General features: G+C 72.2%; 50 protein-coding genes (1 of these 50 only partly in view). 19 read left to right on the top strand and 31 right to left on the bottom strand.

Annotated elements, in window-relative coordinates; translation table 11 throughout:
• On the bottom strand, positions 1–644 hold the 5' portion of the coding sequence (locus tag ACIG47_RS26075) for a LacI family DNA-binding transcriptional regulator (protein WP_397433975.1). 367 nt of this gene lie to the left of the window's left edge; the window shows 644 of its 1011 coding nt (coding positions 1–644); it begins with the start codon at positions 642–644; its stop codon lies off the left edge, out of view.
• A 205-nt stretch (positions 645–849) separates the two neighbouring features.
• On the opposite strand from ACIG47_RS26075, the gene ACIG47_RS26070 reads away from it, so the two are divergent.
• The 4 genes from ACIG47_RS26070 to ACIG47_RS26055 are packed head-to-tail and all read left to right on the top strand — an operon-like array spanning position 850 to position 4706.
• The gene (locus ACIG47_RS26070; RefSeq protein ID WP_397433974.1) at positions 850–1878 is read left to right on the top strand and encodes a LacI family DNA-binding transcriptional regulator; all 1029 of its coding nucleotides are present in this window, start codon (positions 850–852) and stop codon (positions 1876–1878) included.
• A complete protein-coding gene (locus tag ACIG47_RS26065) occupies positions 1875–2879 on the top strand; it encodes a ribokinase (RefSeq protein WP_397433973.1) in 1005 nt (334 codons plus the stop codon). The genes ACIG47_RS26070 and ACIG47_RS26065 overlap by 4 nt, the downstream gene beginning before the upstream one ends.
• The gene (locus tag ACIG47_RS26060; RefSeq protein ID WP_397433971.1) at positions 2876–3334 is read left to right on the top strand and encodes an RpiB/LacA/LacB family sugar-phosphate isomerase; all 459 of its coding nucleotides are present in this window, start codon (positions 2876–2878) and stop codon (positions 3332–3334) included. The genes ACIG47_RS26065 and ACIG47_RS26060 overlap by 4 nt, the downstream gene beginning before the upstream one ends.
• A 46-nt stretch (positions 3335–3380) precedes the next feature.
• Complete coding sequence (locus tag ACIG47_RS26055) at positions 3381–4706, top strand: MFS transporter (RefSeq protein WP_397433969.1); 1326 nt, start codon at positions 3381–3383, stop codon at positions 4704–4706.
• 162 nt (positions 4707–4868) lie between these two features.
• Here the strand turns inward: ACIG47_RS26055 and ACIG47_RS26050 are convergent, their stop codons facing one another.
• Positions 4869–5702 (bottom strand): helix-turn-helix domain-containing protein, encoded by an 834-nt coding sequence (locus ACIG47_RS26050; protein ID WP_397433968.1) that lies wholly within the window; start codon positions 5700–5702, stop codon positions 4869–4871.
• Between the two features lie 101 nt (positions 5703–5803).
• Here ACIG47_RS26050 and ACIG47_RS26045 point away from each other — a divergent pair, with 101 nt between their 5' ends.
• Positions 5804–6838, top strand: coding sequence for an NAD-dependent epimerase/dehydratase family protein (locus tag ACIG47_RS26045; RefSeq protein ID WP_397433967.1), 1035 nt, complete (start codon positions 5804–5806; stop codon positions 6836–6838).
• 36 nt (positions 6839–6874) lie between these two features.
• On the opposite strand, the gene ACIG47_RS26040 is transcribed toward ACIG47_RS26045, so the two are convergent.
• From ACIG47_RS26040 to ACIG47_RS26030, 3 genes are all read right to left on the bottom strand, one after another.
• Positions 6875–7825, bottom strand: a complete 951-nt coding sequence (locus ACIG47_RS26040) for an NADP-dependent oxidoreductase (RefSeq protein ID WP_397433966.1) — start codon at positions 7823–7825, stop codon at positions 6875–6877.
• 115 nt (positions 7826–7940) lie between these two features.
• On the bottom strand, positions 7941–8573 hold the full coding sequence (locus ACIG47_RS26035; protein WP_397433965.1) for a TetR/AcrR family transcriptional regulator: 633 nt from the start codon (positions 8571–8573) through the stop codon (positions 7941–7943).
• The gene (locus tag ACIG47_RS26030) at positions 8566–9027 is read right to left on the bottom strand and encodes a nuclear transport factor 2 family protein (RefSeq protein WP_397433964.1); all 462 of its coding nucleotides are present in this window, start codon (positions 9025–9027) and stop codon (positions 8566–8568) included. The genes ACIG47_RS26035 and ACIG47_RS26030 overlap by 8 nt, the downstream gene beginning before the upstream one ends.
• A 378-nt stretch (positions 9028–9405) precedes the next feature.
• Between ACIG47_RS26030 and ACIG47_RS26025 the strand changes: the two genes are divergently transcribed.
• Positions 9406–10878: a non-reducing end alpha-L-arabinofuranosidase family hydrolase gene (locus tag ACIG47_RS26025; protein WP_397433963.1), complete on the top strand. Its 1473-nt coding sequence runs from the start codon at positions 9406–9408 to the stop codon at positions 10876–10878.
• A 61-nt stretch (positions 10879–10939) separates the two neighbouring features.
• Here the strand turns inward: ACIG47_RS26025 and ACIG47_RS26020 are convergent, their stop codons facing one another.
• The 9 genes from ACIG47_RS26020 to ACIG47_RS25980 all read right to left on the bottom strand — a co-directional run bounded on the left by ACIG47_RS26020 (position 10940) and on the right by ACIG47_RS25980 (position 21514).
• Positions 10940–11899: a 3-hydroxyacyl-CoA dehydrogenase family protein gene (locus tag ACIG47_RS26020; protein ID WP_397433962.1), complete on the bottom strand. Its 960-nt coding sequence runs from the start codon at positions 11897–11899 to the stop codon at positions 10940–10942.
• A 44-nt stretch (positions 11900–11943) separates the two neighbouring features.
• Complete coding sequence (locus ACIG47_RS26015) at positions 11944–12435, bottom strand: ribose-5-phosphate isomerase (protein WP_397410204.1); 492 nt, start codon at positions 12433–12435, stop codon at positions 11944–11946.
• Entirely contained in the window at positions 12435–14186 is a 1752-nt protein-coding gene (locus tag ACIG47_RS26010; RefSeq protein WP_397433961.1) for a dihydroxyacetone kinase family protein, read from the bottom strand. Before ACIG47_RS26010 ends, ACIG47_RS26015 begins: the two co-directional genes overlap by 1 nt.
• A 42-nt stretch (positions 14187–14228) precedes the next feature.
• Positions 14229–15158 (bottom strand): sugar phosphate isomerase/epimerase family protein, encoded by a 930-nt coding sequence (locus ACIG47_RS26005; RefSeq protein WP_397433960.1) that lies wholly within the window; start codon positions 15156–15158, stop codon positions 14229–14231.
• Between the two features lie 105 nt (positions 15159–15263).
• On the bottom strand, positions 15264–16319 hold the full coding sequence (locus ACIG47_RS26000; RefSeq protein WP_397433959.1) for a LacI family DNA-binding transcriptional regulator: 1056 nt from the start codon (positions 16317–16319) through the stop codon (positions 15264–15266).
• Between the two features lie 177 nt (positions 16320–16496).
• Positions 16497–18134 carry a beta-xylosidase gene (locus ACIG47_RS25995; protein ID WP_397433958.1) on the bottom strand — a complete coding sequence of 546 codons (1638 nt, stop codon included), beginning with the start codon at positions 18132–18134 and terminating at the stop codon, positions 16497–16499.
• Positions 18135–18238: 104 nt separating this feature from the next.
• Positions 18239–19144, bottom strand: a complete 906-nt coding sequence (locus ACIG47_RS25990) for a carbohydrate ABC transporter permease (protein WP_397433957.1) — start codon at positions 19142–19144, stop codon at positions 18239–18241.
• Positions 19145–19160: 16 nt separating this feature from the next.
• Positions 19161–20111, bottom strand: a complete 951-nt coding sequence (locus ACIG47_RS25985; protein WP_397433956.1) for a carbohydrate ABC transporter permease — start codon at positions 20109–20111, stop codon at positions 19161–19163.
• An 80-nt stretch (positions 20112–20191) separates the two neighbouring features.
• The gene (locus tag ACIG47_RS25980; RefSeq protein WP_397433988.1) at positions 20192–21514 is read right to left on the bottom strand and encodes an ABC transporter substrate-binding protein; all 1323 of its coding nucleotides are present in this window, start codon (positions 21512–21514) and stop codon (positions 20192–20194) included.
• A 210-nt stretch (positions 21515–21724) separates the two neighbouring features.
• On the opposite strand from ACIG47_RS25980, the gene ACIG47_RS25975 reads away from it, so the two are divergent.
• Both ACIG47_RS25975 and ACIG47_RS25970 read left to right on the top strand, forming a co-directional pair.
• Positions 21725–22792 carry a LacI family DNA-binding transcriptional regulator gene (locus tag ACIG47_RS25975; RefSeq protein WP_397433955.1) on the top strand — a complete coding sequence of 356 codons (1068 nt, stop codon included), beginning with the start codon at positions 21725–21727 and terminating at the stop codon, positions 22790–22792.
• A gap of 49 nt (positions 22793–22841) precedes the next feature.
• Entirely contained in the window at positions 22842–23885 is a 1044-nt protein-coding gene (locus ACIG47_RS25970) for a LacI family DNA-binding transcriptional regulator (protein WP_397433954.1), read from the top strand.
• A 13-nt stretch (positions 23886–23898) separates the two neighbouring features.
• Here ACIG47_RS25970 and ACIG47_RS25965 read toward each other — a convergent pair whose 3' ends face one another.
• On the bottom strand, positions 23899–24513 hold the full coding sequence (locus ACIG47_RS25965) for a TetR/AcrR family transcriptional regulator (RefSeq protein ID WP_397433953.1): 615 nt from the start codon (positions 24511–24513) through the stop codon (positions 23899–23901).
• Between the two features lie 141 nt (positions 24514–24654).
• Here ACIG47_RS25965 and ACIG47_RS25960 point away from each other — a divergent pair, with 141 nt between their 5' ends.
• Positions 24655–25614 carry a zinc-binding alcohol dehydrogenase family protein gene (locus tag ACIG47_RS25960; protein WP_397433952.1) on the top strand — a complete coding sequence of 320 codons (960 nt, stop codon included), beginning with the start codon at positions 24655–24657 and terminating at the stop codon, positions 25612–25614.
• A gap of 88 nt (positions 25615–25702) precedes the next feature.
• On the opposite strand, the gene ACIG47_RS25955 is transcribed toward ACIG47_RS25960, so the two are convergent.
• Together ACIG47_RS25955 and ACIG47_RS25950 are read right to left on the bottom strand one after the other, a co-directional pair.
• On the bottom strand, positions 25703–28510 hold the full coding sequence (locus tag ACIG47_RS25955; RefSeq protein ID WP_397433951.1) for an alpha/beta hydrolase-fold protein: 2808 nt from the start codon (positions 28508–28510) through the stop codon (positions 25703–25705).
• A gap of 320 nt (positions 28511–28830) precedes the next feature.
• The gene (locus ACIG47_RS25950; protein ID WP_397433987.1) at positions 28831–29850 is read right to left on the bottom strand and encodes a LacI family DNA-binding transcriptional regulator; all 1020 of its coding nucleotides are present in this window, start codon (positions 29848–29850) and stop codon (positions 28831–28833) included.
• Between the two features lie 68 nt (positions 29851–29918).
• Here ACIG47_RS25950 and ACIG47_RS25945 point away from each other — a divergent pair, with 68 nt between their 5' ends.
• From ACIG47_RS25945 to ACIG47_RS25930, 4 genes are all read left to right on the top strand, one after another.
• The gene (locus tag ACIG47_RS25945; RefSeq protein WP_397410228.1) at positions 29919–30845 is read left to right on the top strand and encodes a carbohydrate ABC transporter permease; all 927 of its coding nucleotides are present in this window, start codon (positions 29919–29921) and stop codon (positions 30843–30845) included.
• Entirely contained in the window at positions 30845–31735 is an 891-nt protein-coding gene (locus ACIG47_RS25940) for a carbohydrate ABC transporter permease (protein WP_397410230.1), read from the top strand. The genes ACIG47_RS25945 and ACIG47_RS25940 overlap by 1 nt, the downstream gene beginning before the upstream one ends.
• A gap of 48 nt (positions 31736–31783) precedes the next feature.
• Positions 31784–33112 (top strand): ABC transporter substrate-binding protein, encoded by a 1329-nt coding sequence (locus ACIG47_RS25935; RefSeq protein WP_397433950.1) that lies wholly within the window; start codon positions 31784–31786, stop codon positions 33110–33112.
• Between the two features lie 93 nt (positions 33113–33205).
• Positions 33206–34717, top strand: a complete 1512-nt coding sequence (locus ACIG47_RS25930; protein WP_397410234.1) for an alpha-N-arabinofuranosidase — start codon at positions 33206–33208, stop codon at positions 34715–34717.
• Between the two features lie 42 nt (positions 34718–34759).
• Here the strand turns inward: ACIG47_RS25930 and ACIG47_RS25925 are convergent, their stop codons facing one another.
• Both ACIG47_RS25925 and ACIG47_RS25920 read right to left on the bottom strand, forming a co-directional pair.
• Positions 34760–35908, bottom strand: a complete 1149-nt coding sequence (locus tag ACIG47_RS25925) for a GDSL-type esterase/lipase family protein (protein ID WP_397433949.1) — start codon at positions 35906–35908, stop codon at positions 34760–34762.
• Between the two features lie 31 nt (positions 35909–35939).
• Positions 35940–36518: a TetR/AcrR family transcriptional regulator gene (locus ACIG47_RS25920; RefSeq protein ID WP_397433948.1), complete on the bottom strand. Its 579-nt coding sequence runs from the start codon at positions 36516–36518 to the stop codon at positions 35940–35942.
• A gap of 148 nt (positions 36519–36666) precedes the next feature.
• Here ACIG47_RS25920 and ACIG47_RS25915 point away from each other — a divergent pair, with 148 nt between their 5' ends.
• A complete protein-coding gene (locus tag ACIG47_RS25915) occupies positions 36667–37296 on the top strand; it encodes a ClpP family protease (RefSeq protein WP_397410240.1) in 630 nt (209 codons plus the stop codon).
• Positions 37293–37880 (top strand): ClpP family protease, encoded by a 588-nt coding sequence (locus ACIG47_RS25910; protein WP_397410242.1) that lies wholly within the window; start codon positions 37293–37295, stop codon positions 37878–37880. The genes ACIG47_RS25915 and ACIG47_RS25910 overlap by 4 nt, the downstream gene beginning before the upstream one ends.
• Positions 37881–37944: 64 nt before the next feature.
• Here the strand turns inward: ACIG47_RS25910 and ACIG47_RS25905 are convergent, their stop codons facing one another.
• From ACIG47_RS25905 to ACIG47_RS25880, 6 genes are all read right to left on the bottom strand, one after another.
• Positions 37945–38283 (bottom strand): helix-turn-helix domain-containing protein, encoded by a 339-nt coding sequence (locus tag ACIG47_RS25905; protein WP_397433947.1) that lies wholly within the window; start codon positions 38281–38283, stop codon positions 37945–37947.
• Between the two features lie 220 nt (positions 38284–38503).
• Positions 38504–39523: a serine hydrolase domain-containing protein gene (locus ACIG47_RS25900; RefSeq protein WP_397433946.1), complete on the bottom strand. Its 1020-nt coding sequence runs from the start codon at positions 39521–39523 to the stop codon at positions 38504–38506.
• Between the two features lie 158 nt (positions 39524–39681).
• Positions 39682–41142 carry an aminotransferase class I/II-fold pyridoxal phosphate-dependent enzyme gene (locus ACIG47_RS25895; protein ID WP_397433944.1) on the bottom strand — a complete coding sequence of 487 codons (1461 nt, stop codon included), beginning with the start codon at positions 41140–41142 and terminating at the stop codon, positions 39682–39684.
• Between the two features lie 11 nt (positions 41143–41153).
• Positions 41154–42044 carry an SDR family oxidoreductase gene (locus ACIG47_RS25890; RefSeq protein ID WP_397433942.1) on the bottom strand — a complete coding sequence of 297 codons (891 nt, stop codon included), beginning with the start codon at positions 42042–42044 and terminating at the stop codon, positions 41154–41156.
• Between the two features lie 79 nt (positions 42045–42123).
• Positions 42124–42690 carry an ankyrin repeat domain-containing protein gene (locus ACIG47_RS25885; RefSeq protein ID WP_397433941.1) on the bottom strand — a complete coding sequence of 189 codons (567 nt, stop codon included), beginning with the start codon at positions 42688–42690 and terminating at the stop codon, positions 42124–42126.
• A 137-nt stretch (positions 42691–42827) separates the two neighbouring features.
• Positions 42828–44273, bottom strand: coding sequence for an MFS transporter (locus ACIG47_RS25880; RefSeq protein ID WP_397433940.1), 1446 nt, complete (start codon positions 44271–44273; stop codon positions 42828–42830).
• Between the two features lie 511 nt (positions 44274–44784).
• Between ACIG47_RS25880 and ACIG47_RS25875 the strand changes: the two genes are divergently transcribed.
• The 3 genes from ACIG47_RS25875 to ACIG47_RS25865 are packed head-to-tail and all read left to right on the top strand — an operon-like array spanning position 44785 to position 46626.
• A complete protein-coding gene (locus tag ACIG47_RS25875; protein ID WP_397410256.1) occupies positions 44785–44928 on the top strand; it encodes a hypothetical protein in 144 nt (47 codons plus the stop codon).
• Positions 44925–45749 (top strand): SDR family NAD(P)-dependent oxidoreductase, encoded by an 825-nt coding sequence (locus tag ACIG47_RS25870; protein ID WP_397433939.1) that lies wholly within the window; start codon positions 44925–44927, stop codon positions 45747–45749. Before ACIG47_RS25875 ends, ACIG47_RS25870 begins: the two co-directional genes overlap by 4 nt.
• Before the next feature lie 28 nt (positions 45750–45777).
• Positions 45778–46626 carry a helix-turn-helix transcriptional regulator gene (locus ACIG47_RS25865; RefSeq protein WP_397433938.1) on the top strand — a complete coding sequence of 283 codons (849 nt, stop codon included), beginning with the start codon at positions 45778–45780 and terminating at the stop codon, positions 46624–46626.
• A gap of 143 nt (positions 46627–46769) precedes the next feature.
• Here the strand turns inward: ACIG47_RS25865 and ACIG47_RS25860 are convergent, their stop codons facing one another.
• The 3 genes from ACIG47_RS25860 to ACIG47_RS25850 all read right to left on the bottom strand — a co-directional run bounded on the left by ACIG47_RS25860 (position 46770) and on the right by ACIG47_RS25850 (position 50193).
• Positions 46770–47189 (bottom strand): nuclear transport factor 2 family protein, encoded by a 420-nt coding sequence (locus tag ACIG47_RS25860; RefSeq protein WP_397410261.1) that lies wholly within the window; start codon positions 47187–47189, stop codon positions 46770–46772.
• Positions 47190–47379: 190 nt separating this feature from the next.
• Positions 47380–48561, bottom strand: a complete 1182-nt coding sequence (locus tag ACIG47_RS25855; RefSeq protein WP_397433937.1) for an SLC13 family permease — start codon at positions 48559–48561, stop codon at positions 47380–47382.
• A gap of 147 nt (positions 48562–48708) precedes the next feature.
• Complete coding sequence (locus ACIG47_RS25850; RefSeq protein WP_397433936.1) at positions 48709–50193, bottom strand: MFS transporter; 1485 nt, start codon at positions 50191–50193, stop codon at positions 48709–48711.
• An 89-nt stretch (positions 50194–50282) separates the two neighbouring features.
• Between ACIG47_RS25850 and ACIG47_RS25845 the strand changes: the two genes are divergently transcribed.
• Complete coding sequence (locus ACIG47_RS25845; protein WP_397433935.1) at positions 50283–50885, top strand: TetR family transcriptional regulator; 603 nt, start codon at positions 50283–50285, stop codon at positions 50883–50885.
• Between the two features lie 222 nt (positions 50886–51107).
• Here ACIG47_RS25845 and ACIG47_RS25840 read toward each other — a convergent pair whose 3' ends face one another.
• From ACIG47_RS25840 to ACIG47_RS25830, 3 genes are all read right to left on the bottom strand, one after another.
• A complete protein-coding gene (locus ACIG47_RS25840; protein ID WP_397433934.1) occupies positions 51108–53996 on the bottom strand; it encodes a M4 family metallopeptidase in 2889 nt (962 codons plus the stop codon).
• Positions 53997–54152: 156 nt separating this feature from the next.
• Positions 54153–55202, bottom strand: coding sequence for a LuxR C-terminal-related transcriptional regulator (locus ACIG47_RS25835; RefSeq protein ID WP_397433933.1), 1050 nt, complete (start codon positions 55200–55202; stop codon positions 54153–54155).
• A gap of 213 nt (positions 55203–55415) precedes the next feature.
• A complete protein-coding gene (locus ACIG47_RS25830) occupies positions 55416–55778 on the bottom strand; it encodes a hypothetical protein (RefSeq protein WP_397433932.1) in 363 nt (120 codons plus the stop codon).
• Positions 55779–55974 lie beyond the last annotated feature (196 nt).

Raw genomic sequence — 55974 nt, 5'->3', positions numbered from 1 at the left:
ATCCCGGCACGGTGCAGCTCGTCACGCCAGCCGTCCACGCGCGCCCGGGCGTCGAAGGTCTCCAGGCGGCCGCTGAGGTGCACCACGTCACGGTGACCCAGGTCGAGCAGGTGCCGGGTGGCCAGGCGCGCGCCCTCCTCCTGGTCCAGCTCGACCGACCCGATCGCGGGGTTGCCGACGTTGCCGGACATCACGACCGAGATCGGCACCCGCGCGACCGTCCGGTCGAGCGCCTCCAGCGCGACCGGACGGTCGGCGATCACGGCGACACCGGCGGCGCCCTGGCCCACCAGGCGGCCCAGGCACTGCTCGAGCTGTTCGTGGGTGCCGCCCTGCCAGCTCGCCAGGCTCACCCAGTGGCCGGCGTCCTTGGCGGCCTGCTCGATGCCCAGGAGCATGCGGGGCAGCTCGAACAGCTCGGAGCCCGCGAGCACGACGCCGAGCATCGTGGAGCGGCCGCTCTTGAGCATGCGCGCGCTGTCGTTGCGGCGGTAGCCGAGCTCCTCGATGGCGCGCAGCACCCGCTCCCGGGTCGCCGGGCGCACCGTCGGCTCGTCGTTGACCACCCGGCTCACCGTGATGTGCGCGACGCCGGCCGCGCGCGCGACGTCGACCATCGTCGGCGGCCGCCTGCCCTGCCCCATGCCACACCCCGTCCTCTCCGGCCCGGCACCCCGGAGACCCGCACGGGCCGCGCCGACGATGCTGTCGTCCAGGGATCCTAGCGACCCGCCCGGCAGGCCGGTCGCCGGCCCGCCGCGACGGCGCGGTACTTGCGTCCGGACCGGCCGCCGTGGCACATTGGCGGACAGAACCTCATGGAAACGTTTCCACGGAAGGCGGGGCAGAGTGGCCACGATCAAGGACGTCGCAGCACTGGCCGGTGTGTCCCTCGGCACCGCGTCACGCGTGCTGAGCGGCAGCAGCCAGACGTCCCCCGACTCGCGGGCCCGCGTCACGGCCGCGGCGAAGCAGCTCAACTACATCGCCAACGGCCCGGCCCGGTCCCTGCGCCGCTCGCGCACCGACGTGCTCGGCCTCCTGGTGTCCGACATCCGCAACCCGTTCTTCTCCGAGCTCGCCCACGCGGCCGAGCGCGAGGCACAGCGCCGCGGCTACACCGTGCTGCTCGCCAACGCGGACGAGGACGCCGAGCAGGAGGCCGCGTACCTGCGCACCTTCGCCTCGCAGCGGATCGACGGCCTGCTCATCGCCCCGCAGGGGTCGGACGTGACCCGGCTGCGCTCGCTGCGCGACTCAGGCCTCCCGCTGGTGTTCGTGGACCGGTCCGTCGAGGGGCTGGAGGTGCCCACCGTCGCCACCGACAACGAGGACGGCGTCCGCCGTGCCCTGACCTGGTTGCACGAGCGCGGCCACCGGGAGGTCGCGTTCGTGGGTGGCCCGCCGGAGATCTCGACCGGCCGCGAGCGGCGCGCCGCCTTCCTTCGCGTGCGCGACGAGCTCGGGCTGTCCGCCGATCCGCGGCTGATCGCGCACGGCGACTTCCGTGCCGAGAGCGGCGTGGAGGCGATGCGGGCGGTCCTGTCCTCCAACGCCAGGCCGACGGCAGTGCTCAGCGCCGACGGCCTGATGACGTTAGGGGTCGCCCGCGCGCTGCGCGAGGATGCGGCGTCGGGGCTCGGCGCCGTGGAGATCGTGTCGTTCGACGACCTGGACTGGTTCTCGCTCGTGAGCCCGCCCATCTCCGCGGTGCGCAACGACGCGACCGCCATCGGCCGGCTCGGCGTCGAGGCGCTCGTCGACGTCATCGAGGGCCGGCCGGGGGCCTCGCACCAGGTCGCGACGTCGTTCGTGGACCGGTCCGGCGGCGACCGGCGAGGCCAGGACGACGTGCCCGACGCCGGGGCCGACGCGTGACGGCGCGGGTCACCGTGGTCGGCAGCGTCAACGCCGACACGTCGCTACGCCTGGGAGCCCTGCCGCGCCCCGGCGAGACGGTGCTCGCGCGGGAGGCGTCCGCCTCGCTCGGCGGCAAGGGCGCCAACCAGGCCGTCGCCGCCGCCCGTGCGGGAGCGCGGGTGCGCATGGTCGGAGCGGTGGGTGCGGCCGACGGCGACCCCCTCGCCGCCGCCCTCGCCGCCGAGGGCATCGACACCGACCTGCTCACCCGGTCGGACCTGCCGAGCGGCCGGGCCCTGGTGCTGCTGGACGACGCGGGCGAGAACTCGATCATCGTCGTCCCCGGTGCGAACGCCGCGCTCGACGACGACGCCGTCCGCCGGGCCTGCGCGCAGCTCGTCCCCGGTGACGTGCTGGTGCTCCAGCACGAGGTTCCGGCGGCGACCTCCCGGGCCGCGGCCGCAGCGGCGTCGGCTCGGGGGGCGACGGTGATCTGGAATGCCGCGCCCGCGCCGGCCCGCGCCGCGGACCTCGTCGAGCACGTCGACCTGCTCGTCGTGAACGAGCACGAGCTGGAGGCGGTGGCCCGCCTGCTCGGCCTGGGGCCGTCGGGCCCGGAGGGCGACGTCGCCGCGGTGGCCGCCCGGCTCGGCACCGACGTCGTCTGCACGCTGGGCGCGGCCGGCGCCCTCGTGTACCGGTCGGGCGCGCTCGTCCGGGTCCCCGCACCCGCCGTGACCGCGGTGGACACGACGGCCGCGGGTGACACGTTCGTCGGCTACCTCGCGGCGTCGTGGCACCTTCCCGCCGCCGACGCCGTGCGGCGCGCCGTCGTCGCCGGCGCCCTCGCCGTCACCCGCCCGGGTGCAACGCCCTCGATCCCGGCACTCGCGGAGGTCGAGCCCCGGCTCGCCACCGCGAGCAGCAAGACCGTCCCGGCGGGCCCCCGTCCGGCCGCCGCCGGCCCGACCCCCGGCGGCCCGGTCGCCGCCGGCCGCACAGGAAGGAACCACCCATGAGAGTCGCCCTCGGAGCCGACCACGCCGGCTTCCCGTTCAAGGACCTGGTCCGCGAGTCGATCGAGGCCCTCGGGCACACGGTCGTCGACTGCGGCACCGACAGCACCGACCCGGTCGACTTCCCCGACATCACGCAGGCCACGTGCGCCCCCGTGCTGGCCGGCGAGGCCGACCGCGCCATCCTCGTGTGCGGCACGGGAGCAGGGGCCATCATGGCCGCCAACAAGATCCCGGGCATCCGCTGCGGACTGGCCAACGAGCCCTACTCCGCCCACCAGGCCGTCGAGCACGACGACGCGAACGCCGTCGCCCTGGGCGCGTGGCTCGCACCCCGCGCCTTCGTGCCCGAGATCGTCCGGGAGTTCCTCGCCGCGACCTTCGACGACGACGCCGACACCCGGCGCCGCGTCGCGAAGCTCAATGCCCTGGACGACCTCGCACCCGTCCGCGACTGACCGCCCCGCCGAGCTCCACCACCGATCCACGATCAAAGGAGATCCCATGCCCACCACGACACCAGCGCGGCGCTCGCCGCTCGGGTCGAAGGACCGCGTCAAGACCGCGGTCGCGGCCGCCGTCGGCACCAGCGTCGAGAACTACGACTTCGTCGCGTTCGGCACCGCCTCGGCGCTGTACTTCGGTGCCGTGTTCTTCCCTGAGAGCGACCCCCTGACCGGCACCCTGCTGGCGTTCGCGACCCTCGCCGTCGGCTTTGTGATGCGCCCGCTCGGCGGCGCCGTGGGCGGCTACCTGGCCGACCGGTTCGGCCGCAAGCCCGTCCTGGTGGGCGCCATGATCGTCATGGGCGGTGCCACCGTGCTGATCGGCGTGCTGCCGACCTACGCGCAGATCGGCGCGACCGCACCGGTCCTGCTGGTGGTCATCCGGATGATCCAGGGCCTCGCGTTCGGTGCCGAGTGGGGCGGCGCCATCACGATGGCGTACGAGCACGCGCCCTGGCACCGCCGCGGCATGTTCGCCGCGATCCCCCAGTCGGGCAACCCGCTCGGCATCGCCCTGGCCAGCGGCATGTTCGCGCTCAGCGCGTCCCTCCCGGGCGACTGGAAGTGGCGCACGCCGTTCCTGCTCAGCGCGGTGCTCGTCGTCGTCGCGCTGTTCGTGCGCTCGCGCCTGTCCGAGTCGCCGGAGTTCCAGGAGGCCGTGGCCACGGGCAAGACCGAGAAGAACCCGTTCCTGGCCACCCTTCGCGACGACTGGCGAGGCATCCTGCGGGTGATCGCGCTGCGTGTCGTCGAGTCGTTCGCGTACTACTCGACGGCGACGTACCTGCTCAACTACATCTCCGAGCGGAACCCGGACCTTCGCCCGACCGCGCTGGGTGCGATCACCGCGGCGAGCATCACGGCGGTCGTGGTCACGTTCCTCGCGGGCTCGCTCACCGACCGGGTCGGGCGCCGCCCGGTCTACATCGCCGGGTGCGTGGCAGCCATGCTCTTCGCGTTCCCGATGTACCTCATGGCCAACACGGGCAGCCCCGTGCTGGTCGTGGCCGTGTTCGTGATCGGCATCGGTCTCATCCACGCCGCGCTCACCGGGACGCAGGGCGCGCTCCTGACCGAGCAGTTCCGCACCGCGACCCGCACGTCGGGCGCGTCCCTCGGCTACCAGCTCGCCGCGGCCCTGGGCGGGTTCGCGCCGCTGATCGCCGCGGCGCTGGTCGGCGCGTTCGGCTGGCCCGGCGCGTCGGTGCTGTACCTGGGCGCTGCCGTCGTGGGCCTGGTCGGGATCCTGGTCACCCGGGAGACCTGGCCCCGCGCGGAGCGCGAGCGCGTTGCCGCACTCGTCGAGGCGGAACGCCGGCGCTGAGCCCGGCACGTACGGCCGGACCGCGCCCCTTGGGCGCGTTCCGGCCGCAGCGGTCCTCGGCGCTGACCGGGCCCGGAGGGATCAGCCGTCCCCGAACGTGAGCAGCACCTTCGAGGACGACGCATGCGGCACGTACGCGGCGTACGGGGCCGTCCCAGCCTGTTAACCCCGCCGCGGCGCCATCTCCTGCAGGCCGAGCGCGGACAGGAGCTCGAGCTTGCTCCTGGCCTCCGCATCACGCGGCGTGTCCACCACCAGGCGCAGGTCCGTGCCCTGCGTGGTCAGCACGTTGGACTCGACCGCGATGTCGCCCACGTCCGGATGCACCACGATCTTGCGCGCCCCCTGGTGGTCGCCCACCGCCCGGAGCTCCCACAGCGCACGGAACCGCTCGCCCCGGTTCAGCCGCACGACCAGGGCCCGGACGTCGGGGTCCTTCGGGTACCGGCTCGTGGTGGCGCGGAGGTCGGCCACCAGCGACCTCTCGAACGCGTCGCGCTCGGCAGCGGTGAACCGCAGCCGGTTCTCGTGGTCCTCGAACTGGAAGAGCAGGGCGTTGCGCTCCTCGTCGGCGAGCCGGGAGGGATCCCCGAACGTCGCCGCGAACAGGGCGTTCCAGTGCAGGAGCTGCCAGCTCGCGTCGCACACCGCCACGGGGCTGGCGGCGAGCTGCTCCACGATCCGGTGCACACTGCCGGGCACGAGCCGCGGCACCCGGTCCGGGTCGGCGGCGTGGCCCGCGAGGCGCAGCAGGTGGGCCTGCTCCTCGTCCGTGAGCTGGAGCGCACGGGCCAGCGCGGCGCACACCTGGGCCGACGGCGTCGTCGCCCGGCCCTGCTCCAGCCGCACCACGTACTCGGCCGAGATGCCGGCGAGCTGCGCGAGCTCGCCGCGGCGCAACCCGGCCACCCGCCGCGGGGAGTGGTGCGGCAGGCCCACCGCGCCGGGCGTGAGGCGGTCCCGCCAGGTCCGCAGGGCGACACCGAGCTCTTCCATGCCACCATCTTCCGGCACCGGGGCCGACAGGTCGTGGTACCGGTTGTACCAGGAAGAGCCGTGGCTCCCTGAGCCGCGCCCGCCCGCCGAGGATCGGTCCCATGGACATCTTCCTCACCGGCGGCAGCGGATTCGTCGGGCAGCACATGATCACCCGCCTCGTCGCCGACGGGCACACCGTGCGGGCACTGGCCCGCAGCCCCGAGTCGGCGCGGCGCGTGGAGCAGGCCGGGGCCACGGCCGTGCTCGGCGACCTGGCCGACCTGCACGGCCCGGACCCTGCCGGGCATCCGGCGAGCACGCGACCGGGGCCCGCCTGGCTGGGCGCCCTGGACGGGTGCGACGCCGTGGTCCACGCGGCGGCCCGCATGGCCTTCTGGGGGCCGGACGCCGGGTTCGAGCGGGACAACCACCGGCCCACGGTCGCCCTGTTCACCGCGGCGGCCGCCGCCGGGGTGGGTCGGTTCGTGCTCGTCAGCGCCGCCGCCGTCTCGACCGACCGGAACCGCGGGCCCGCCGTCGTCTCCGAGACGACGCCGACGGGACGGCCCCTCATCGCCTACGGCCGGGTCAAGCTCGCGACCGAGCGCGCCCTGGCCGACCTGAGCACCCCGGGCACGACCCTGGTCGTCCTGCGCCCGCCGCTCATCTGGGGCCCGGGCATGACGACGCTGGCCGAGGCCGCGCGGGCGGCCGCCGCCGGGCAGTTCGCCTGGATCGACGGCGGACGGCACGTCATCGACTTCGTCCACGTGACGAACCTCGCGGCGGCCACCTCGGCCGCGCTGACCCGAGGCCGGGACCGCGGCGTCTACTACGTGACCGACGGTTCGCCGATGCCGATCCGGGACCTGTTCACGCCCCTGTTCGGGGCGTCGGGCGCCGACGTCAGCCGCGCCCGCAGCGTGCCGTCCGCCGTCGCCGTACCGGTCGCCGCGCTCCTGGACGGAGTGTGGCGGCTGCTGCGCCGCCCCACCCCGCCGCCGCTCGACCGGTGGCTGGTCGCGGTCATGGGCCGCGACCGCAGCTACGACATCTCGCGGGCCCGGGCGGAGCTGGGCTACCGGCCGGGCGTCACGGTCGCCGCGGGGCTGGCCGAGCTGCGCGGGAGCGGGTCGACCGCCGGCGTCGCGTGACCGGCGCCCACCAGGTCGCACCCCGCCCTCCGGAGCTCAGAACCGGAGCACGATCCGGCCGCGCACACCGCCCTGTTCCATGCGCCGATGGACCCCCGCCGCCTCCGCGGCGGGGACCTCGTCGGCGACCCGCAAGGTGATCCCGCCGCTCTCGGCCAGCTCGCGGAGGTGCCGCAGCTTCGGCGCGGGACCGGCGACGTCGTCGACCACGACGCCGGCGAGCCGGACCCTGCGCCGGCGCGCGGTGGCGGCCTGCACCGGGTCGCCGAACCCGAAGACGGACACGACGGCGCCGCCGTGCCGCACGATCGCGGCCGCGTCGAGCGTGGGCATCGCCGCGAGCACGACGGCGTCCACCTCGCCGACGGCCGCCCGGACCGCCTCCGCCACGTCCGGCCCACGAGGCACGACCACGTGCACCCCGAGGCTCTCGACCAGCTCGCGGTCGGTGGCTGCGGCGTCCGCCACCACGCGGTGCCCCGCGGCCACCGCGAGCTGCACGACGTACCCGCCGACCGCACCCGCGGCGCCGATCACCGCCACGGTGCCCGGCTCCCGCAGGCCCGCCGCCTCCAGTGCCCCGTAGGCGGTCAGTCCGTTCATCGGCAGGGTGGCCGCCTGCGCGATCGAGGCGCCGTGCGGTGCGTGCACCACGCGATCCATGTGCGCGACGGTGAGGTCGCCGTAGGCCCCACCGCGCGGGTCGATCGGCCACACGTGCGCCGTCACCGCCTCGCCCACGCGGAAGCGTCCCGCCGCCCCGGCCCCGACGGCGTCCACGACGCCCGCCGCCTCCATCCCCGGCACCCAGGGGGCCGCATGGCGCAGCTGGTGCACGGCACCGCGCCGCATCAGGAGGTCGCCGTTGTTGACGGTCGCCGCCGCGACGCGGACACGCACCTCGTGGTCACCCACCTCGGGTTCGGGGTGGTCGATCTCGTGCAGGACGTCGGGTCCGCCGAACGTCGTCATACCGATGGCTCTCATACCGAAGTTCCTCGTTCAGGTCTGGGCGCACGGGATCCCACCACGACCAGGGCAGGGCGTGGTGCGGTCCGTCGCGCGTGCTGGTGCTGGTACCCGGGCGCGTGCTGCGCGGGTGCTAGGAGTCGGAGCCGTGCAGGTACGGCGCCTCGCCGGCGAGCGGCGTGTACCCGGGCGCACGCATCCCGTCGAGCAGGAGGGTGATGATGCGGCGCCAGCCGTCGGGCCCCGCGTCGACGCCGAGGCAGTGGTCGGTGTCCAGGCCGGCTCGCGATCCGATCATGACGTCCTGCCAGGTCACGTCCGCGCGAAGAGCTCCGGCGGCGTGGGCCCGTTCGGTGAGCCGGATGACCGCGTCCTGCAGCGCCGTGGTCCGCTGCGCGATCTCCGGCGTGGGCACCGTGTCGCACGCAGCCGTCACCTCCGCCACACCCCGGCTGTCCCGGTGCGCGCCGGCCAGGTCCATGACGAACCGGCTCAGGCCCTGCCACGGGTCCTCGATCGCGAGGCACTCCTGCGCGCTGTCGAGCATCTCGTCGTAGAGGCCGACCACCACCGCGTCCAGGAGTGACTCCTTGGTGCCGAACCGGCGGTAGAGCGTGCCCACCCCGACTCCGGCGGCCGTGGCGATGTCCAGTGCCGAGACGTCGAGGCCGCGGGAGGCGATGGCCTCCCGGGCCGCGACGATCAGCTGGCGCCGGTTGCGCCGCGCGTCGGCGCGGACATCCGTGGTGACGTCCAGGTCAGGCATCCGGGTCCCAGTTCTCCAGTGCGTCCATCCGCAGGCGCGTCAGCAGCACCGAGTCGATCAGCCACCGGCCGTCGACCCTGCGGTACGTCTCACGGTACTGCCCGTAGCCGTTGTGCCCCTCGGGGGCCTCGGGCCCCACGGGGAACGTCAGCAGGTCCTCCATCGCCCAGATGCCCGAGGCCGAGTCCTCGCCCAGGATCTCGATCTCCGGCATGTGCCCGTGGTGCACCGACGGCGCGTCGCCCGTCAGGTCCCGGATGGTGTCCGCGAACTCGCGCGGCGAACCCCAGGTGATGCCGTCGGTCACCAGCGTGGCGTCCGGCGTGAACAGCGCCGCCAGCTCGTCGTGCTTCTTCTCGTCCACGAAGCGGAAGTAGCGGGCCTTCAGCTTCTTGATCTCCTCGACCGCCTCCAGCGCATCCAGACGCCGGGTCAGCTCAGCCAGGTCACTCATGTCGATCTCCTCGCGTGCGGGGCGCCGCATCGGCACCCTCGATACGGACGACGTTCGTCCGTTTGACCTTCCTGCCAACCGGACGATGCTCGTCCGCATTCCCTGGAGCGCTTGTGAGCCGGCGCACACGCCCGGAACACGGCCGCGGCCCGACCGTCGCGCCATTGCCCGAGATGTCTTGTATGCCAGACGCGAGCCCGCTACTGTATCGGTACACCTATCGCTGCCAGGGCCCGTTCCGCGACAAGGATGTTAGCGCTCACACCATCCCCGGCAGACGGCTCCCATGAGCCGCGGCATCCACCACGCCGCCGGTAGGACACCACCCATGCCCGGGCGTGGTGCTGCGCCGCGCCCCGGCAGGAACAGGAGCGAAGGATGAGGAAGTCCATCGCACGTCTTGCACTGGGCCTGGCCGCGACGCTGGCGCTCGCCTCGGCGGCAGCGCTGCCCGCCGCCACCGAGGCACCGCCCGCCGCCGCGGCGGGCACCAACCTGCTCACCAACGGCGACCTGGAGAACGGCACCACCGGCTGGTCGGTCTTCGGCGCCGGCTCGCTGGCCTCCAGCACGAGCCCCGTCCACGGCGGCAGCCGCGCCCTGGCGCACACGGGGCGGACGGCGGCGTGGAACGGCCCCGCCCAGACCGTCACCTCGGCGCTGACCAACAACGCCACCTACACCGCGAGCGTCTGGGTGCGCGCCCACAGCGGCACGCCGACCGGCCGGGTCACGCTGGCGGTCACCGCCGGCGGCACCACGAGCTACGTCAACCTCGCCCAGGGGGCGCTGAGCTCGACCGGCTGGACGCAGCTCACCGGCAGCGCGGCGGTCTCGTGGTCCGGGACGCTGTCGTCCGCCACGTTCTACGTGGAGACCGCCGCGGGCACCGACGGCCTGTCCGTCGACGACGCCTCGCTCGTGAACAGCTCGACGTCGGCCTGCGAGCTGCCGTCCACCTACCGCTGGACGTCCACCGGACCGCTGGCCACCCCGAAGGCCGGCTGGGTCTCGCTCAAGGACTTCACCACGGCGCCGTACAACGGCCGGCACCTCGTCTACGCGACCACCCACGACACGGGCACGTCCTGGGGGTCGATGAACTTCAGCCTCTTCTCGAGCTGGTCGGACATGGCCGGCGCGACGCAGAACACGATGTCCTCCGGGACCGTCGCACCGACGCTCTTCTACTTCGCGCCGCGCAACGTCTGGGTGCTGGCCTACCAGTGGGGACCGGCCCCGTTCATGTACCGCACCTCCAGCGACCCCACGAACCCCAACGGCTGGTCCGCCGCGAGCCCGCTGTTCACCGGGTCGATCTCCGGCTCGGGCACCGGACCCATCGACCAGGCGCTCATCGGCGACGGCACGAACATGTACCTCTTCTTCGCGGGTGACAACGGGAAGATCTACCGGGCGAGCATGCCGATCGGGAACTTCCCGGGCAGCTTCGGCAGCTCCTACCAGACGATCATGAGCGACACCACGAACAACCTGTTCGAGGCCGTCCAGGTCTACAAGCTCCAGGGCCAGACCAAGTACCTCATGATCGTCGAGGCCATCGGGGCCAACGGGCGCTACTTCCGCTCGTTCACGGCCACCAGCCTCTCCGGGTCCTGGACGCCGCAGGCCGCGACCGAGGGCAACCCGTTCGCGGGCAAGGCCAACAGCGGCGCCACCTGGACCAACGACATCAGCCACGGTGAGCTCATCCGCACCAGCGCCGACCAGACCATGACCGTCGACGCCTGCAACCTGCAGCTCCTGTACCAGGGCCGCTCCCCCAGCTCGGACGGCGTCGACTACGGCCTCCTGCCGTACCGGCCGGGCCTGCTCACGCTCCAGCGCTAGCCCGCCGCGCGTGCCGGACACCGGGGGCGTCCCCGGCGTCCGGCACGCACGCGCCATGACGTCAGGCCGGCGCCGGGCCGAGGGCCCGCAGCAGACGGCCCATCTCGCCGTAGGCCTTGTTGCGGTAGGCGACCAGGGCCTTGACCTGCTCCGGCGTGTAGTCGCGCAGCAGGCCCTTGCCGTTCTTGACGCCCTTGCGGTCCCCGGCGACCGCCTCCTGGATGAGGGCCGGCGTCGACAGCCGCTCGCCGAAGTTCTCCTCGAACGTGCGGAACCCGCCCGCGTAGACGTCGAGCCCGGCCTGGTCGGCGATGGCGAACGGACCGAAGAAGCCGAGCCGGAAGCCGAACGTCGTCCGCACCACGGTGTCGATGTCCTCCGGGGACGCGATGCCCTCCTCCGCGATCGACATGGCCTCCTTGAGCAGCACGTACTGGAGGCGGTTCAGCACGAACCCCGGTACGTCGGCGACGAGCGCCCCCTGGCGGTCGGCCTTGGCCAGCAGCTCGCGCACCACCGGGACCACGCCCGGGTCCGTGTGCTCGCTGAGGACCAGCTCGACCCCGGGGATGAAGGGCGCGGGGTTGGAGAAGTGCACCGTGAGGAACCGTTCGGGGCCCGTCACCGCCGTGACCAGCACCCGCGCGGGGATGGTCGAGGTGTTGCTGCCGATGATCGTGTCGGGGCGCGTGGCGGCCGAGATGCGGCCCAGCACGTCGTGCTTGACCTCGACCGACTCGAACACCGCCTCCTCGACGAAGTCGACGTCCGCCACGGCCTCCTCGATGGAGGCGGCGGCGGTCAGGTTGGCGCGGATCGTGTCGGTGGCGCCGGCGTCGTACAGGCCGGCGTCCTCGAACTCGCGAGCCTCCTCGAGCAGCCGCGCGTACGCGGCCTGCGTCGCCTCGGCCGAGACGTCGGCGATGGTGACGGGGAGCCCGGCGAGCGCGAACGACTGCGCGATGCCCCCGCCCATGTACCCGGCGCCGACGACGGCGACCGGACTGATGCTCGTGACCATGATGTTTCTTCCTCTCGGACCGACTGAAACGTTTGCGGACAGGCTCAGGCGCAGGACACCGGGTCGTCCTGACCGGCGCCGTCCTCGATCTCGCCGATGGCGGCGACCTTGGGCGCCGAGGGCGACCCCGGGTCGAACCGGTAGCCGAGCCACTCGCGGGCGAGCCGGCGGGCCAGCTCGATGCCCACGACGCGCTGACCGAAGCAGAGCACCTGGGCGTCGTTGGACAGCACCGAGCGCTCCACGGAGAACGAGTCGTGCGCGGTGACGGCCCGCACGCCGGGCACCTTGTTGGCCGAGATGGCCACACCGAGCCCGGTGCCGCACACGAGCAGCGCCCGGTCGGCCTCGCCGGCGGCGACGAGCCGTCCGGCCGCCGCCCCGATCCGGGGGTAGACGGTGTGCTCGTCGTCGCCCACGCCGACGTCGACCACGGACGCCACACGCGGGTCCGCCTCCAGGTCCCGCTTGAGGATCTCCTTGTACTCGTACCCGGCGTCGTCCGAGCCGATCACGAGCCGCAGCTGCTCCACCATCACTCCACCTCCGTCGTCGTCGGCGCGGGGATGCCGGCCTCGGCACCCGCCTCGCCCAGCAGGAGGGCGAGCGAGGTCGCCCCCGGGTCCGGGACGCCGAGGCTCTTGTCCCCCAGCACCCGTGCGCGGCCCCGGCGGGCCGCGATGTTCTCGGTGGCGCGCGCACCCTCCTGCGCCGCCTCGACGGTGGCCCGCCACGCGTCGGCCGACGGCGTGCCCGCGGCCGCCGCCGCGGCGAGCGCCTCGGCGGCGGGGTGCAGCGCGTCGACGAGCGTCTTGTCGCCCACCCGGGCGCCGCCCACCTCCTGGATCTGGTCCCGCGCGGCGGTGACGCCGGCCGCGAGATGGTCGAGGGTGACCCGGGCGTCCGCGGGGAGCGCGTCGGCCAGGGCGAGCAGGCCCACGCCCCACAGCGCGCCCGACGTGCCGCCGGCCTTGTCGGCCCAGGCGTCGGCGGCGCGGCGCAGCACGGACGGGGCGTCTCCCCCGGCCCGCACGGCGGCGTCGGCGGCGAGGACGGCGGCGTCGATGCCGCGGCACATGCCCCGGCCGTGGTCGCCGTCGGCCGCGACGGCGTCGAGGTCGCCGAGCATCTGCTCGGCGTCGTGCAGGGCGACCTGCGCGCGGTGGAACAGGCTCGCGACGGTACCGGCGGCCGCGATGCCCTCGGGCGTGGTGGCGGCCACGAGCTCGGTCTCGGGCTCGCCGGGCAGGTGGTCGGGCAGCGGGTCGGGCAGGGCCGCCGGCGCGGGGCGCCAGCTGCCGTGGTGGAAGCCGGGAGCGTCGGCGGGCGCGAGCCAGAGGCGTTCGAGCTCGTCGTCCAGCCAGGTGACCGTGAGGGAGCAGCCGGCCATGTCGAGGCTGGTCACGTACTCGCCGACCAGCGGGGCGACGATGGTCACGCCGCGCTCGACGAGCAGGTCGTGCACCGTGTCCCAGAGCACGAACAGCTCCTCGTACTTGACGGTGCCGAGCCCGTTGAGCAGCACGGCGGCGCGGCCGTCTGCGTCGGCGGGACGCTCCGCGAGCACGCGGTCGACGAGCTCGGCGGCCAGCTCGGCCGCGCTCGGCAGGGCCTCCTCGCCGACGCCGGGCTCGCCGTGGATGCCCAGCCCCCACCCGGCGGTGCCCGGCTCCAGGCCGAACAGCGGGTGGTCGTGGCCGGGCAGGGTGCAGCCGTCGAAAGCGACGCCGAACGACTGCGTGCGGTCGTTGCCGTGGGAGGCGAGGCGGTTGACCTCGGCGAGGTCGGCGCCCTCCTCCGCGGCGGCGCCGGCCAGCTTGAACACGACGAGGTCGCCCGCGACGCCGCGTCGTTCATGGGCGCGGTCGGCCGGGGCGGAGGCGACGTCGTCGGTCACCAGGAGGATGGTGACGTCCGTGCCCTGGGCGCGCAGCCGGCTGGCCGCGGCGCCGAAGTTGAGCACGTCGCCCGCGTAGTTGCCGAACGTCACGAAGACGCCCGCGCCCGCGTCGGCGGCGCGGCACACGTCGAGCACCTGGCGGGTGGACGGCGAGGTGAAGATGTCGCCGCACACCGCGGCGTCGGCCAGGCCGTCGCCGACCAGCCCGGCGAACGCCGGGTAGTGGCCCGATCCCCCGCCGACGACGACGGCGACCTTGCCGGGGCGGGTGCCGTCCGCGCGGGCGATGCCGCCGGGCACCTGGCGGAGCCGGCCGGGGTGGGCCTTGACGAGGCCGCGCAGCGCCTCGGGGACGAAGTCTTCCGGTCTGTTGTGGACGTAGGTCATGTCTCCTGCACCTTTGCTCGGGGGACCTGGGGGTTCCGGGGGCTAGCGCCCGGCGCCGCGGAGCACCTCGCGGATGTACTCCCGGTTGATGGCGGCGACGCCGAGGCTGTCCGACCCGTAGTGCTCGCACACGAAGACGCCCTCGAAGCCCAGCTCCAGGGCCCGGCGGATCACCGCGCGATAGTTGACGACGCCCTGCACGAGCGGGGTCGGGTGGGTGGCGTAGGCGCCCGTGGCCGGGTCCTCGTCACGCGTGTAGTTCTTGATGTGCCAGAAGTTGGTCAGGGGCAGCACCTTCTCGAACATCGTGGGGATGTCCTCGATGGGCCGGTGCAGGCGCACCAGGTTGCCCAGGTCGGGGTTGAGGCCCACGTTGTCCCGGTCGACGTCCTGCGCGAACCGCACGGCGAGGTCCGGCGTGCCGATGTAGGTGTCCTCGTACATCTCGAGGCTGACCTGCACGCCCACCTCGCGGGCGTGGTCGGCGAGCTCCCGGATGCGGGCCACGGCCAGGGCGTAGGCGTCCTTGTCGTCGAGGTCGTCGTGGTGCCCCTCGGCCAGCCAGAACCAGAGGGCCTTCTCCTGGGCGGGGGTCAGGGCCTGCATGAAGCCGAAGTTGACCACCTCTGCGCCGAGCGCGGGCGCGCGGTCGATGATCGTGTGGCCGAAGCGCAGGTAGTCCTCGCCCCGCTCGGCGTCGATGACGCTGCGCCGGGTGGTGGACACCGACGGCACCGTCAGGCCCGTCTCCTTGAGCACGGTGAGCAGCTCGGCGAACCGGGCGTCGCTCAGCTCGCCGATCGACAGCCAGGCGTCGGTCGGGTCCACGTGCGCGAACCCCAGGTCGGCCACCTGCTGGAGCTGGGCCCGCCACGACTCGGCGGGCGCGTCGACGTTGGGGGTGCCGTCCGCCGCCGTCGACCCGAAAGAGAGCATGTTGGCCGCGATGGGCCAGTCCTCGGCTGTACGCATGGGTGATCTCCGTCGATCCGCGATGCCGTCCGGCATCTGGGTGTCCCGCCGGGCGGCTCGCCCGCCGGGGGTGGTCATGGGTGCGCCGGGCGCAGGGCCCGCCGCTCAGCCCCGCGGGTCGCGGAGCAGCTGTGCCCGGGGCGCGGCGGTGGAGTCCCGGACGACGAACGTGGTGGCGATCTCGATGTGGTGCGAGTCCACGGGCTTGCCCTCGTGCAGCGCCTGCACCGTCAGCAGGGCTCGCCGGCCGATCTCCTCCAGCGGCTGCCGGACGGCGGTCAGCGGCGGGTTGGCCCACGACGCGAGCGGTGTGTCGTCGTAGGCCACGAGGCTGACGTCCTCCGGGACCCGCAGGCCGGTGCGCCGGGCCGCCTCCAGCACGCCCATCGCCTGCGCGTCGCTCCCGGCGAAGACCGCCGTGGGCGGGTCGGGGCGGCGGAACCACTGCTCCGCCACCTCCACCGCCTGGTCGTGGTCGAAGCGGATCGGCCGGACCAGGTCGGCCTCGACCGGCACGTCCCGCTGCCGGCAGTAGGTCAGGAAACCGTCCAGGCGCGCCACGGCGCTGAGCGACTCCGCCGGCCCGGCGACCACCGCGATGTGCCGGTGCCCCAGCCCGACCAGGTGCTCCGCCGCGCTGCGCCCGCCGAGCCAGTTGGTGGACCCCACCGAGACCACGCCCTCCTCGCTGAGATCCAGAGGGTCGATCACCACCAGCGGCACCCGGGCGCGCGCGAGGCTCGCGTAGACGTCCGGGCCGAGCCCGGAGGTCAGCACGATCGCGCCCACCCGGTCGGCCGCGGCCAGCCGCTTGGCCCAGGCCGCGCTGGACTCCGGCACGCCGCTCGCCGACCGGCGGCGCACCCGGCCGACGACGACCTCCAGGTCCAGCTCCTCGGCGGCCAGGACCACGCCCCGCAGGATCTGGGTCGCGTAGGTGGTGTTCAGGGCGTCGACCATGAGCTCCACGGTGTGCGCCGTGCTGACGCGGGTGGGCCCCTGGTAGCCGAGCTCCGCGATCGCCGCCTCGACCCGTTCGCGGGTGCTCTCGGCCACGTCGGGCCGCCCGTTCACCACCTTGGACGCCGTCGCGGTCGACACGCCCGCGTGCGCGGCCACGGCGGCGAGGTTGGGGCGCAGTGCCCGGGTCGTCTTCGTCAAGCCTGCCTCCTCGTCCCGACCGTTTCTACCTCGAACCACCGAAAATCACAAGGCGCCAGATGCGGTCCGCCCACACCGCGCCACACCGGATAACCCCACGGATGTCCCGGCCAGTCGCCCGAAATCCGCGGTCGACGGCAGGCGCCACTCACCGAAACATTTCGACCGCCGCCGAGATCACCCGGCCGGCGTGATCGACAGCACCGACCAGGCCGGCAGGTCGAGGTCGATGTCCAGCACGCCGGCGTCGGAGGCGGTGAGCGTGCCGACGCGCAGCGTGTCGGCCACCCCGCGCAGCTCGGCCGTCTGCGCGGGCGTGAGGTTGAGCGGGGCACCCATCCGGTGCCACGCCTCGGCCACGTTGCCGTGGTCCCAGTCGATCGACTCGACGGTGAAGACGGTGCCGGGCGCGAGGCCCTCGACCGTGTGCCGGATCCGCCGGGCCGGGCCCTTCTCCGCCAGGGCACGCGTGGCCGCGTACGTCGTCTCCGAGCCGACGCCGTCGGCGCCCATGTCGTCGGGGTAGTTGAAGAACACGGCCGACACGCTGCCGGTACCGGAGTCCCGGGTGATCGTCCCGTGCGGGGTGACGGCCAGCGCGGTGTCCCCGAGCCGGGACAGCATCGCGAACGCGTGGTACGTCGGCTTGTGCAGGCCCTGCTCGTTCACCAGGCCGAAGCCGCCGTGGAACGGCCCGATGCCGGCGCCACCCTCCTCGAAGACGTCGGTGAAGGTCCAGTACGAGACCGAGTCCGCGAGCGCCGCGCACCGCAGGTAGGCGCGGGTGATGTACGTGGCGGCGAAGAGGGTGTCGTGGATGGCGTCGCGGCTGGAGGGGGAGCTCGACCACTCCGTGATGTGCAGCTCGGCGTCGGGGAACGGGCTCGCGGCGATGATCTTCCGGAGCGCGACCAGGTCGTCGTGGGTCGCGTCCACGTGGCGGCGGATGTGTCGGACCTGCCCGGAGGCCCCGAAGGCCAGGTCGGTCGGGTACAGGTGGGTGGACAGGAAGTCGAGCGGCACGTCGCGGCGCGCGCACCAGTCGATGAGCTCCTCGATCCACACGGGGCGCCAGTCGAGCGCGTCGACGTCCTGCGCCTCGGCCGTGGCGTGCTCGGCGGACCGGTCCTCCCACTCCCCCGCGTAGCGGTCGTCGGGCACGAACACGCTCGTCGAGGGCCCACCCACCTTGAGCTCCGGGTCGACTGCCTTGACGGCGCGGGCCGTGGCCTCGTACAGCTCGAAGTACTGCGTCCGGGTGCCGGTCCAGAAGTAGGGCACCAGGTTGGGCTCGTTCCACACCTCGAAGCGCCACTGCCGCACCTCGTCCAGGCCGTAGCGTTCGATCCAGTGCTCCACCGTCGCGGTGACCAGCCAGGTCCACCGCTCCATGTCCGTGGGCGGGCTGCAGTGGGCCTTCCACCAGAACAGCGTCTCCGTCTCCGTCGCCAGCTCGCGCGGCATGAACCCGAGCTCGACGAAGGGCCGGGCCCCGGAGGCGAGGATGAAGTCGAAGACCTTGTCGACGTAGCTGAAGGTCAGCACCGGCTCGTCCAGCGGCGTGGGCGGGCCGAACCCGCCGCCGTCGGAGGCGCGGTAGACGAACATGTCGTCGTGGAACAAGCCGTGGAAGCGCACGTACCGCGCGCCCAGGACCGTCACCGCCTCGGTGAAGTGCTGCTGCCAGTCCGCGCGCAGCGCCTCGTTCGCCCGGCCGGCGCCGACGCACTCGTTCCAGATGTGCCGCAGCGGTGCGCCGACGGCGGTCACGCCGTCGATCGTGAGGTCGGGCAGGGTCGTCGTGCTGTCCGCCATTGGTGTGTCTCCCTCGCGGGTGTCGGACGGGCGTGGAGAACCCACGGACCCGCTCGGAGCGGCCCGTCGTGATGGTCGAAGTGGTGGGGGTCGGTCAGGCTTCGTCAGCCCTTGACGGCGCCGAGGCTCAGACCCGACTGCCAGTAGCGCTGCAGGCAGACGAACGCCACGATCAGCGGGACGATCGTGAGCAGCGAGGAGGTCAGGACGAGGTTCTGGAGCAGCTCGCCGTTGCCGGCGGTGGAGGCGAGCTTGTTCCACTGGTTGATGCCGACGGTCAGCGGGTACCAGTCGGGGTCCTTGAGCATGATCAGGGGCAGGAAGTAGTTGTTCCAGATCGAGACGAACGAGAACAGCAGCACCGTGACCGTGGCGGGCACGAGCAGGGGCAGGGCGATCTGCCAGAACGTCCGGAACTCGCCCGCGCCGTCGATCTTCGCGGCCTCCAGCAGCCCGGTGGGCACGGCCTCCGCGGCGAACACCCACATGAGGTACAGCCCGAAGGGGTTGAGGAACGACGGGATCAGCACCGCCCACGGCGTGTTCGTCAGGCCGAGCTGCGCGAACAGCAGGAACTGCGGGATGGCCAGCGCGATGCCGGGCACGGAGATGGCCCCCAGCACCACGAACAGGAACACCCGCTTGCCCGTGAACTCCAGCTTGGCGAGGGCGTACCCGCCCAGCGCGGCCAGGAACGTGGAGACCACCGCCCCGACGACGACGTACAGCACGGTGTTGAGCAGCCACCGGCTGAAGATGCCGCCGTCGTAGGTGAAGACCGCCGCGATGTTGTCGAACAGGGCGAACCGCGTGCCGAACGAGAAGCCGAAGCTGGAGACGAAGTCCGCCTGGGACTTGGTGGCGTTGATGGCCAGCCAGACCAGCGGTATCAGGCAGTAGAGGGTGAACAACCCCGTCAGGAAGGTCAGCGTGCCGCTGGTGCGGGGGTTGGTGAGGGTGTGGAGGCGTCGGCGCGGGCCGCCCGGACGCCGGACGTCGGTGGTCGTCATGAGAGGTCTCCGGCTGCTACTGGTCGAGGGCGTTCTTCATGCCACGGATCTGGACCGCGTAGGCGATGGCGATGGTGAACGCGGCCATCACCAGGGCGAGAGCAGCGGCATAGCCCTGCTGGGAGCCCGTGAACGCCAGGTTGAAGGCGTACAGGTTGGGCGTGTAGTAGGTCGTGATCCCGCTGTTGGCCACCATCGACGGGAGGATCTGCGGCTCGTTGAAGATCTGGAAGGTGCCGATGATCGAGAAGATGACGGTGATCACGAGCGAGCCCCGGAGCGCGGGCAGCTTGATCGCGCGGATGACGCGCCACTCCCCCGCACCGTCGATCGCCGCCGCCTCGTACAGCTCGTGCGGGACGGCCTTGAGCACGCTGCCGAAGATGAGCATGTTGTAGCCCGTGAAGGCCCACGTGACCATCACGCCGATGGCGATCAGCGTGGTGCTGGGCCGGAACGGGTCCAGGTCGGTGCCGAGCCAGCCGTTGATGCTCCCGAACAGCCCGTAGCGCACGCCGAGCATGAAGCCCCACATCAGCGTGGAGACGATGGCCGGCACCGCGTAGGGCAGGAAGATCGCCACGCGCATGAACCGCATGCCGCGCAGCCGCATCGAGTCCATCGCCAGCGCCAGCGCGAGGGCCAGCAGGAGCATGACCGGCACCTGGATCAGCGTGAACCAGACCACGCGGGAGACGCCGTCCCAGAACTGGGCGTCGCCGAACAGCTTCGTGTAGTTCGCCAGGCCCACGAAGGACGGGCCGCCCACCATCCGGTCCTGGAAGAGGCTGAGGTAGGCGGCGTAGGCGATGGGCACGATGAACACCAGGGCGAACAGCACACCGAACGGTGCGACGAACGCCCAGCCGGTCTGCCGGCGACGAGGCCGGCGGTACTGCTGCTCCACGCCGGCGGGTGGAGGCGGGGTGGCGGCCACGGCGGGCGCCGTGCGCTGGGTCGCGCTCATGGACAGTCCTCTCGTGTCGTCCGGTCGGGGGCCGGGCGGACGTCCCGCGCCGCGGTGCGCAAGACGTCCGCCGACGGCGGCTAGTCGACCTGGAACCCCTGTTCGTTGCCGTACTCGACGGAGCGCTGCTCCCACGTCTCCAGCACCTGTGCGAGGGAGCCCTCGCCGGAGGTGTAGAACGGCGTGGCGATGTCGCCGTACGTGCTGCGGGCCCACTCGAAGAACGGCGGGTACTGCCAGCCGACGGCGGCGATGTTCGAGGCCTCCGCGAGCACCTCGCCCGTCTTCTGGTCACCGAAGTACGGGTTCTTCACCTCCTGGAACTCGGGGCTGTCGAGCACCGACGTGTTCGGCACGAAGGCTCCGGCGTCGACCCGGGGCTGCAGGCCCTCGCCGTGCGTGAAGTACTCGAGGAACGTGTAGGCCGCCTCCTTGTTGGCCGCAGCCTCCGGGATGCCGAACGCCGAGCCGCCGTTCTCGGCGCCGACCTTCTCGCCCTCCTCCCACTGGGGCATGAGCGAGACGCGGAAGTCGCCCGCGGCGTCCGGCGCCCGCTCGGGCAGGGTCGAGGTGAGCCAGCCGCCCATGTTCTGGGAAGCGAGGGTGCCGTCGTTGAGCGCCCGGTTCCAGTCGTCGGACCAGGCGCTGATCTTCGTGTTGACCAGGTCCTCGTCGATCATCTTCTGCCAGAAGGCCACGGCCTTCTGCGTGCCCTCGTCGGTGAAGTCGATGTGCACGGTGGTGCCGTCCACCTCGAACGGCCGCCCGCCCGCCTGCCAGATGAGCGACAGCAGGAAGAAGAGGTCGTTCGTGTCCTGCGTGATGTAGTAGTCGTCGCCCAGGGCGCGGATCTTCTTCGCCGCCTCGTAGTACTCGTCCCAGGTCGCGGGCGCCTCCTTGATCCCCGCCTCGGCGAACGTCGCCTCGTTCCAGAACATGACGGCGGGGCCGTAGTCGGAGGGCAGGGCGTAGACGCCGTCGCCCATCGTGACGTTGTTCCACGCCGAGGGGACGTAGTCGTCCTCCAGGTCGGCGGCACCCAGCGGGCCGAGGTCGGCGAGCTTGCCCGGCACGGCGAAGTAGGGCACCGCGAAGTACTCGAACATCACCAGGTCCGGCACGCCCGATCCGGCCTGGATCGCGTTGTCGAGCGCCTGGTACTCGTCGGACGACGAGCCGGCGTTCACCACCTCGACGTCGATGCCGGGGTTGGCCTTCTCGAAGCCCGGCACCGCGAGCTCGACCGTGCCGTCCCAGCTCCACACCGTCAGCGTCACCGGCTGGTCCGCGGTACCACCGCCGCCGGTCCCGCCCGCCGTACCTCCCGCGCCCGAGCACGCGGTGAGCGCACCGGCCGTCACGAGCGCGACGCAGACCGCCTGCGCCTTGGTCAAGAGCCTCATCACCCTGTCCCTCCTCGTTGAGAGCGTGCGAAACCTTTTCGCAACTTTATCGATCAAGCAGGGACTGTAGCGGCGCGCTCCGCCGGGCGTCAACAGTCGAGCCTGCCTCATCCTGCCGAGGCATGCCCCGCCTTCTGCGCGCACCCAGTCGGATTGACGCCCCATCAACGGACCGCTAGCCTTCGAAATAGTTTCGACGAAGGGAAGATCATGGCTGGCAGGCCCTCGACCGAGCGCCCGACCCTCGCCGACGTCGCACGCGCGGCCGGCGTGTCCACCGGCACCGCCTCGAAGGCGCTCAACGGCCGCCTCGACATCGCCGAGGACACCCGAGCCCGGGTCCTGGAGGCCGTGGCGGCGCTCGGCTACCGCCCCACGACCGCGCAGTGGGAGCCGCCGCGCACGCGCACCATCGCCGCGGTGACCGACGTGGTGGACTCCCCCTACGTCTCGAACGTGCTCCAGGGCCTCCTCGCCGCCGCCATGACCGCGCAGACCGACGTGCTGGTGCGGCTGGCTCCGGACCGCGCCGTGCGTGCCACGAAGGCGGCCGCCCAGGCCTGGGTGAGCGAGCAGAAGGAGTCGGGGGTCGTCGGCATCGTCGGCATCACGCTGAGCCGGCCCAACGCGGTGCTCCAGGCGGCGCGCAAGGTGGGCATGCCGTTCGTCATGATCGACCCCGTCGACGTGGACGACCCCCGGACCGTCAGCGTCGGCTCGGCCAACTGGGCCGGTGCGCGCACCGCCACGGAGCATCTCCTGGAGCTCGGCCACCGGCGCATCGGCTGGATCGGCGGCCCGGCCGCCTCCGCCGCGGCCCGAGAACGCTTCCACGGGTACCGGGCGGCGCTCGACTCCGCGGGCATCAGCCTGGACCGCACCCTGGTGCGCAGCGACCCCTTCTCCATCGAGACGGGCCTGGTGCACGGCTGCGAGCTGCTCGCGCTGCCCGCAGCGCCCACCGGGATCGTCGCCGGTGACGACGAGATCGCCGTCGGCGTGATCGCCGCGGCGCGCGAGCTCGGCGTCCCGGTGCCCGGGCGGCTCAGCGTGGTCGGCTTCGACGACACGCCGCAGGCCGCGTGGACCACCCCGCAGCTCACGTCGGTGCACCAGCCCCTGGCGGGGATGGGCCGGATGGCCGTGGAGACCGTGCTCGCGATGGCCGACGGCGTCGAGCCCGCCTCCCGCCACGTCCAGCTCGCCACCAGCCTGACCGTCCGTGACTCCACGGCACCACCCGCTGCCGTGGCCGGAACGGGGCCCGCCCGCCGCTAGGATGCCTCTGACCTGGTGTCGTGGCCGGTAGGGAGCAAGGGGGCGGTCCGTGAGCGTGACGTTGCAGGACGTCGCCCGGCTGGCCGGCGTCTCGACCAAGACGGTGTCCAACGTGGTGCACGACTTCCCCAGGGTCCGCGCCGAGACCCGGCGCCGCGTGCAGTGGGCCATCGAGGAGCTCGGCTACCGCCCCAACCTGTCCGCCCGCGGGCTGCGCTCCGGCCGCACCGGCGTGATCGAGCTGTCCGTCCCGGAGCTGCGCCAGAGCTACTTCGCCGAGCTCGCCGACGAGGTGATCCGGGCCGCGGAGCAGCGCGGCCTGGGCGTCCTGGTGGAGCAGACCGGCGGCGACCGGCAGCGCGAGATCGACGTCGTGACCCGGCGGCGCCCGTACCTGACCGACGGGCTGCTCTACGCCCCCGAACGGCTCGGCACCGAGGACAAGGACCTGCTCACCACCGACTTCCCCAGCGTGCTGCTCGGCGAACGGATCTTCGGCGGGCCCACGGACCACGTCACGATGCACAACACGAGCGCCGCGCGCGCCGCCGTCGAGCACCTGCTCGAGGTGGGGCGCCGGCGCATCGCGGTGATCGGCGCGCACCCGGACGGCCAGGTCCGCGAGCGCGCCTCCGACCTCCGCGTGGCCGGCTACCGGGAGGCCCTGGAGAGTGCCGGGCTCACCGTGGACCCCGACCTGATCCGGGTCGCCGCGCCGTGGTTCCAGTGGAACGGCGCCGAGGCGGTGCGCGAGCTGCTGGCCGCCAGGGTGCCGTTCGACGGGCTCTTCTGCCTCAACGACGGCCTGGCGCTCGGCGCGCTGCGCGAGCTGGCCGCCGCGGGCGTGCGGGTGCCCGACGACGTCGCGGTGATCGGCGTGGACAACATCGACGAGAGCCGGTTCTCCGTCCCGTCCCTGACGACGGTCGACGCGGGGCGCGCCGAGATCGCGCGGATCGCCGTGGACCTGCTCGTGGAACGGATCGCCGAGCATGGCGCGGGACCGGGCGACCGGCGGCCGCCCCGCCTGATCAAGCCGCCGTTCCGCATCGTGCGGCGCGAGTCCACGGGGTTCCCCGAGACGTCGGACTGAGTCCCCGCCGGGCTCAGCGCCCCGCGCCGTGGTGCGCCGGACCGAGCAGGGGAAGCCACACCGTGTCCACGATCTCGACGATCGCCTCGTCCGGCACCGCGCCCATGGTCATCAGCATGTCGTGCCGCACCAGGTCGAAGGGCAGGTTCACCACGCGTTCGGATCGCGGTACGTCCGCCAGCTCGCCACGTTCGACGGCGCGGTCGACGAGCGTCGCGAAGGGGCGCGTCCGGTCCGCGAGGCCCAGGCGGCCGCGCAGGTCGCCGAAGGTGGTACCGGTCTCGCGGAAGTAGTCCGCCAGCCAGACGCGCATGAGGATCAGCATGCGGGCCCGCTCGGCGTTGACCGTCCGGAGGAAGACGAGGGCGTCCTGGCGGAGGCCGCCGGTGTCCGGGAGGTCGATCGGGTGCCAGTACCGTGCGAGCGTGGCGACCAGGAGGTCCTCCCGCTGGGGCCACCGCCGGTAGAGCACCGGCTTGCTCGTGCCGGCGCGCGCCGCCACAGCCTCGTACGTGAAGCCGTTGTAGCCCTGTTCGACGAGCACGTCCCAGGCGGCCTCGGTGATCGCGTTCTCCAGTGCGGCACCCCTGCGCCGCGTGGGTGTGTCCTCCGTAGGCCCCTTGCTCACCACGAACCCACCTCTCCTCTCCTGCCGCTCCGCCGGGCGATTAGATTCGCTTGCGTATCTTAGCGGGCAGTCCTACGCTGGCTCAATAAGAAACGGCACCGTTTCTTAACGGTGCCCTGCGTCCAGCCAAGGAAGATGCGCATGTCCATGATCAACGCCGCGCTCGTGGAATCGTTCGACGAGCCGCCGCACCTCCGCTCCGTCCCCGCCCCCGCGCCCGCCCCCGGGCAGGAGGTGGTGGACGTCCTCGCCGTCGGCGTGCACCCCGCAACCCGCGGCATCGCGGCCGGCAAGCACTACACGAGCCCCACGTCGCTGCCCGCCCTCGCGGGGGCCGACGCGGTCGTCCGCCGAGCGGACGGCAGCCTCGGCTACGTGATGCTCATGGGCGCCGGCACCCTGGCCGAGCACATCGCCGTCGACCCGGCTGCCGTCATCCCGGTGCCGGACGGAGCTGATCCCGCGGTCCTGGTCGCGACCATGAACCCGGCCCTGTCCTCGTGGGGCGCGCTGCGCACCCGCGTCCCGTTCCAGACCGGGCAGTCGGTCCTGGTGCACGGAGCGACCGGCAACGCCGGATCCATGGCCGTCAAGGTCGCCCGGCACCTCGGCGCGGGCCACGTGGTCGCCGCCGGGCGCAACCGCTCGCGCCTGGACGAGCTCACCACCCAGGGCGCGGACCAGATCGTGCAGCTCACTCCCGACCAGGACGCCACGGCGGCCGCTCTCGCCCGGGCCGCCGCCGAGGTCGACGTGGTCCTGGACTACGTCTGGGGGCCGCCCACGGAGCTCGCCATGCGCGCCGTCCTGGGAGCGCGGACCCAGCACACCCGCGTGCTCGACTGGGTACAGATCGGCGGCACGGGCGGCGATGCGATCACCCTGTCCGGGCATGCCCTGCGCTCCAACGCGTTCCGCATCCTCGGCAGCGGGTTCGGCGCGGTGGACACGGAGGTGATGCTGCGGGAGTTCACGGAGCTCGTCGCCGCGATCGCCGCCGGTGCCATGGCCGTGCGCCCGCACCCGTTCCCGCTCGACCAGGTCGAGGCGGCGTGGGCCCACCAGGACGCGCCCGGGGAACGCACCGTCATCCTCCTGTGACCCGCCCCGGAGACGGGACCGCGGGTGGGGCCGACGAGCTCGCGCTCGCCGACCCCACCAGGGCGACGCCGGCCTCTCAGAAGCCGGGCTACCGCACCCTCAGCTCCTGGTAGGCGGCCGCGTGCGGCGCGTACGTCGGGTCACCCGAGTAGGCCACGTGCACGCGGTACCTCCCCCGCGGCAGGCCGGTCGTGTCCAGGCCGACCAGCGCCTGGCCCCGCACCAGCGGCACCACCTGGACCGTGCCGCCGAAGGTGACCGCCACCTCACCGGTCGGCCGCGGCGCGCCGTGGGTCCGGTGCGCGGGCGCCACGGTCACCTCCAGCCGGAACGTACCGCCCGCCACCACGGACGCCGGCGTCGCCTCGGCCTTCACCGTGACCGCCTTCGTACCCGTCGGCACGGGCGTGACCTCGGCGGCCGCCGACCGGTTCGGGTCGAAGACCGACGTCGCGACGACCCGCAGCGACGACGCCGTCTCGTCCGGCCCGACCGAGAGCAGGCCGTCGGCCGAGATCGTGGTGCCCGGCGAGGAGGCGCCCTCCACGGACCAGGTCACAGCGGACGAGGCACCGTGGGTCGTGGCCACCTCCGCCGTGAACTGCTCGGTCCAGCCCCGGGCCACCGTCGGTGCGGCCGGGGTCACCGACACGGCACCGACGTGCTGGAACAGCCGCGGGGCGAAGTCGATCAGGTTGAGCTGCCACGCGTCCCAGTTGTGCCCGTGCGCGGTGTAGCCGTTGAACTCGTAGTCCACCCCGATCGCGTCCATCGTGGCGATCCCGTTCACCACGCTGGTGTAGGTGGTGTCGGTGATGTTGCCCGAGTAGAACCGCAGCAGGGTCGTGCCGTCGTTGATGGCCTGCACGGTCGCGGCGTCGACCGCACCGCCGAAGCCCGCGGCGAAGACGCCCACGTACCCGAAGGTGCCGGGACGCGCCTTGAGCGCGGTCACGGTCTGCCCGCCACCCATGGACAGCCCGGCGTGCGCCATCTCGTCCCGGGCGCTGGACACGTTGAGTTGCTCCCGGGAGGTCGGGACGATCCGCTGCAGCAGCTCGTCGGTGAAGTTCACGCCGTTGCCGTTGGCCATGACGACCACCATCGGGACGGTCGCCCCGTCGAGGTACAGGTTGTCCAGGATCTGCCGGGCCCGGCCCATCTCGACCCAGTCCGTCCAGGACTGCCCGCTGCCGTGCTGCAGGTACAGCACGGGATAGGGCACCTCGCGGTCGGCGTCGTACCCCGGCGGCGTCCAGACCCAGGCGCTGCGCGTCGGGTTGCCCGCGGCGGTGCTCGGGTACTCCATCACCCGCAGGTCACCGCCCGTGCCGGCGGGGGCGTCCGCCAGGAGGCGTGCGGAGTCACCGGGCACGTAGAACGTGCTCCACGTGGGTTCGGTGGTCACGCTCGTCGGGTTGCCGGTGTCCTTCCTCTGCACGCGGTCCACGTGCAGGCGGTAGTAGTAGAAGCCGGGCTCGAGCTGACCGACCGTGGCCCGCCACCGGCCGGCGGAACGGGACATCTCCATCCGGACCCAGCGCTTCGACGGGCCGAAGTTGCCCCACACCGTCACCGTCTGCGCCGTGTCGTACTCGGCGGGCGCCTCGAACGTCACGAAGCCGTCGTCGGTCAGGTACGGCGTCGGCGTCGTGCCGGCGGGCGGAGGCGTGAAGGTGCCCGTCGCCGGCAGGTGACCGGGGCTCATGCCGTGGTCGTCGATGTCCTGCGGGTCGCGGAAGATGCGCTGGGAGAAGTCGTGCAGCGACTCCTGCCAGTGGTTCCAGTTGTGACCGTGGTCGGGGTCGATGCCGTCGAACTCGTGGTCGATGCCCGCGGCCTCCAGTGCCGGGATCGAGCTCACGACCGAGTTGTAGGCGAGGTCCGTCTTGTTGCCGGTGTAGAGCCGCAGGAGGGTGGTGCCCTCGTTGATCGCCTCGGCGTCCACGCCGTTCGTGCTGCCGAAGCCGAAGCCGAACGTGCCCACGTAGCCGAACACCCCGGGGTTGGTCTTGAGCACCGTCATCGACTGGCTGCCGCCCATCGACAGCCCGGCGAGCGCCATCCTCGCCGGCTCGTCGGAGACGTTGAAGTGCTCCCGGGACGCCGGGACGATCCGCTGGAGCAGCTCGTCGGTGAAGTTCACGCCGTTGCCGTTACCCATCACCACGACGGCCGGGACCATGTCGCCGTCCCGCACGAGGTTGTCGAAGATCTGCCGTGCGCGGCCGAGCTCCGTCCAGTCGCGGTAGCTCTGGCCGCCACCGTGCTGGAGGTAGAACACCGGGTAGGGCTCGGCGCGGTCCGCGTCGTAGCCCGGCGGGGTGTAGACCACCGCCGTGCGGGTCTGCCCCTGGGCGGTGGACTCGAAGGTCATGTCCTGCAGCGACCCCCCGGTGCCGGCGGGCACGTCGTTGAGGAAGAAGCCGTCCGGCCCGGGCACGTAGAACCAGCGCCACGTGGGCTGGACCTCGTTGGTGTTCGGGTTGGTGGTGTCGGCGAAGTGCAGCGTGTCGTCGGCGGTGAGCTGGTAGTGGTACAGCCCCGGTTCGAGCGGGCCGATCACGTCGGTCCAGCTCGACCCGCTGCGGGCCAGGTTCACCTGGGCCCAGTTGTCCGACGGCCCGAAGCTGCCGCGGGCCACGACCTGGGACACCCGGCGGCCGGTGGCCACCTCGACGGCGGCGTTCGGCACCGTCCACCGCGCGAAGACCCCCTGGCCGGGCACCTCCTGGACCGTGAGCCAGGGCGTCTCGGCCGCGGACGCCGGGGCGGTGGCCGCAGCCGTGCCGACGAGTGCGCCGGCGAGCGCCAGCGCCCCCGCGGCGGCCAGTGCGGTCCACCGGCGCAGCGACGAGCGCCGCCGTCCGCGTGGACCCTGAGTGGTGATCGTCATTGACTCACTCCCATCTGACACCTGCCCGCGGAGGGTGGCTCCCTTCGCGTCGACAGGGCGGGCTCGCGGCGACGACCGGCGGAGTGCCCGGCCAGCGTTACAACGTCGTAACGGCCCGAATCGGAGTCATGCTGGCGCGGCCCGATCACCTGTGTCAATAGGGTGATCTGGTCGAGTACGACGTTGGAACCAGGGTCGGCAGACCTCACCCGGGCAGGCACCCCCGGCCCGTTGACACCCATCGCGCGAGGCCCTACTTTATCGATAAACATCAACGGGTGCGATGAGGCACCGAGAGAGAGACCGCCGTGACCGATCGACTAGTGACCGGGTACGTGGCCGAGCGTCGACTCACGCACGACGATCCGGGCCGACATCACCGACTCCACCACCTCGCCGGGTGCCGCCGCACCGGCCTCGACACGCCGCAGCAGCAGCTCCATGATCCGCTCGGCCATCGAGTCGTTGTCCGGGTCCATGGTGGTCAGGCGCGGCACGAGGTACTCGCCCTCGGCGTCGTTGTCGAAGCCGACCACCTGCACGTCGTCCGGCACCCGCAGGCCGAGGTCCGCGAGCGCCCGCAGCGCGCCCATCGCGGCCGCGTCCGTCAGGGCGAAGGCGCCGTCGAAGGGCACGCCCTCGCGGTGCAGCCGCATGACGGCCTCGTACCCGTCCTTCGTCGTGTACGAGGCGGCGTCGACCACGAGCCGTTCGTCCACCGGTACGCCCGCCCGGGCGTGGGCGCTGCGGTAGCCGCGGCTGCGCAGCGTCGCCATGCTGTCGACGCCCTGGTCGGGCCGGCCACCGAGCAGCGCGACGCGCCGGGCGCCCCGGTCGAGCAGGTAGGACGTGGCGAGCTCCGCACCGCCCACGTTGTCCATCATCACGTGGTCGAACTCGCCGGACAGGCGCCGCTCCCCGAGCAGCACCACGGGCACCTCGATGCCCGCGGCCCGCACGTCGGCACTGTCGATCTGCACGGGGCTGAACACCAGGCCGACGTAGGGCCGTACCCGGTCGGTGGAGATGGCGGCCAGTTCGCCCTCCCGGCTGGCGCCGGTGCGCTCGATGATGACGTGGTACCCCTGCGCCTGGGCCAGCGTGTCCAGGCGGGCGGCGAGGTGCGCGTAGTAGGGCCCGTCCAGGTGCGGCACCAGCAGGCCGATCGCGCCGCCGCGGCCGGCCCGGAGCTGCCGCGCGGTGGCGTTCACCCGGTAACCGAGCCGGGCCACCGCCTCGAGCACGCGGGCCCGGGTGTCCTCGCTGGCCCCCGGCCGCCCGTTGATGACGTTCGAGACCGTCATCTTCGAGACCCCGGCCTCGAGGGCCACGTCGCTCATCTTCACCACGCCGACCATCATGACACCCCGCGATCGGCGCCCCCGTCCCGTCGTGCCGGCATCGCCCCATGGCTCTGATCAAGGAGGACCAGACCGCCGTGAAACAGCTCCTCTACTCGAAGAGGCTCGCGCCCTACCTGTTCATCCTGCCGTTCCTGGTGACCCTCGCGGTCTTCTGGGTGGTGCCGCTCGGGCGCTCGTTCGTGATGAGCACCCAGGAGGTGCTCTACGGGCAGGCGACCTTCATCGGCAGCGCCAACTACGAGCGGCTCTGGCAGGACCGCATCTTCTGGCAGGCCCTGTTCAACAGCATGCGCTACATGGTGCTCACGCTCGTGCTGCTCATCCCGATCCCGCTGGCGCTGGCGGCGCTGGTCAACTCGAGCATCGGCAGCACCCGCATCAAGGCGTTCTTCAAGGCGTCGATGTTCGTGCCGGCACTGACCTCCGTGGTCGTGGCGGGCATCGTCTTCCGCCTCATCTTCGCGGAGTCCGACTCGGCGATGATGAACCAGGTGGCCGAGTTCTTCGGCTTCGGCCCCGTCCGGTGGCTGCGCAGCGACCTCACCGGCCTCGTGGCGCTGCTGGCCATCGCCCTGTGGCGGTGGACCGGCGTCAACATGATGTACTTCCTGGCCGGGATGCAGGCGATCCCCACCGAGTACTACGAGGCGGCGTCGATCGACGGGGCGAGCAAGTTCCGTCAGTTCATCCACATCACGGTCCCGAACATCCGGCCCACCATCGTCTACGTCGTGACCATCAGCGTCTACGGCGGCCTGGCGATGTTCCTGGAGAGCTTCATGCTCTACGCCGGCAACAACTCCCCCAACAACCAGGGCCTCACGGTCGTCGGTTACCTCTACCGCAAGGGCATCGAGGAGAACGACCTCGGCTTCGCGTCCGCGGTCGGCGTGGTGCTGCTCGTCATCGTCATGACGATCAACATCTGCTACCTCGTCGCCAGCGGCACCTTCAAGAAGGAGGCCGCGTGATGGCCGCTCTCCGAGAGCACACCCGGGCGACGACCGTCCCGACCGCCGCCCCGCGCCGCCGCGGGCCGTCCACCGCGGCGTGGGTGCAGAGCGCCTTCCTCGTCGTGATCGCCCTGATCTCCCTGGTCCCGTTGCTGGCGATCTTCGTGGGCACCTTCCAGGACGGCAACGAGGTGATCCGGCGGGGCATGACGTTCGACGTCGACCTCGGCGGGCTGAGCCTGGACAACTACGTGCTGCTGTTCACCGACTCGGGCCCGTACTTCCGCTGGTTCGTCAACACGCTGCTGCTGACGGTCGCGCAGGTCGCCGGCACGCTCCTGGTGAGCTCGTTCGTCGCCTACGGCTTCGCGATGTACGAGTTCCGGACCAAGACGCTGTGGTTCATCATGGTGCTCCTGGTCATGACCGTGCCGTTCGAGATGCTCATGCTCCCCCTGTACGTGCAGGTGAACGACATGGGCCTGGCCGACACCTACACGGTGATCGCGCTCCCGTTCCTCGCCTCGGCCGTGACGATCTTCTTCTTCCGCCAGTACTTCCTGGGCATACCCAAGGAGATCATCGAGGCCGGGCGGATGGACGGCGTGAGCGAGTTCGGCATCTTCTTCCGGCTGGTGCTGCCGATCACCAAGCCGGCGATGGCTGCCATGGCGATCCTCAACGGGATGATGTGCTGGAACAACTTCCTCTGGCCGCTGCTGGTGCTGCGCAGCCCCGAGAAGTTCACGCTCCCGATCGGCCTCAACACGCTGCTGACGCCGTACGGCAACAACTACGAGCTGCTCATCATCGGGGCGTTCTTCTCACTGATCCCCGTCCTCATTCTTTTCCTCGCGTTCCAGCGGTTCTTCATCGAAGGAATCACCGCGGGAGCGGTCAAGGGCTGACCCCTCCCCAGGCTTCACCTTCCCTCACGAGAGATAACGGAGAAACTCATGACAAGGCTACGGACGACGGTGTCCACGGTGGTCGCCGCGCTCGCGGTGACGGCGCTGACCGCCTGCGGTGGTGGTCAGCCGGAGGCACCCACGAAGAACGCCGACGGCTCCACCACCCTCAACATGTGGACGTTCGCGGACGTGCACGCGACGTACTACGAGGAGATGGCCGAGCGGTGGAACGAGGCCAACCCGGACCAGGAGATCCAGCTCGAGGTCACGGTCTACCCCTACGACGACATGCACAACAAGCTGCAGCTCGCCGTGAACTCCGGTGAAGGCCTGCCGGACGTGGTCGACATCGAGGTGAACAAGTTCGCCAACTTCGTCAAGGGCGAGAACCCGCCGCTGCTCGACCTGACCGAGTACGCGGCGCCGTACAAGGACGACGTGGTCCAGGCGCGCCTCGACCTGTACAGCAAGGACGGCACGATCTACGGGTTCCCGACCCACGTGGGCGCGTTCACCACCTTCTACAACACCGAGGCGCTCGAGGGCGCCGGCATCGACTACACGACCATCAAGACCTGGGACGACTTCAAGGAGGCCGGGGTCAAGTACCACGAGGAGACCGGCAAGGCCTTCGGCGTCGCCAGCACCAGCGTCATGTTCCTCGAGCCGCTCATCACGGCGCAGCTCGGCGGGCAGTACATCGACGACGCGGGCAACGTGCAGGTGAACAGCCCTGAGGTGGTCGAGACCCTCTCGATGATGAAGGACATGCAGGACGCCGGCGCGATCTCCACCATCCCCGGCGGGAGCCCCGACTCCGAGGAGGCGTACGGCGCCATCAACGACGGCGACTACGCCGCGATCGTCTACCCGGCCTGGTACACGTCCCGGTTCGTCGACTACATGCCCGACCTCGCCGGCAAGGTGGCCATCGCCCCGGCGCCGGTCACCGACGACGCCGTCGTGCAGACCATCGGTGGTGGCGGCACCGGGGCGGCCGTCCCGGCCGTCTCGCCGAACAGGGACCTCGCGGCGCAGTGGCTGGCGTTCGCCAAGCTGTCCCCCGAGGCGAACGTCGCCGTCTGGGAGGTGCTGGGCTTCGACCCGGTGAACATGTCCGTCTGGGAGGACGAGGAGGTCACCAAGAACCCGGACAACAAGTTCAACAAGTACTTCCAGACCAACCTGTTCGACGTGCTCAACGAGGTCAAGGACGGCATCGGGCACTTCGAGTCGTTCAGCGACCCGAACTGGCCCACGGTCGACGACACGTTCCGCACGGTCACGCTCAACGAGATCTACGAGAACGGCACGCCGGTCCAGGACGCCCTGGACCAGACGCAGGCCGACCTGCAGAACCAGCTCGGGCAGTAGTCCGGCTGATCGCGCGGGCGGGGCGGCCGGCCACGGCGGCCCCGCCCGCGCGGCGCACGCCTCACGCACCAACCACCGAGGAGTACATCACCCATGCTGTCCGCATCCGTCACCATCGACCCGGCGTTCGTCGTCGGACCGGTGCGCCCCCGCACGTTCGGCTCGTTCGTCGAGCACCTGGGCCGCAGCGTGTACACGGGTCTGCACGAGCCCGGCCACCCGACCGCCGACGCCGACGGGTTCCGGGGCGACGTCGCCGAGCTCACCCGCGAGCTCGGTGTCTCGACGGTGCGCTACCCCGGTGGCAACTTCGTCTCGGGCTACCGCTGGGAGGACGGGATCGGCCCCGTCGAGCAGCGTCCCAGCCGGCTCGACCTGGCCTGGCACTCGACCGAGCCCAACCTCGTGGGCGTCGACGAGTTCATGCGGTGGTGCGCCCGGACGGGCGTCGAGCCCATGATGGCCGTCAACCTCGGCACCCGCGGCGTCCAGGAGGCCCTCGACCTGCTGGAATACTGCAACGTGCCCGGCGGCACCACGTGGAGCGACCTGCGCCGGGCCAACGGCGCCGAGGACCCGTACCGGATCACGATGTGGTGCCTGGGCAACGAGATGGACGGGCCCTGGCAGATCGGTCACAAGACCGCCCACGAGTACGGTCGTCTCGCGGCCGAGACGGCACGGGCGATGCGGATGATCGACCCGGACCTCGAGCTCGTGGTGTGCGGCTCGTCGGGGTCGCAGATCGACACGTTCGGCGCCTGGGAGCACACCGTGCTGACCGAGTCCTACGAGCACGTCGACCACGTCTCGGCGCACGCCTACTACTGGGAGGAGGACGGCGACCTCGCCTCCTTCCTGGCCTCCGCCGTCGACATGGACCACTTCGTCGACTCGGTGGCCGCGACCGCGGACGCCGTGCGGGCGGCCGGCAAGCACACCAAGCGCATCAACATCTCGTTCGACGAGTGGAACGTCTGGTACCAGAAGCGCGCGGAGTCGCGTCCCCCGTCGGGCGACGACTGGCCGGTGGCGCCCGTGCTGCTGGAGGACCGCTACAACGTGGCCGACGCCGTGGTCGTCGGCAACCTCCTCATCTCGCTGCTGCGGCACACCGACCGCGTGCACGCGGCGTCCCTGGCGCAGCTCGTGAACGTCATCGCACCGATCATGACCGAGCCGGGCGGCCGGTCCTGGCGGCAGACGACGTTCCACCCCTTCGCGCTGACGGCCCGCCACGCCGCCGGCGACGTGCTGCGCCTGGCCGTGGACGCCCCCGTGCAGGAGACGGCCAAGTTCGGCCCGGTGCCCGTGCTCGACGCCGTCGCCACCCACGACCCGGCCACGGGCGGCGTCGTGCTGCTCGCGGTGAACCGGTCGCTCACCCAGGACGTCGCGCTCGAGGTGGACCTGCGGGGGTTCCCCGGCCTGCGCGTGGCGGAGGCCCTGACGCTGTCCAACCCCGACCACACCTGGTCGGCGACGGCCGACGACGCCACCTCCGTGCTGCCGCGGCCCAACGCGTCCGCCAAGGTGGCCGACGACCACGCGCACGCCGAGCTGCCGCCCGTGTCCTGGTCGATGATCCGGCTCGAGCGGGTCTGACCTTGTGAACCGGTCCGGAGGCCGCTCCGGACCGGTTCTGCCTCAGGCCCCGGCGAACGGCCCGTCCGCGCCGAAGGCGTACCGCGCGAACCGTTCGCCGATCAGCCCGTGGGTGGCGGTGTCCGGGTGCAGGGCGTCGGGCAACGGGTGCTCGACGGCGTCGTCGGGGCCGTAGAGCGTGGTGCCGTCCAGGTAGTGCAGGTTCGGGTCGGCACGACGCTCGACCACCTCGGCCAGGGCGTCGCGGATCACCCGGAGCGTGAGCTTGCCCTGCCGCTGCTCCTCGCTGCGGCCGGTCGCGACGAACCGGACCTGGTCGGTGCCGAGGGTGGCGGGGTCGACCGCGCCCGGCCCCGGGGTGTCCTCGTGGATGGCGCAGAAGATCGCCGACGCCAGCACGATCGGCGTGTCCGGGTGGCCGTCGCGGATCGTGTCGAGGAAGCCGTGCACCGCCGGGACGAAGGTGCGCAGCCGCATCCCGTCGAGGTTGACGACGTTGATGCCCAGCTTGAGGCTGATCAGGTCGGCCTCGGTGTCACGGATCACGCGGGCGAGGAACGGGTCCACCAGCGCGCTGCCGCCGAGGCCGAGGTTGTGCAGGTCGACGCCACCGAGCCGGGCCGCGACGGCGGGCCAGATCCGGGTGGGTGCGGTCGCGTTCGAACCGTGGCTGATGGAGCTGCCGTGGTGCAGCCAGAGGCGCCGGGAGGGCTCCACCGGGGTGACCGGCGCGTCGGTGCGCAGCTCGACGAGCTCCACCGACTCGTTGTGCGGCAGCCACAGCTCCACGACCTTGTCGCCGCCGGGCAGGCCGTCGAACGTCGTGGTGTGCGACGAGCCGGGCCGGAACTCCGAGGCACCGGTCGCGAGATCCGCCTCGATCACGTCGCCGTCGGCGAGCACGGCACTGGCGACGGGCTCCCCGTCGACCACGAGGTCGACGGCGCCCCGTGGCCGGTCCGCGCCCCGGTAGGCGACGCGCAGCGGGTGGGTCACGAGCGACACCGTGCGGGCGGAGGTGGCCACCACCACGCGCACGCCCGACGGCTGGCCCTCCACCATCAGCAGCTGCGGGTCCGGGAACTGGTCGCGGACCCACAGCGGGAGACGGTGGGGGCGCAGGCCCCGGGCCGTGGTCTCGACCTCCGTGGTGCCGTGCAGGAACGCTGCGGTCAGGGGTGTGGTGAACATGGGGGTCCTTTCCTGTGCCGGCTCGCCGGCGTCACGTCTCCTGACCGGTCGGCCAGGTGCGCAGGAGGGTGTCGAGCGCGTCGACGGCGCGGTGCCACGACACCTCCGGGGCGGGTTCTCTGTGGTCGAAGCTGCCCACGTGCTCCAGCGTGAGGTAGCCGTTGATGGTGCTGCCCACCAGCCGTGTGACCGTCACGCGGTCGCCCGGCGGGATGTCGTACCACCGCAGGACGGCGTCCATGAGCGCGGCGACCGTCCGGGCGGCGTCGGACGCCGCGACCGCGGGCCCTACCCGGCGCTGGAGCGACTGCCAGCGGCCGGGCCGTTCCCGGGCGAACGACCGGTGCGCCTGCGCGAGCCCGTCGAGCGCGGGGTGCCCTGCCCGGCCGGCGACGGCCTCGGCGATCCGGCCCGCGAGCTCCTCCAGCGCGAGCGTGCTGATCCCGTCCAGGAGCGCGGCGTGGTCGCGGACGTGCGAGTAGAGGCTGGGCGTCCGCACGCCGAGCCGCCGCGCGACGGCGGACAGCGTGACGGCCTCCAGGCCGTGCTCGTCGGCGAGGACCGCCGCCTCGGCGACCACCGTGGCGGGGGTGAGGGCAGGCCGGTTCATCTCTCCAGCCTATACCCATTAGGTCTATACCTATAGCTAGTAGTCCGCACCCTCGGCGACGGCAGAACGGCGCGCCCGCTGCTCTGAGCAGTCCTGCTCTGGGCAGATGTTCCCGCCGGCACCCCTCCCAGGAGTGCACGGTGAGGTCATGACCGACACACCGAAGCCGCCCCAGTTCGGCACCCACTCCCGACGCGAGCTGTACGAACGGCGCGTCCTGGTCCTCGACGGACCCCTGGACGACGACAACGGCACGCTGCTGATGACACAGCTCATCGCGCTGGCCACCGAGGACCCGTCCGACGACATCGACCTGTGGATCCACTCCCCCGGCGGCTCGGTGCCGTCGATGCTGGCGATCCGCGACCTCATGCGCACCATCCCGAACGACGTCTCGACCCTGGTGCTCGGCATCGCCTACAGCGCGGGCCAGTTCCTCCTGTCCGCGGGCACGAAGGGCAAGCGCCGGGCCCTGCCGAACTCCCGGGTGCTCATGCACCAGGGCTCGGCGGGCATCGCGGGCACGGCCGTGGACGTCGAGCTGCAGGCCGACGACCTGCGGCACACCCGCGACACCATCCTGCGGCTGGTCTCCGAGGACACCGGCCAGCCGGTCGACCGTGTCTTCGAGGACTCCCTGCACGACCACTGGTACACGGCCCAGGAGGCGCTCGACTTCGGGTTCGTCGACACGATCGTCACCAGCTTCGACAGCATCCGGCCGCGCGAGCGCCGGCGGACCGGCTTCAGCACCGTGACCGAGGAGGACGCCCGATGAGCACCTACACCATCCCGAACGTCATCGCCGCGCACCCGCGGGGCGAGCGGATCATGGACGTCTACTCCCAGCTCCTGTCGGAGCGCATCATCTACCTCGGCACCGCGATCGACTCCGGGGTCGCCAACGCCCTCATCGCGCAGCTCATCCACCTGGAGTCGAGCAACCCGGACGGCGACATCCAGCTCTACATCAACTGCGAGGGCGGCGACCCGAGCGCAGGGATGGCCATCTACGACACGATGCGCTACATCCGCTCCCCCGTGTCGACCACCTGCGTCGGGCAGGCCGTCGCCGTCGGCGCCGTCCTCCTGGCGGCCGGGGCCGACGGCAAGCGGGCGGCGCTCCCCCACGCCCGGGTCGTCCTGCACCAGCCCGTGGCCCAGGGCCGCGGCGCGATCCCGGACCTGATCCTGCAGGCCGACGAGGTGGTGCGCATCCGCGCCGACATGGAGGCCGCGCTCTCCCGGCACACCGGCCAGAGCACCGCCACCCTGCGCGCCGACACGGACCGCGACCGGATCTTCACCGCCGAAGCGGCGCGGGAGTACGGCCTGCTGGATCACGTGATCGACCAGCGCTGACGTGGCGGGACGGCGTCGACGGCCGGGGCACCGGGGGCTGAAGCCCGGAGCCCCGGCCGAGCCGTCAGGCGGCGAGCGCGAACGCCGCCTGGCACGTGGGCTGCCCCGCCGTCCCGCGCACGGGCACGGCCTGCCGGACGACGACCAGGCGGTCGGCGACCGCGAGGACCAGGTCGACCAGCTCGATCTCCAGCGCACCGGTGATCGCCGCGATCATCTCGCTCGACGGCTCCTTGACGCCGCGCTCGATCTCGGAGAGGTACTGGGGTGAGATCCCGGCCCGGCGGGCCGTCTGCTCCAGCGTCTCCCCGCGCAGGCGGCGGAGGTGGCGCAGACGTTCACCGAGCATGTGGCGCAGCAGCGGCTCGCGCCTCGGGCGTGGGGGCGGGACGGTTTCGGCCATGCCTGAGCGTAGGTCGGGGCCGCCGGCGGGCGGCGCGGGTTCTGCTGAGAGCAGCGGCGCGCCCGTTCTCCCCCACCGGCCAACCGGTGAGACCGCCGAGGTGCGGCGTTCCCAGCCACAGCATGGCCCGCGTGGCGCTCAGCAGGAGAACCACGCCCGGACAGCCGGCATGACCGTCGGGCGAAATTCGCCCCGCGGTGAGGAACGGGACAGCCGGAGTTCACGACCGGGGCGGCAGCACGTCCAGCCAGGAGTCCTGGAGCAGCGTCACGACGGCTCCCGACCCGAAGGTGCAGTTGCTCAGCACGGTCGCGGTCGTACGGGTGGCGGGATCGTGCGTCGATCGGAAGGCGACGCCCGCGTCGAAGCCGCCCATCACGACTGCCGGGTCCTCCGGGTGCAGCCAGAATCCGATGCCGTACCGCAGGTCCTCGTCCGGCACGTCCGAACGCGGGCGGGTCATCTCGGTGAGCACGTCGGATGGCACGATCGCACCGGCATGCAACGCCTGCCAGAACTGGTGCAGGTCAGCGGCCCTCGTGTAGGCGCCGCCGTCACCGTTGCCGCGCACCGGCAGGTGCAGCACGTTGCTCCGGTCGCCCTCCGGGTGCAGGTAGCCCAGGGCGGCGTCGCCGGGCAGCTCGTCCGACCGCAGGTATGCCGTGCCGGTCAGTCCCGCGGGCCGGATCACCTCGGCGTCCACGACGTCCTGGAACTGTCGCCCGGTGACCCGCTCGAGCACGATCGCCAGCACGACGTAGCCACCGTTGCAGTACGTGAACCGCGCACCAGGCTCGTGCTTGCTCGGCCGGCCGTCCAGGATCGGGAGGAACGACTCGGCGGTCTCCAGGGTGTGCACCGGGACGGAGAGGACATGGTCGGCGGGGTCCCAGTCGTCGTCCTCGTCGAGGTAGTCGCCCATCCCCGAGGTGTGGGTGAGCAGGTGCTCGATGGTGACGCCGTCGTCGATCAGGGGAAGATCGTCGCGGAGGAACCGGCGCACGGGGTCCTGCAGCCGCAGCGTCCCGGCCACGACCTGCCGCATTATCGCAAGGGCGGTGAAGCTCTTGCTGCCGCTCGCCATCGCGAACCGCGTGGCCGAGGTGTTGGGCACCCGCAGGGCACGATGCGCGAACCCGTAGGAGCGTTCCAGGACTCTGTGATCGTCGACGTCGACCGTCACGGTCCCGCTGAACGATCGCTCCGCCGCCACGGCGTCCAGCTCGGCAAGGCTGATCATTGTGCTGCCCTCTCCCTCCGGTGGCCGGCACCACGCCGGATCACGCCGTCGCGGTACGTTCCCATCCGGGTCCGGCATCGCACCAGCAGAAATCCGCCGAGCGGTGAGCGTCCCGGCACCGGCACCGGCGCCCGGCGTGCCGCAGCCGTGGCCGCCCGCTACCGCGCGACCACACGCAGGCTGGTCAGCTCGGGGTCGGCCGCGTCGGGAACGAGCATCCCGGCCGCCACTCCGGTGGTGAGGTACTCGACAGCCTCGGCGCCGACCACCTCTCCGGGGGCCAGCACCGGCACGCCCGGCGGGTACGGGCTGACCATCTCCGCCGCGACACGGCCGACCGCCTCGGTGATCGGCACCTGCTCGACCGGCCCGAAGAACGCGTCGCGCGGCGACATCGCCGTCTCCACCTCGAACGACGGACCCGGCGGCAGGGCGACCCTCGGCGGACGCTCCAGCGTGGGCGCCTCGCGGGGCAGGAGCGTCAGCGCGTCCACGAGCCGCTGCACCTCGGCGTCACCATGAGCATGCGTGAGGCGGACGCCGATCCGGCAGGCGTCGGTGGACCCGGCGTCGATCTGGCACCGAGCACGGAGCCACTCCCCCGCCTGGTACCCGGTGATCCCCAGCGGCCGGACGTCGATCGTGACCGCCAGGGGGTCAAGGTCCGCCGCGCCCCCGGGGCGAACGACCTCGCGGCCCATCACCTCGAGCCCCTCGAGCCCGTCCACCGCGGATCGGAGGCGCGCGGCGCGCTCCAGGGCGCCGCCCAACAGGTCGCGGCCTTGCTCGACCATCTGCCGCCGCCAACCGTCCAGCGTCGCGTACACGAGGCTGGAGGAGCTGGTCGTGCCCAGGAGGTCTTCGCGGGCCTGCAGCACCGTGGGGTCGATCCGACCGCCCTGCAGGTGAAACGTGGAGCTCTGCTCGATGGCGCCGCCCATCTTGTGCACGCTCGTGACCACCAGGTCGGCGCCGGCGTGCATGCCCCACGCCGGCAGGTCGTCGTGGAACGGCAGATGGGCGCCCCAGGCCTCGTCGACGAGCAGCGGGACGTCGTACTCGTGGCACACGCTCGCCGCACCGGCGATGTCGGCGCACGTACCCCAGTCGGTCGGCGAGATCAGGAGCATGCCCTTCGCGTCCGGGTGCTCCTCCAGCGCGGCCCGCACGTCGTCCGGCTCGGGCGGGTGGGCCAGGTGCAGGTGATCGTCGAAGTGCGGATGGACCCACACCGGATCGATCCCGCTGATGATCAGCGCGGCGATCACCGACTTGTGCGCGTTGCGCGACACCAGGAGCTTCTCGCCCGGACCGGCCACCGAGATCATGGCGCTCTTGACCGACAACGAGCTCCCGCAGGTGGAGAAGAACGCGTGCTCGGCGCCGACGGCGTCCGCCATGAGCTCCTGCGCCTGCGACAGCACCCCCTGCGACTGGCGGCGGTCGTCCAGGCCGTTGAGCATCAGCACGTCCGAGGTGAACACTCCCTCGCCGACCACCCCGACGACCCGAGGGTCCGCGCCTCTGCCCTGGCCGTGGGCCGGTGGGCCGAACACGACGTCGCCGCGCCTGCGGAACTCCTGCAGCGCCTCGAGCACCGGGACACGTGAGTGGTCCATGCCGCCTCCCGTCACAGCGAGCGACCACCCGTCACGCCGATCCGGTCGCCCGTGATGTAGCTCGACTCCTGGGACGCGAAGAACACGTAGGCGGGCGCCAGCTCGGCGGGCTGGCCGGCGCGGCCCAGCGGCGTGTCACCGCCGAACTGCTCGACCTTCTCGTCCGGCAGGGTGGCGGGGATCAGGGGCGTCCAGATCGGCCCCGGCGCCACCGCGTTGACGCGTATGCCCTCCGGCGCCAGCTGCTGCGCGAGCCCCTTGGTGAAGTTGAGGATCGCCGCCTTGGTCGTGGCATAGTCCAGCAGCTGCGGGCTCGGCTCGAACGCCTGGACCGATGTCGTGTTGATGATCGACCCCCCGCGGGGCAGGTGGTCCAGTGCCGCCTTCGTGATCCAGAACAGCGCGTAGAGGTTGGTCCTGAGCACCCGGTCGAGCTGGGCCGTCGTGATGTCGCGCAGACCACCGTCCTGCGACATCTGGTAGGCGGCGTTGTTCACCAGGATGTCGAGGCCGCCGAGCCCGGCCGCCGCGTCGGCGACGAGGCGGCGGCAGAACTCCTCGTCCTGGATGTCGCCCGGCAGCAGCACGGCTGTGCGGCCCGCGTCCTCGACCCACCGTGCCGTGGTGCGAGCGTCCGGCTCCTCCTGGGGCAGGTAGGAGATCGCGACGTCGGCACCCTCGCGTGCGAAGGCGATCGCCACCGCCCGCCCGATGCCGGAGTCGCCGCCCGTGATCAGTGCGCACCTGCCGGCCAACCGGCCAGAGCCCTCGTAGGTGGACTCGCCGTGGTCCGGCTGCTGCGACATCTCGTCCGTACGGCCCGGCGGCTGCAGGTCGTCCGCAGGCTGCTCCGGCTGCGGGTGCTGGGTGGTCGGGTCCTGTGGCGTGGTCTGGTCAGACATGTGCAGCTCCCCGGTCGACGTCGCGTGCACCGTCCAGCATCGAGCCGGACGTCGTCACTCGCACCGGGAACGGGCGGGGCTACATCACCTCGGGGCCGGTGTCGACCATCGGATAGGCGTCCATGCCGAGCGGTGGCGAGTAGGTGCCGTGCCAGCCGACGAGCGTGCGCTCCAGGTCGTCGACCCAGTACGTCTCGCCCGGCTCGATCTTGACCGTGCTGCCCGCGTACTGGACGACCATCGGCGCCGTGGCGACACGCCGCCGCCCCTCGCCCCACCGGTGGCTGCTCGGGAGCAGGTCCGCACTGGTCGGCGGCTCCCAGAGGTTGTCCGCCTCGATCGCGCCCTCGACGAGGACGGCGACCTCGGCATGGCCGCGCCGCCGTGCGACGTCGGCCGGCGTCTCCCCCTCCCTGCTGACGGCGCCCGCGTCCGCGCCGGAGGCGAGGAGCTCGGCCGCGGCGGCGCGGTCACCCGCGTACGCGGCCTGGTGGAGGAATCCCCAGCCGGACGACGGCTTCACGTGGTGGGCGCACTCACGGGCGAACGCCGGTGACGAGCGCCAGCCGGCGCGGACCGCCGGCCAGTCGCCGTTCTTGGCGAGCTCGTAGAACCGCTCGACGAGCTGCGGGGGCTCAGGGGGCATCTGCACGGTACCTCTCGACGGTCAGGGCTGGGCGGACGCGCGGGTCGGTGACGCGCACCGCCCATCGTGGCACGAGACACCCCGCGGTCGTCTGCGCGTGCGTCACGTATCAGCCGCCCGAGCGGCTCCGGCCACCGTCAGCCCACGTGCAGGAGCGGTCCCTGCTCCGAGGCGGCTGCCTCCTTCATCGCGTTCTTGCCGATCAGCACCGCGGCCACCACCGCGGCCGCGACAAGGATGCCGGCCGCGGCGAGGAACACCGCGGAGTACCCCTCCACCGCAGCCTGCGCCGAGGCGGGGTCGTCGGCGTTCGCCGTGACCGCGACGTACAGGGCCGTCACGACGGCCAGGCCGATGGACCCGCCCACCTGGTTGGACGCGTTGGCCGTGGCCGCGGCCGCACCCGCGTCGTGCGGGGCGACGCCGAGCAGGGAGAGGTTCTGCAGCGGGACGAACGTGAAGCCCATGCCGACGCCCATGACCAGCACGCCGGGGAACACCTGGGCCCAGTAGCTGCCGTCGACGGTGATGAGGCTCAGGTACGCCACACCCAGCGCACTGATGAGCGGACCGAAGATGAGCTGCCGGCGCGGGCCGATCTGGTTGAGCAGCCTCGTCGCGAACGGGACCGTGACCATGATGCCGCCGGTGATCGGCAGGCTCGCCAGCCCTGCGAGCAGCGGGCTCAGGCCCAGCACGATCTGCAGGTGGAAGGTCAGGTACAGCATCGCCCCGATCATCACCGCGCCGGCGATCGCCTGCAGCAGGAACGCCGCGGCACGCGCCCGGTGCCGCACCACCCGCAGCGGCAGCAGCGGGTGGTTGGACCGGGACTCGACGAGCACGAACGCCGCCAGCAGGACCAGCCCGAGTGCGAGCATGCCCAGCGTCGCCGCCGACGTCCACGACTCCTCGGCGAGCGTCAGACCGTAGACGAGCGCAGCCAGGCCCGTGCTGACCGTCAGCGCGCCCAGCACGTCGTAGCGGCGGTCACCCTCGGCGCGGCTCTCGGTCAGCAGCACGAGCGCCGCGACCACGCCGGCCGCGACGAACGGCACGTTGACCAGCAGGCACCACCGCCAGCTGAGGAACTCGGTGAGCACGCCGCCGACCAGCAGCCCGACGGCGGACCCGGCACCGGCCACCGCGCCGAAGATCGCGAACGCGGTGTTGCGCTCCCGGCCGTGCGGGAACGTGACGGTCACGATCGCCAGCGCGGCGGGCGCCATGAGCGCCGCGGCGACGCCCTGGACGCCGCGGGCGACGAGCAGCTCGGCGCCCGAGTGCGCCAGACCGCCCCACGCCGAGGCGGCCCCGAACAGCACCAGGCCCAGGACGAAGGTGCGGCGGCGCCCCCAGAAGTCGGCGATACGCCCGCCGAGCAGCAAGAACGCACCGAAGGCGAGGGCGTAGGCGGTGACGACCCACTGGCGTGCCGTGTCGGACAGCGCGAGGTCGGTCTGCGCGCTGGGCAGCGCGACGTTGACGATGGTGCCGTCGAGGACGACGAGCAGCTGGGTCAGGGAGACGGTGGCCAGGATCCACCAGCGCCGCGCGGGCGCGGCCGAGGCAGGCAAGGTCAAGGGAGTGTCCTTCGACGAGTGGGGCGTCCGGGGTTTCCAGCCCCGATCGGCGCTCATCGGCACTCGACCAGACCCGACGCTGTTGTCGGTCAGACGGGGAGAGTGTAGACGACGCCGGGCCACGCAGGCCCGACGGCTGTGGACCTCCACGTCGTTCTCAGGTGCTGGTCATCACCTGCCTCACGACCTTGATGATCTCGTCGAAGGTGTCGTACCGGCCGGGACTCCCCTGCAGGAGCCACAGGTACGTGTCGGCTTCCGCGTCCGTGACCGTGCCGGCCCGGATCGGGCTGAGAGAGATGCTCGTGTCACAGGATCCCCCGTCGACGGCGCGCCCCGGCCCTGCCGGACCGTCGCCCGGCCGGCCGGAACAGATGGTCGCGCCGAGCCGGCTCCAGCCTGCCCGCCCGGCCTCAGTCTGGGATCGGCAGGTCCTGGATGTCCCGGCTGACGGCAGCCAGCCTTGGGGCAGCGCTCACCCGGCAGTCACCTACGAGAGGAAGAGAACCCCATGCCGACGCATGAGGAAGCCAAGGACAGGGTCTCCGTGCACGAGGGCCGCGCCCGTTCGCACAGCACCGGGCCCGTGCTCGTCGTCGACGTCGGGAAGGGCGCGGCCGACCTGTCGAGCGCCGGCTCGGGGAACACGGCATGAGGGTGCTCGTGACGGGCACGTCGAGCGGCATCGGCCGTGCGATCGCCGTCAGGCTCGCGGAGCGCGGTCATGACGTGGTGGCCGGGGCACGGCGCGTCGCCGACGCCCCCACCCACCCGCGCATCCGCCCTGTGGCGGTGGATGTCACCGACAGCGGGCAGCTCGCGTCCCTGGCGGACGGCATCGGCCCGCTCGGCGGCGTGGTGAACAACGCCGGGATCACCGTCGCCGGTCCGCTGGAGCACCAGCGCCTCGACCGCCTCCGGGAGCAGCTGGAGGTCAACGTCGTCGCGGTCGTGGCCGTGACCCAGGCGTTCCTGCCCGCGATCAGGGCAGGACACGGACGCCTGGTGATGATCGGTTCCACGAGCGGTCTCGTCACCACGCCGCTCCTGGGCGCCTACAGTGCCTCCAAGTTCGCGGTCGAAGCGGTCGCGGACGCCTTGCGTCAGGAGCTGGCGCCGTGGGACCTGCCCGTCGTGATGGTCAATCCCGGCAGCTTCACCTCACAGAACCGGTCGAAGACGACGGCGATGGTGGAGGCAGACCGCGCCGTCATGAGCGCGTCCGCGGAGCGCCGCTACGGGCAGGCCCTGGACGCGCTCGCCCGGTTCAACAGGTCCGTCGAGGCGAGGGCCGGCGACCCCGAGCGGGTCGCCGCCGTGGTCGAGCGGGCGCTCACCGCGCGTCGGCCGCGGCCGCGCTACATCGTCGGGGCCGACGCGCGCACCCTGGTCACCATGAAGCAGCTCCTGCCGGCCAAGGTGGTCGACGCCGTGCTGTCCAGGATCATGGGCCTGCCGCGCCAGGCCACGGGCTGACGGGCCGGGTGCTGGTTATAGTCGCTCCATGGCCGACACCGCTCGGCGCATGAGGACTGAGCTCGGCGCCTATCTGCGCAGGTGCCGCGAAGCAACGGAACCTGCGTCCCTGGGCCTGGCCCGCGGCCATCGGCGCGTCGCAGGACTACGACGCGAGGAGGTGGCGACCTTCGCGGGCGTGAGCATCGACTACTACACGCGCCTGGAGCAGGGTCGCGAGGTAAACCCCTCCCCGCAGCTGCTGAACGCCCTGGTCGGCGTGTTCCGGTTGAGCGAGGACGAACGTCTTCACCTGTACCGCCTGGCCGGCGCAGACGTGGTGCAGCAGCGATCTCCGCTGAGCGAGGACGTGTCGCCCGAGATCCAGGGACTTCTTGACCGGTGGTCGCTGAACCCCGCGTTCGTCTACAACGAGAGCCAGCAGATCCTCGCGACGAACTCCCTCGGCCGGACGCTGTACCAGGGCTTCTCGCGTGCGGACAACTTCGCCAGGATGATGTTTCTCGATCCCTTCGCGAGGAACTTCTACGTGGACTGGGAGCGTGTCGCGCTCGAGACCGTGGGGGCGCTCCGCCAGGCGTGGGGCAAGGCGTCGGTACGCGGCGACATCCAGGAGCTCGTCGACGACCTCGCCGAGGCCGACGCCGACTTCGCAGAGATGTGGGGTGCGCACGTCGTGATCGGCAAGAGTCACCAGACCAAGACACTGCTCCATCCGGTGGTCGGGCAGCTCGCGCTCGAGTTCCACGACTTCGTCGTCCCCGCGGCGCAAGGCCTGCGCCTCCTGGTCTGCGACGCGCGACGAGGGAGCGAGGCGGAGGAGTCGTTGCAGCGGCTCACCACCCTGAGCCCTGACGCCCAGGCACCAGTGCCTTGAGCGCACTCGCGCCGGCCGCCCGTCCCCCGGGACGCTCGGCGCGCTGGATCCCCACGACCGCGGCGAGCCGCACGACCACAGCGAGCCGCGGGACACCGCGGCTCGCTGTGGTGCTCTCCTCCGGGAGGAGCAGCTCGCGTCCGTCAGACCGTCACACGCTCGACGATGTCGTAGTAGGCGTGCAGGTCGAGCCACTCGATGCCGGACACGACCTTCCCGTCCTTCATGGTCAGGATGTAGAGGTATCCGTTGTGGTACGGCTTGCCGTCCCGAGCACGACCCGTGCTGTCGATACGGATGATGACATCGTCGCCGTCGGCCCACAGGCCTCGTGGCGTGATCGCCAGCGGCCCGTCGAGACGGTCGAAGAGCGCCTTCTCCGCATTCTCGTGCAGGTCCTTCAGACCGCTGTACTCACCGGCGACAGGACCGTGGCCGGCGATCGTCCAGGTCGTGGACTCGGTGAAGATCTCCGTGAAGAACCTCGTGAAGTCCTCCGCCCCTTCGGCCAGGGCAGCCTGGACGACCTCCAGGTTCGATTCCTCCTGGGGGGTGTACCGCATCGATTCCTCCAATGTGCAGTGGTTGTCGCGCCGAGGCGTGCGCCGTGAGGACGAGAACCTCGGCACAGGCAACGTATGGACGCCGCGTCCTTCGCGGGAGGCCGCGCTCTCCATGGGTGTGCCACACCCCCGCACCGCCCCTGTCCGAGGTAGTCACCACCGTGACGGTGGGCGGCGAGCGCCTCCGCGACTATCCGCCCACGATCGCCAGCGCCAGGGCGGCCAGGCTCACCGTGGGCACGGTCGCGACCAGACCCCAGGCGGCGAAGCGTCGCCACGGGAACGTGACGCCGAGCGCGACGACGCGCTGGTGCCACAGGAGCGTCGCCAGTGACGCCCAGGGCGTGACCAGCGGGCCGAGGTTCACGCCGATCAGGAGAGCCATGAGCACGACAGGGTCGCCCGCGGCGATCGGTTCCAGCACGAGGTAGGCGGGCAGGTTGTTGACGCCGTTGGCGGCCAGTGCGCCGAGCCCCGCGACGCGCAGCAGCTCGCCCGCGCCGTGGCCCGCGCCGGTCACCGACGTCAGCAGGGCCGTGAGGCCGTGGGCGTGCGCCGTCTCGACCAGGACGAACAGCGACGCGGCGAGCCCGAGGGCCTGCCACGGCACGAGCGCGGGCCGCAGAGCGCTCCGACGTCGTAGGAGGAACAGGACGACGAGCACGACGACGGCGGCGGTCGCGGGGACCCACACGTGCGGTGTGACCGCGAGCAAGGGCAGCAGCACCAGGAGGACCAGCCCGGCGCCCCAGAAGAGCACGGGGTCGGAGGGCACGCGCTGCGCGGGGACCTGATAGGTCGAGAACAGGACTTCCCGGTACAGGAGGGTGAGGATCATGACGGGCACGACGACGCCGACGAGGGCCGGCGCCCAGCTCAGCGCGAGGAACGCGAAGGGGTGGTCGCCGATCGCGGGTGCCGCGAGCAGGTTGGTCAGGTTGGACACCGGCAGCAGCAGCGAGGCCGTGTTCGCCAGCCAGATGGTCGCCAGCGCGAACGGCAGCGGCGGGATCCGGATGCTCTGTGCGAGCAGCACGACGAGCGGCGTCAGGATGACCGCGGTGGTGTCCAGCGACAGGAACACGGTGCTGACCACGGCCAGCAGCACGACCCACACCCACAGCACGATCACCCGGCGCCGGCCCCAGCGGCCGAGGAGCTGCGCGAGCACCTCGAACACCGAGGCGTCCCGTGCGAGCTCGGCGACGATCGTGATGGCGACCGCGAACCCGAGCACGGGTGCGGTGCGTGCACCCAGGGCCCGGGCGTCCTGTGCGGGCAGCAGGCCGCTCAGCACGCACGCGGCCGCGAGGGCGGCCATCCCGAGGACGATCCATGTGCTCAGACCGAGCCTGCTGCGTGCGCCGTTCACGCGCTGAGCATACGGAGCGCGGCATGATGCCGTACCGGGCCTGTGGTGCCGGCGGCCTTCTCAGGTGCTGGTGTTCACCCGCCGGACGACCGTGATGTCGCGCGGCGCGGCGGGTCGCGGGTGGACCGACCGGCTCCCGCGGCCGGGTCACGCAGGCTCGGCCGCGCCGTCCTGCCGGTCCGCCCGTGACCGGGGAATGAAGGCTGCGACGATCACACAGACGACCGCCGCGCCGAGCCCGAGCGTCAGCGTGAGCAGGAAGCCGTCCTCGCTCGGTCCCGTGACGCCGTCGACCGTCGTGGCGGACAGGGCCAGGACCGCGCCGGCGACGGCCGCGGCGATGCTCGTGCCGAGCGAGCGCATGAGTGCGTTGAGCCCGTTCGCGGCCCCGGTCTCGTGCACGGGCACCGCCTGCATGATGAGTGCCGGCATGGCCGCGTAGCCGAGGCCGACCCCCACACCGAGGACGACGTTGACGGCGAGGATCTGCCACGCCGCGGCATGGAAGACCAGTGCGAGCCCGTAGGCCAGGGCGAGGACCACCGCGCCGATGATGAGCAGCACCTTGGCGCCCCAGCGCCGCTCGACCTTGCCGGCGACGGGAGACATGGCCATCATCGCCAGCCCCGAGGGCGCGAGGACGAGCGCCGCGACGGTGAGCGTCAGCCCCAGCCCGATGCCGGTCACCCGCGGCAGCACGAGCAGCTGCGGGAGCACCACGCTCGACGCGAACAGGGCGAAGCCCATCGCCACCGAGGCGAGGTTGGTGAGCAGGACCGGTCCGCGCACGCTGACCCGCAGGTCGACGAGCGGATCCTGCACGCGCAGCTCGATCACGCCCCAGATCGCCAGCACCACCACTCCCCCGGCCAGCATGGTCAGCGTCCGAACGTCGCCCCAGCCCCACTCGCCGCCGCGCGAGACGGCGACGAGCACGCCGACGAGCCCGAGCGTCAGCCCGACGATGCCGGCGACGTCGACGCGCCCGGGTGTGCTCAGCGCGCTGGACGGCACGAAGACCGCGTAGCCCACGAAGGCGAGCACGGCGATGGCGGCCGCGACCCAGAACAGGGCGTGCCAGTCCAGGTGCTCGGCCACGACCGCGCTCAGCGGCAGGCCGAGCGCGCCGCCCACGCCGAGCGTCGCGCTGACGAGAGCGATACCCGCGCCGAGCTTCCGCGGCGGCAGCACGTCGCGCAGGATCGCGATGCCCAACGGGATGACGCCGGCCGCCATGCCCTGCAGCGCCCGCGCGACGACCAGGGTCACCACGTCGTTCGAGAGGCCGGCGAGGATCGCACCGAGCGCCTGCAGCAGCAGGAGCGCCATGGCGACCCGGCGCTTGCCGAACATGTCACCGAGCCGTCCCGCGACGGGCGTGCAGACCGCGGCAGCCACCAGGGTCGCGGTGATCGCCCATGCGGTGTTGTCGCTGGTGGTGTCCAGCAGCTCGGGCAGCTCACCCTGGATCGGGATCAGGATCGTCTGCATGAACGAGGCCCCGAGGCCCGCGAAGGCGAGCACGGCGAGGATCGCCCGCGGGCCGCGCCGACGAGCGCCGGCACCTCCCGCTGCGTGCGCGCTGCCGCCGTCGGGGGCAAGAGGGATGTCCCTGGTCGGTGTCTGGGTCATCGGTCGTTCGTCCGTCTCTCTGATCGTGTCGCGAAGATGAGACGATGTCTCATCCGGCAGATACAGTATCACCCTGTAGACTTCGGTTCATGGTCCACGATGTGCGCGATCGCAGCCGCGAGATCCTGCGCGCCGAGCTGGCGGACGCCGCCGCCACCTTCTGCGCGGAACACGGCTTCGACAAGGTCACGGCCACCGAGATCGCCCAGGGCATCGGCGTCTCGCGCGCGACGTTCTTCCGCTACTTCGCGTCGAAGGAGGACGCAGTGGTCTCCGCGGCGCGAGGCGCCGCCGCACGCGGCTCCTTCGCGCGGCGCATCGCCGAGACCGTCGATGTGGCCGAGCCCGGCTCGAGCGTGTGGGCCGTCATCCGCAGGGCGGCCGAGTCGATGAGCGACATGGCCGACGCGCGCGGAGACGCGCTGCGGGCGCGCATCCGCATGATCACCGACGTACCCGCGCTCACGGCGCACCTGGCTTCCCAACGGCGCAGCGATCAGACGGCCGTCGAGGACGTGCTGCGCGAGCGGCTCGGCGACGACCGCGCCGCCAGCGCGCTCGCCGCCGCAGCGGTCGCCGCCGCCGACCTCGCCTGGCAGGAGTGGGCCCGCACGCCCGGCTCCCGGCTGCGCCCCCTGCTCGACGCCTACTTCACGGCGCTCGGCGACGTCGCGACGGCGACGCTCGGCTGATCCGCCGGGCCGTCACCACCCCGCGGACGCACCGGCTCACCGGCGCCCAGCCCTTTCCACCGCAGGCACCTGCCAGGCTCCAGCTCCTGGACGCTCGAGCTCGCGGAGACGCCGGTCACGGGGACGGCATGAAGCCGCAGCCCGGCACCCGGGTGTGACGGTCGCACCGAAGAACGGCTCGGCCTGCCGGGACCGACGTCCCGGCAGGCCGAGCCCGCGGGATCAGCAGCGCTTGGCGCCCGACGCGACCGCCAGCCCCGTGACCGAGGTCGCCGTCGACTTGAAGACGACGGTCCGGCCCTCTCCCGCGGACGCGAACATCTGCGCCCCCGGGCTGCAGGAGGCAGCGCCGACGTACTTCCCGTCCGGCGTGTACTGCACCAGGCGCGGCATGAGCCGGTCCGAGGGGAGGGTGGCGTTCATCCACTCCTCCATCGGGGCCTCCTCGGTGATGGTGAGCGTCGTGTCCGACGCGGTGAGCAGCCAGGCCCGCTTCGCCTGCGGCGAGGTCTCGTGGAACAGCACCTTGCTGCGGCCGGTGGCGAACGAGTACGCCCGCACCGAGTTGTGCCAGGCGCCGGCCTCCGTGTAGCCGGGATCGAGGTCCGTCACCCAGTACGCGCCGCGGGTGGTGAGCTCCGGATAGCTGACGCTCTCGGCGCCCGTGTCGAGCCCGGCCAGGACCGTCCTGCCGGTGCGGGTGTCGAACACCTCGGTGCCGAGCGCCCAGTCCCAGCTCCCGTCCTCGTGCTCGAAGACCTCGTACCGGACGTAGGCGATCCGGCCGTCCTTCACCGTGGGCGCGGTCGCCGGGCCGAACCAGTCGTGCTCCACGGTGCGAACCTGACCAGAGCTGCCCGTCAGGTAGCGGACCTCGTCCATCCAGGTCTCACGGTTCAGCTCGGACCACGACGTGACGCCGCCGTCCGTCCCGAGCCCGTTGACCGGGTTCGTGGTGCGGTAGAGCACCTGCTTGTACCCGCCGGTCACCGGCGCGGACATGATCCGGTAGTCCGAGTAGTCCGCGGCGACGGAGAGCCAGACCACCCGCTTGCCGTCGGTGTGGGCGAACCCGTTGGTGCGCCCGTCGTTCCCGGACACCTGCCGCGGCTCTCCCCGGCCGTCGGTACGGCCCACCCAGATCGACGGCGGCTCGGAACCGTCGGCGCTGGACCGCGGCACCGCCCACCAGCCACCGCCCGTGGACGGCTGCATGTCGACGTAGAGCCCGGTGTCGACACGGTCGAGGAGCAGCGTGGTGCCCTTGCCGGGCAGGGTCTCCTCCCACTTCGCGGTGACCCCGCGGGAGTCGAACGCCCGCTCCACCACCTTGAGCTGCCTGCCCCCGAGCCCGAACGACCGCGCGGACGCGATCACGGCCTCCCGGCCGTCCACGAAGTCGGACAGCGGCGTGAGGTACTCGGTCAGCGCCCGGTAGACGATCTTGTCGGCCAGGTCGCCGCCCAGCGCCTCGCGGACGTCCCACAGCGCGCCGGAGACGATGGTCGAGTTGAGGTGCACGCCCCCGTAGTCGAAGCGCGCGTCGGTCTCGATGAGGTGGTTGAAGTCCGCCGTCGTCATGCCGTCGTCGAGGTCGCGGAGCGCGCAGTCGACCGGGGCCGTGGTGCGGCACAGGTCGCCGCCCAGGAGGCTCGCCTCCGGGTCGCTCATCGGGATGCCGGACACGTCGACGTCGATCGCGTTGCCGAAGTAGTCGGCGATCGCCTCGTTCAGGGCACCCTGCTGCCCGGTGTAGAGGAAGCCCGCGGTGTGCTCCACGACGCCGTGCGTCATCTCGTGGCCCACCACGTCGAGGTCGGCGGCGAGCGACTTGTACTCCGCGTCACCGGTCCCGTAGACCATCTTGGTGCCGTCCCAGAAGGCGTTCACGAACGGGTTGCCGCCGTAGGTGATGCCCACGAAGGAGTCGATCGGCATGCCGGCGCCGTCCAGGCTGTCGCGCCCGTGCACGGTCTTGTAGTACTCGAAGACCTGGGCCGCGGCCCAGTGCGCGTCGACGGCGCCGAGGTCGGTCAGGTCGGCACCGAGCGTGCTGGACGACGAGACGAACGGCGCGATGCCCTCGGGCCACGTACCGGCCGTGTCGAAGTAGTCGTGCTCCGTGGCGTCCCACGTGGTGACCGGCACCGTCCGCCCGTCCGCCACCGTGTGCGTCAGGTCGACCGTGCGGTACGTACCGGTCGCGTCCTCCCGCTGCAGCGGGACGTCGACGACCGTGCCGTCGGCCTTCGTGCCCGTGCCGACCACGTCGGTCACACCGTTGCCGGACGGCGGCGGTTCGGTGGCGGCGCCCGTCCCCGCTCCGGCCGGGCGCGCACCGGCGGCCTGTCCGGGTGCGGCCAGCGTGCGCAGGCGGCTGGAGGTCAGCAGCATCGCACCCGTGGTGGCGCTCACGTACACGTCGGTGAGCACGGGCTCGCCGGTGACCGGCGCCGCGCCGCTCACCACGACGTGACGGGCAAGGACGCCGGTCCCGGCCGGCACGACGGCGAGGCCTTCGTCCGTACCGGTCAGACCGGCCTGTGCCGCCGACGGAGCCGTGCCCGGCTTCACACCGCCCGCGACCACCGCCGTCCCGGCCGACAGGCTCTTGCGGACCGAGTCGACCGCCCGGTCGACGGCCACCCCCGCAGGCAGCGTCTCGGCCGTCGTGTCGACGTCCAGCTCGGTGAAGTACGAGCCCGAGGTACCCGTGACCGTCCGTTCACCACCCCGCTTCTCCATGCGGACCACGTACTGGCCGCCCACCACGGGAAGCTTCTTGTACCGCTGGTCCAGCCGCACGGTCTCGCGGGCGCCGTCCCGCTCGACGTCGGCGGTCACCAGCGTGGCGCCGACGTTCGCGATCGCGTACCGCGACCGGTGGTCGGTCAGGTGGGACCTGGCCGCCTGGTCGGGCGTGACGGTGGCGTCGACCGGCTCGTCGAGCCCGTCCACGAGCCGGGGCGTCTCGGTGCCGGGCGCCGGGTCGGCCGCCTCGGCGTCCGCGGGAGCGGCCGCCGAGGCCGCGTGAGCAGGGGCCATGGCCCCGAGCAGCAGCGCCGTCAGCGCGATCGAGACGACACCACGACGGTGTCCTGGGAAGCGCATGGTTCCTCCTCCGGCCCTGACGGGCCCGTGTCGAGTGCTGTCCTGGAGAGAGCCGGTCGCCTCGTTGCGCCCTGTTGGGGCACAACTGTGCTGAGCGGCCTCGGGCCCGACAAGGAGGAGGATGCGCAATTGCGCAGATGAGCAGAGAGCGGAGCGTCACGCGTGCATGCGCGGCAGGAGGCCGCGCTCGGCGGCGAACAGCCCGATCTGGAACCTGGTGCGCGCGCCCAGCTTCTCCGCGAGCGCGGTGATCTCGGCCTGGACGGTGCGCCGGCTGATGTCGAGGGTCCGGGCGATCGCCTCGTCGGTCAGGCCGCCGGCCATCAGGTCGAGGATGGACCGCGTGCGGTCCTCCAGCGGGACCGGGGAACGGTGCCGGACGGGCTCGTCGCCCTCGTCCGACGGCGCCCCGGCGCCGCGGAGCTCCCACAGCGCCTGCGGCACCGCCGCCTCCCAGAGCCGTTCGAAGAGCTCCAGGAGGGCCCGCACCAGCGCGGGCGAGTGCACCACCAGCGACGCGACGCCGGCGTCGTCCCCCTCGGCGGGGAGCAGCGCGATCCGCCGGTCCACGACGACCAGCTTGAGCGGGACCTGCGGCAGCAGACGCAGCCCCGCCCCGGTCGACCGCCCGCCGAGCGCCGTCTCCAGCGACACCGGGTCGGTGAACGTGGAGCTCTCGTACACGCTGCGCATCGTGACCGCCGGGTCCATGGCGGGCCGCTCCCCCTGGGTCTCCGGCGTGACCTTGAGGTACGGCGGCCGGGCGAGGTGCAGCACCTCGTGTGTGGCGGTCTCCATGAGCTGCCAGTACAGGGCGCTGACCTGCTGCGCCCCCACGACGACGTCGACCAGGCCCGTGCCCGCCACCTGTCCCGTCGACACCTGGTAGGACCGTTCGATCTCGTCGACGTGCAGCTCCCAGACGGCGAGCTCCAGCCGCCGCTGGGCGAGCAGCCTGGTGAGCACCGACCGCGGCGGGAACGCCGTCCACCGCCCGCCCGCAGGATCCCCCGGCGCGCTCACCCGGACGACGAGCCGGTCCCGCTCGAGCGCAGCCAGCGCTCCGCGCACCTCGTCGATGCCCAGGCCCAGTGCCCGGGCGATCTCCGCCTCGTCGACCTCGCCTCGCCCCGCGAGGTGGTGGAGCACGCGGACCGGTGGTGGCGTGGCCACGCCCAGGGACCGCTGCACGTCGTCAGAGATCATGTCGGCCTGCCTCCTTGGCACACGTGGTCGTGCCAAGCCGCCGTCGCCTCGGCCACGGGCGGTCGCCCTCGCCAGCTTTCCGGAGACGATAGCTCGTCGTGGTGCGCACGCCGCCCTGTTTCACCCGCGGGACGGGGCCGGTCGGCCCGATGGCGGCGAGCCGCGCGATCGGTGCGCGCACTCCCCTGCTGACGAGACCGGGCAACGAGCACCTCAGCGCACGAGAGCCACGCCTTCAGCTGCGGACGACCCACGCCTGGTCCGCGCGACCGACGCACCGGCACGCGCGGCGTCACGATCACCGGAGAGCTCGGGTGCGGCGGACTGCAGGAACTCGACGACGGCCTCGGCCGGCACCTCGCACGGCTTGAGCACGGCTCCTCGGGTGGTGACCCACACGTTCGCGCTGAGCTGCTGCGCGTCACTGAGGCGTTCGGCGCTGATCGTGACGACCTTGCCGTTCGCACGCGTCGTGCGGGTCACGCCCCAGGCCTGTCCTGAGACCCGCACCCGGGACCATCCCTCGGGAACCTGGTCGACGAGTGCGTCCAGCGCCTGGCGCTGTTGCTGATCCATCGGGTCGTGTCCCTTCGCAGACGATGTCACCGCTCCGCCGCGGGCGGTGCCGCCCGCGCCCCACCGGCCGCCGGTCCGGGACGGCCGGGAGGTGGGTCGCGGGCGGCGGGTGGGGTCAGCCGAGGCGTTCGCCCGAGGTCGCGGAGAACACGTGGGAGTGGCCGGCCTGGATGGCCACGGAGATGACGTCGCCCTT

It is taken from the genome of Promicromonospora sp. NPDC052451 (assembly GCF_044547525.1).
In the GTDB taxonomy this organism is placed as follows: domain Bacteria; phylum Actinomycetota; class Actinomycetes; order Actinomycetales; family Cellulomonadaceae; genus Promicromonospora.
Note: the sequence above shows the minus strand (reverse complement) of the source record. Positions and strands in the feature narration are given on the sequence as shown.

What these genes read in the sequence shown, in the direction of transcription:
- ACIG47_RS26055 (WP_397433969.1), top strand. Translation starts at nt 3,381, where the DNA reads ATGCCCACCACGACACCAGCGCGGCGCTCGCCGCTCGGGTCGAAGGAC.
- ACIG47_RS25865 (WP_397433938.1), top strand. Translation starts at nt 45,778, where the DNA reads ATGGCCGACACCGCTCGGCGCATGAGGACTGAGCTCGGCGCCTATCTG.
- ACIG47_RS25935 (WP_397433950.1), top strand. Translation starts at nt 31,784, where the DNA reads ATGACAAGGCTACGGACGACGGTGTCCACGGTGGTCGCCGCGCTCGCG.
- ACIG47_RS25840 (WP_397433934.1), bottom strand. Translation starts at nt 53,996, where the DNA reads ATGCGCTTCCCAGGACACCGTCGTGGTGTCGTCTCGATCGCGCTGACG.
- ACIG47_RS26040 (WP_397433966.1), bottom strand. Translation starts at nt 7,825, where the DNA reads ATGAGAGCCATCGGTATGACGACGTTCGGCGGACCCGACGTCCTGCAC.
- ACIG47_RS25950 (WP_397433987.1), bottom strand. Translation starts at nt 29,850, where the DNA reads ATGAGCGACGTGGCCCTCGAGGCCGGGGTCTCGAAGATGACGGTCTCG.
- ACIG47_RS25910 (WP_397410242.1), top strand. Translation starts at nt 37,293, where the DNA reads ATGAGCACCTACACCATCCCGAACGTCATCGCCGCGCACCCGCGGGGC.
- ACIG47_RS25830 (WP_397433932.1), bottom strand. Translation starts at nt 55,778, where the DNA reads ATGGATCAGCAACAGCGCCAGGCGCTGGACGCACTCGTCGACCAGGTT.
- ACIG47_RS25955 (WP_397433951.1), bottom strand. Translation starts at nt 28,510, where the DNA reads ATGACGATCACCACTCAGGGTCCACGCGGACGGCGGCGCTCGTCGCTG.
- ACIG47_RS25850 (WP_397433936.1), bottom strand. Translation starts at nt 50,193, where the DNA reads ATGACCCAGACACCGACCAGGGACATCCCTCTTGCCCCCGACGGCGGC.
- ACIG47_RS25870 (WP_397433939.1), top strand. Translation starts at nt 44,925, where the DNA reads ATGAGGGTGCTCGTGACGGGCACGTCGAGCGGCATCGGCCGTGCGATC.
- ACIG47_RS25900 (WP_397433946.1), bottom strand. Translation starts at nt 39,523, where the DNA reads ATGATCAGCCTTGCCGAGCTGGACGCCGTGGCGGCGGAGCGATCGTTC.
- ACIG47_RS25920 (WP_397433948.1), bottom strand. Translation starts at nt 36,518, where the DNA reads ATGAACCGGCCTGCCCTCACCCCCGCCACGGTGGTCGCCGAGGCGGCG.
- ACIG47_RS25860 (WP_397410261.1), bottom strand. Translation starts at nt 47,189, where the DNA reads ATGCGGTACACCCCCCAGGAGGAATCGAACCTGGAGGTCGTCCAGGCT.
- ACIG47_RS25835 (WP_397433933.1), bottom strand. Translation starts at nt 55,202, where the DNA reads ATGATCTCTGACGACGTGCAGCGGTCCCTGGGCGTGGCCACGCCACCA.
- ACIG47_RS25940 (WP_397410230.1), top strand. Translation starts at nt 30,845, where the DNA reads ATGGCCGCTCTCCGAGAGCACACCCGGGCGACGACCGTCCCGACCGCC.
- ACIG47_RS25960 (WP_397433952.1), top strand. Translation starts at nt 24,655, where the DNA reads ATGTCCATGATCAACGCCGCGCTCGTGGAATCGTTCGACGAGCCGCCG.
- ACIG47_RS26045 (WP_397433967.1), top strand. Translation starts at nt 5,804, where the DNA reads ATGGACATCTTCCTCACCGGCGGCAGCGGATTCGTCGGGCAGCACATG.
- ACIG47_RS25885 (WP_397433941.1), bottom strand. Translation starts at nt 42,690, where the DNA reads ATGCCCCCTGAGCCCCCGCAGCTCGTCGAGCGGTTCTACGAGCTCGCC.
- ACIG47_RS26060 (WP_397433971.1), top strand. Translation starts at nt 2,876, where the DNA reads ATGAGAGTCGCCCTCGGAGCCGACCACGCCGGCTTCCCGTTCAAGGAC.
- ACIG47_RS25875 (WP_397410256.1), top strand. Translation starts at nt 44,785, where the DNA reads ATGCCGACGCATGAGGAAGCCAAGGACAGGGTCTCCGTGCACGAGGGC.
- ACIG47_RS25890 (WP_397433942.1), bottom strand. Translation starts at nt 42,044, where the DNA reads ATGTCTGACCAGACCACGCCACAGGACCCGACCACCCAGCACCCGCAG.
- ACIG47_RS25930 (WP_397410234.1), top strand. Translation starts at nt 33,206, where the DNA reads ATGCTGTCCGCATCCGTCACCATCGACCCGGCGTTCGTCGTCGGACCG.
- ACIG47_RS26010 (WP_397433961.1), bottom strand. Translation starts at nt 14,186, where the DNA reads ATGACCTACGTCCACAACAGACCGGAAGACTTCGTCCCCGAGGCGCTG.
- ACIG47_RS26025 (WP_397433963.1), top strand. Translation starts at nt 9,406, where the DNA reads ATGAGGAAGTCCATCGCACGTCTTGCACTGGGCCTGGCCGCGACGCTG.
- ACIG47_RS25995 (WP_397433958.1), bottom strand. Translation starts at nt 18,134, where the DNA reads ATGGCGGACAGCACGACGACCCTGCCCGACCTCACGATCGACGGCGTG.
- ACIG47_RS26050 (WP_397433968.1), bottom strand. Translation starts at nt 5,702, where the DNA reads ATGGAAGAGCTCGGTGTCGCCCTGCGGACCTGGCGGGACCGCCTCACG.
- ACIG47_RS26005 (WP_397433960.1), bottom strand. Translation starts at nt 15,158, where the DNA reads ATGCGTACAGCCGAGGACTGGCCCATCGCGGCCAACATGCTCTCTTTC.
- ACIG47_RS26030 (WP_397433964.1), bottom strand. Translation starts at nt 9,027, where the DNA reads ATGAGTGACCTGGCTGAGCTGACCCGGCGTCTGGATGCGCTGGAGGCG.
- ACIG47_RS25980 (WP_397433988.1), bottom strand. Translation starts at nt 21,514, where the DNA reads ATGAGGCTCTTGACCAAGGCGCAGGCGGTCTGCGTCGCGCTCGTGACG.
- ACIG47_RS25905 (WP_397433947.1), bottom strand. Translation starts at nt 38,283, where the DNA reads ATGGCCGAAACCGTCCCGCCCCCACGCCCGAGGCGCGAGCCGCTGCTG.
- ACIG47_RS25925 (WP_397433949.1), bottom strand. Translation starts at nt 35,908, where the DNA reads ATGTTCACCACACCCCTGACCGCAGCGTTCCTGCACGGCACCACGGAG.
- ACIG47_RS25985 (WP_397433956.1), bottom strand. Translation starts at nt 20,111, where the DNA reads ATGAGCGCGACCCAGCGCACGGCGCCCGCCGTGGCCGCCACCCCGCCT.
- ACIG47_RS25945 (WP_397410228.1), top strand. Translation starts at nt 29,919, where the DNA reads ATGGCTCTGATCAAGGAGGACCAGACCGCCGTGAAACAGCTCCTCTAC.
- ACIG47_RS25845 (WP_397433935.1), top strand. Translation starts at nt 50,283, where the DNA reads ATGGTCCACGATGTGCGCGATCGCAGCCGCGAGATCCTGCGCGCCGAG.
- ACIG47_RS25975 (WP_397433955.1), top strand. Translation starts at nt 21,725, where the DNA reads ATGGCTGGCAGGCCCTCGACCGAGCGCCCGACCCTCGCCGACGTCGCA.
- ACIG47_RS26035 (WP_397433965.1), bottom strand. Translation starts at nt 8,573, where the DNA reads ATGCCTGACCTGGACGTCACCACGGATGTCCGCGCCGACGCGCGGCGC.
- ACIG47_RS26020 (WP_397433962.1), bottom strand. Translation starts at nt 11,899, where the DNA reads ATGGTCACGAGCATCAGTCCGGTCGCCGTCGTCGGCGCCGGGTACATG.
- ACIG47_RS26015 (WP_397410204.1), bottom strand. Translation starts at nt 12,435, where the DNA reads ATGGTGGAGCAGCTGCGGCTCGTGATCGGCTCGGACGACGCCGGGTAC.
- ACIG47_RS25915 (WP_397410240.1), top strand. Translation starts at nt 36,667, where the DNA reads ATGACCGACACACCGAAGCCGCCCCAGTTCGGCACCCACTCCCGACGC.
- ACIG47_RS25895 (WP_397433944.1), bottom strand. Translation starts at nt 41,142, where the DNA reads ATGGACCACTCACGTGTCCCGGTGCTCGAGGCGCTGCAGGAGTTCCGC.
- ACIG47_RS25990 (WP_397433957.1), bottom strand. Translation starts at nt 19,144, where the DNA reads ATGACGACCACCGACGTCCGGCGTCCGGGCGGCCCGCGCCGACGCCTC.